Source organism: Gemella parahaemolysans (assembly GCF_053758945.1).
Window position 1 is genome coordinate 1 of sequence record NZ_JBSMTP010000008.1, and the last position, 57,671, is coordinate 57,671.

General features: G+C 30.9%; 51 protein-coding genes and 1 pseudogene (1 of these 52 running past the window's edge). 10 read left to right on the forward strand and 42 right to left on the reverse strand.

The annotated features are described in order from the left end of the window. Window positions 1–170: 170 nt before the first annotated feature. The 7 genes from ACWOBP_RS05845 to ACWOBP_RS05875 all read right to left on the reverse strand — a co-directional run bounded on the left by ACWOBP_RS05845 (window position 171) and on the right by ACWOBP_RS05875 (window position 6,984). Entirely contained in the window at window positions 171–824 is a 654-nt protein-coding gene (locus ACWOBP_RS05845) for an RDD family protein (RefSeq protein ID WP_455337896.1), read from the reverse strand. A 13-nt stretch (window positions 825–837) separates the two neighbouring features. Next, a complete protein-coding gene (gene sppA / locus ACWOBP_RS05850; protein ID WP_304095217.1) occupies window positions 838–1,815 on the reverse strand; it encodes a signal peptide peptidase SppA in 978 nt (325 codons plus the stop codon). Window positions 1,816–1,968: 153 nt separating this feature from the next. After that, complete coding sequence (locus ACWOBP_RS05855; RefSeq protein WP_455337897.1) at window positions 1,969–2,169, reverse strand: hypothetical protein; 201 nt, start codon at window positions 2,167–2,169, stop codon at window positions 1,969–1,971. A gap of 11 nt (window positions 2,170–2,180) precedes the next feature. Then, entirely contained in the window at window positions 2,181–3,542 is a 1,362-nt protein-coding gene (gene dnaB, locus ACWOBP_RS05860) for a replicative DNA helicase (RefSeq protein WP_455337898.1), read from the reverse strand. Window positions 3,543–3,564: 22 nt separating this feature from the next. Then, window positions 3,565–4,008: a 50S ribosomal protein L9 gene (rplI, locus tag ACWOBP_RS05865; protein ID WP_003144223.1), complete on the reverse strand. Its 444-nt coding sequence runs from the start codon at window positions 4,006–4,008 to the stop codon at window positions 3,565–3,567. A gap of 31 nt (window positions 4,009–4,039) precedes the next feature. Further along, window positions 4,040–5,986 (reverse strand): DHH family phosphoesterase, encoded by a 1,947-nt coding sequence (locus tag ACWOBP_RS05870; protein ID WP_455337899.1) that lies wholly within the window; start codon window positions 5,984–5,986, stop codon window positions 4,040–4,042. A gap of 2 nt (window positions 5,987–5,988) precedes the next feature. Then, window positions 5,989–6,984, reverse strand: coding sequence for a DUF2232 domain-containing protein (locus ACWOBP_RS05875; RefSeq protein ID WP_455337900.1), 996 nt, complete (start codon window positions 6,982–6,984; stop codon window positions 5,989–5,991). A 777-nt stretch (window positions 6,985–7,761) separates the two neighbouring features. Here ACWOBP_RS05875 and ACWOBP_RS05880 point away from each other — a divergent pair. The 3 genes from ACWOBP_RS05880 (at window position 7,762) to ACWOBP_RS05890 (ending at window position 9,178) form a co-directional block, all read left to right on the forward strand. Continuing rightward, entirely contained in the window at window positions 7,762–8,283 is a 522-nt protein-coding gene (locus tag ACWOBP_RS05880; RefSeq protein WP_455337944.1) for a D-alanyl-D-alanine carboxypeptidase family protein, read from the forward strand. Between the two features lie 26 nt (window positions 8,284–8,309). After that, window positions 8,310–8,897: a hypothetical protein gene (locus tag ACWOBP_RS05885; RefSeq protein WP_455337901.1), complete on the forward strand. Its 588-nt coding sequence runs from the start codon at window positions 8,310–8,312 to the stop codon at window positions 8,895–8,897. Window positions 8,898–9,052: 155 nt separating this feature from the next. After that, a complete protein-coding gene (locus ACWOBP_RS05890) occupies window positions 9,053–9,178 on the forward strand; it encodes a hypothetical protein (RefSeq protein WP_455337945.1) in 126 nt (41 codons plus the stop codon). A 52-nt stretch (window positions 9,179–9,230) separates the two neighbouring features. Here ACWOBP_RS05890 and ACWOBP_RS05895 read toward each other — a convergent pair whose 3' ends face one another. From ACWOBP_RS05895 to ACWOBP_RS05905, 3 genes are all read right to left on the reverse strand, one after another. After that, the gene (locus ACWOBP_RS05895) at window positions 9,231–10,505 is read right to left on the reverse strand and encodes an MFS transporter (RefSeq protein ID WP_455337902.1); all 1,275 of its coding nucleotides are present in this window, start codon (window positions 10,503–10,505) and stop codon (window positions 9,231–9,233) included. Window positions 10,506–10,628: 123 nt separating this feature from the next. Beyond that, window positions 10,629–11,225 (reverse strand): ComF family protein, encoded by a 597-nt coding sequence (locus tag ACWOBP_RS05900; protein ID WP_455337903.1) that lies wholly within the window; start codon window positions 11,223–11,225, stop codon window positions 10,629–10,631. Between the two features lie 3 nt (window positions 11,226–11,228). Next, window positions 11,229–12,767, reverse strand: coding sequence for a DEAD/DEAH box helicase (locus ACWOBP_RS05905; protein WP_455337904.1), 1,539 nt, complete (start codon window positions 12,765–12,767; stop codon window positions 11,229–11,231). A 292-nt stretch (window positions 12,768–13,059) separates the two neighbouring features. On the opposite strand from ACWOBP_RS05905, the gene hpf reads away from it, so the two are divergent. Together hpf and ACWOBP_RS05915 are read left to right on the forward strand one after the other, a co-directional pair. Then, window positions 13,060–13,605, forward strand: coding sequence for a ribosome hibernation-promoting factor, HPF/YfiA family (gene hpf, locus ACWOBP_RS05910; RefSeq protein WP_455337905.1), 546 nt, complete (start codon window positions 13,060–13,062; stop codon window positions 13,603–13,605). Between the two features lie 356 nt (window positions 13,606–13,961). Next, a complete protein-coding gene (locus ACWOBP_RS05915) occupies window positions 13,962–14,537 on the forward strand; it encodes a DJ-1 family glyoxalase III (RefSeq protein WP_455337906.1) in 576 nt (191 codons plus the stop codon). A gap of 50 nt (window positions 14,538–14,587) precedes the next feature. On the opposite strand, the gene ACWOBP_RS05920 is transcribed toward ACWOBP_RS05915, so the two are convergent. The 5 genes from ACWOBP_RS05920 to rpsF all read right to left on the reverse strand — a co-directional run bounded on the left by ACWOBP_RS05920 (window position 14,588) and on the right by rpsF (window position 18,338). Beyond that, window positions 14,588–15,664 carry an iron-containing alcohol dehydrogenase family protein gene (locus ACWOBP_RS05920; protein WP_455337907.1) on the reverse strand — a complete coding sequence of 359 codons (1,077 nt, stop codon included), beginning with the start codon at window positions 15,662–15,664 and terminating at the stop codon, window positions 14,588–14,590. A 214-nt stretch (window positions 15,665–15,878) separates the two neighbouring features. Then, window positions 15,879–17,096, reverse strand: a complete 1,218-nt coding sequence (locus ACWOBP_RS05925) for an HD domain-containing protein (protein WP_455337908.1) — start codon at window positions 17,094–17,096, stop codon at window positions 15,879–15,881. A 105-nt stretch (window positions 17,097–17,201) separates the two neighbouring features. Next, window positions 17,202–17,450: a 30S ribosomal protein S18 gene (rpsR, locus tag ACWOBP_RS05930; RefSeq protein WP_003144201.1), complete on the reverse strand. Its 249-nt coding sequence runs from the start codon at window positions 17,448–17,450 to the stop codon at window positions 17,202–17,204. Window positions 17,451–17,473: 23 nt separating this feature from the next. Beyond that, on the reverse strand, window positions 17,474–18,037 hold the full coding sequence (locus ACWOBP_RS05935) for a single-stranded DNA-binding protein (protein WP_455337909.1): 564 nt from the start codon (window positions 18,035–18,037) through the stop codon (window positions 17,474–17,476). 13 nt (window positions 18,038–18,050) lie between these two features. Then, entirely contained in the window at window positions 18,051–18,338 is a 288-nt protein-coding gene (gene rpsF / locus ACWOBP_RS05940) for a 30S ribosomal protein S6 (RefSeq protein ID WP_003144346.1), read from the reverse strand. A gap of 723 nt (window positions 18,339–19,061) precedes the next feature. Here rpsF and adhE point away from each other — a divergent pair. After that, window positions 19,062–21,704, forward strand: coding sequence for a bifunctional acetaldehyde-CoA/alcohol dehydrogenase (adhE, locus tag ACWOBP_RS05945; protein ID WP_455337910.1), 2,643 nt, complete (start codon window positions 19,062–19,064; stop codon window positions 21,702–21,704). 101 nt (window positions 21,705–21,805) lie between these two features. Here adhE and ACWOBP_RS05950 read toward each other — a convergent pair whose 3' ends face one another. The 8 genes from ACWOBP_RS05950 to ACWOBP_RS05985 form a co-directional block, all read right to left on the reverse strand. Then, window positions 21,806–23,041, reverse strand: coding sequence for an MFS transporter (locus tag ACWOBP_RS05950; RefSeq protein ID WP_455337911.1), 1,236 nt, complete (start codon window positions 23,039–23,041; stop codon window positions 21,806–21,808). Window positions 23,042–23,214: 173 nt separating this feature from the next. Beyond that, window positions 23,215–26,028, reverse strand: coding sequence for a DEAD/DEAH box helicase (locus tag ACWOBP_RS05955; protein WP_455337912.1), 2,814 nt, complete (start codon window positions 26,026–26,028; stop codon window positions 23,215–23,217). A 20-nt stretch (window positions 26,029–26,048) separates the two neighbouring features. Beyond that, a complete protein-coding gene (folP, locus tag ACWOBP_RS05960) occupies window positions 26,049–26,852 on the reverse strand; it encodes a dihydropteroate synthase (RefSeq protein WP_455337913.1) in 804 nt (267 codons plus the stop codon). 150 nt (window positions 26,853–27,002) lie between these two features. After that, window positions 27,003–30,407, reverse strand: coding sequence for a type I restriction endonuclease subunit R (locus ACWOBP_RS05965; protein ID WP_455337914.1), 3,405 nt, complete (start codon window positions 30,405–30,407; stop codon window positions 27,003–27,005). A gap of 20 nt (window positions 30,408–30,427) precedes the next feature. Then, the gene (locus ACWOBP_RS05970) at window positions 30,428–31,537 is read right to left on the reverse strand and encodes a hypothetical protein (RefSeq protein WP_455337915.1); all 1,110 of its coding nucleotides are present in this window, start codon (window positions 31,535–31,537) and stop codon (window positions 30,428–30,430) included. After that, window positions 31,524–33,131, reverse strand: a complete 1,608-nt coding sequence (locus ACWOBP_RS05975; RefSeq protein ID WP_455337916.1) for an N-6 DNA methylase — start codon at window positions 33,129–33,131, stop codon at window positions 31,524–31,526. The genes ACWOBP_RS05970 and ACWOBP_RS05975 overlap by 14 nt, the downstream gene beginning before the upstream one ends. 201 nt (window positions 33,132–33,332) lie before the next feature. Further along, window positions 33,333–34,685, reverse strand: a complete 1,353-nt coding sequence (locus ACWOBP_RS05980; RefSeq protein WP_455337917.1) for an MATE family efflux transporter — start codon at window positions 34,683–34,685, stop codon at window positions 33,333–33,335. Window positions 34,686–35,053: 368 nt separating this feature from the next. Continuing rightward, complete coding sequence (locus ACWOBP_RS05985; protein ID WP_455337918.1) at window positions 35,054–35,551, reverse strand: GNAT family N-acetyltransferase; 498 nt, start codon at window positions 35,549–35,551, stop codon at window positions 35,054–35,056. A gap of 434 nt (window positions 35,552–35,985) precedes the next feature. On the opposite strand from ACWOBP_RS05985, the gene ACWOBP_RS05990 reads away from it, so the two are divergent. Next, a complete protein-coding gene (locus ACWOBP_RS05990) occupies window positions 35,986–37,419 on the forward strand; it encodes a bifunctional folylpolyglutamate synthase/dihydrofolate synthase (protein ID WP_455337919.1) in 1,434 nt (477 codons plus the stop codon). Window positions 37,420–37,601: 182 nt separating this feature from the next. Here ACWOBP_RS05990 and ACWOBP_RS05995 read toward each other — a convergent pair whose 3' ends face one another. The 6 genes from ACWOBP_RS05995 to ACWOBP_RS06020 all read right to left on the reverse strand — a co-directional run bounded on the left by ACWOBP_RS05995 (window position 37,602) and on the right by ACWOBP_RS06020 (window position 42,634). Continuing rightward, window positions 37,602–38,489, reverse strand: coding sequence for a hypothetical protein (locus ACWOBP_RS05995; protein WP_455337920.1), 888 nt, complete (start codon window positions 38,487–38,489; stop codon window positions 37,602–37,604). 243 nt (window positions 38,490–38,732) lie between these two features. After that, window positions 38,733–39,530, reverse strand: coding sequence for a hypothetical protein (locus ACWOBP_RS06000; protein ID WP_455337921.1), 798 nt, complete (start codon window positions 39,528–39,530; stop codon window positions 38,733–38,735). Window positions 39,531–39,562: 32 nt separating this feature from the next. Continuing rightward, complete coding sequence (locus ACWOBP_RS06005; protein WP_455337922.1) at window positions 39,563–39,826, reverse strand: hypothetical protein; 264 nt, start codon at window positions 39,824–39,826, stop codon at window positions 39,563–39,565. Between the two features lie 15 nt (window positions 39,827–39,841). Continuing rightward, window positions 39,842–39,985 carry a hypothetical protein gene (locus tag ACWOBP_RS06010; RefSeq protein ID WP_455337923.1) on the reverse strand — a complete coding sequence of 48 codons (144 nt, stop codon included), beginning with the start codon at window positions 39,983–39,985 and terminating at the stop codon, window positions 39,842–39,844. 179 nt (window positions 39,986–40,164) lie between these two features. Beyond that, window positions 40,165–40,923 (reverse strand): Cof-type HAD-IIB family hydrolase, encoded by a 759-nt coding sequence (locus tag ACWOBP_RS06015; protein WP_455337924.1) that lies wholly within the window; start codon window positions 40,921–40,923, stop codon window positions 40,165–40,167. A 4-nt stretch (window positions 40,924–40,927) separates the two neighbouring features. Next, a complete protein-coding gene (locus tag ACWOBP_RS06020; protein ID WP_060914819.1) occupies window positions 40,928–42,634 on the reverse strand; it encodes a PTS transporter subunit EIIC in 1,707 nt (568 codons plus the stop codon). A 239-nt stretch (window positions 42,635–42,873) separates the two neighbouring features. Here ACWOBP_RS06020 and ACWOBP_RS06025 point away from each other — a divergent pair, with 239 nt between their 5' ends. Beyond that, on the forward strand, window positions 42,874–43,644 hold the full coding sequence (locus tag ACWOBP_RS06025) for a MurR/RpiR family transcriptional regulator (protein ID WP_455337925.1): 771 nt from the start codon (window positions 42,874–42,876) through the stop codon (window positions 43,642–43,644). A gap of 277 nt (window positions 43,645–43,921) precedes the next feature. Here ACWOBP_RS06025 and ACWOBP_RS06030 read toward each other — a convergent pair whose 3' ends face one another. The 3 genes from ACWOBP_RS06030 to ACWOBP_RS06040 are packed head-to-tail and all read right to left on the reverse strand — an operon-like array spanning window position 43,922 to window position 47,963. Next, entirely contained in the window at window positions 43,922–46,498 is a 2,577-nt protein-coding gene (locus ACWOBP_RS06030) for a hypothetical protein (RefSeq protein ID WP_455337926.1), read from the reverse strand. A gap of 23 nt (window positions 46,499–46,521) precedes the next feature. Beyond that, complete coding sequence (gene ytpR, locus ACWOBP_RS06035; RefSeq protein WP_455337927.1) at window positions 46,522–47,127, reverse strand: YtpR family tRNA-binding protein; 606 nt, start codon at window positions 47,125–47,127, stop codon at window positions 46,522–46,524. A 35-nt stretch (window positions 47,128–47,162) separates the two neighbouring features. Next, on the reverse strand, window positions 47,163–47,963 hold the full coding sequence (locus ACWOBP_RS06040; RefSeq protein ID WP_455337928.1) for a DUF1444 family protein: 801 nt from the start codon (window positions 47,961–47,963) through the stop codon (window positions 47,163–47,165). A 177-nt stretch (window positions 47,964–48,140) separates the two neighbouring features. Between ACWOBP_RS06040 and ACWOBP_RS06045 the strand changes: the two genes are divergently transcribed. Then, window positions 48,141–48,401: a transporter gene (locus ACWOBP_RS06045; RefSeq protein ID WP_455337929.1), complete on the forward strand. Its 261-nt coding sequence runs from the start codon at window positions 48,141–48,143 to the stop codon at window positions 48,399–48,401. Between the two features lie 66 nt (window positions 48,402–48,467). Here ACWOBP_RS06045 and ACWOBP_RS06050 read toward each other — a convergent pair whose 3' ends face one another. Then, the gene (locus ACWOBP_RS06050) at window positions 48,468–49,880 is read right to left on the reverse strand and encodes a peptide MFS transporter (RefSeq protein ID WP_455337930.1); all 1,413 of its coding nucleotides are present in this window, start codon (window positions 49,878–49,880) and stop codon (window positions 48,468–48,470) included. 324 nt (window positions 49,881–50,204) lie between these two features. On the opposite strand from ACWOBP_RS06050, the gene ACWOBP_RS06055 reads away from it, so the two are divergent. Continuing rightward, window positions 50,205–51,368: a multidrug effflux MFS transporter gene (locus tag ACWOBP_RS06055; protein ID WP_455337931.1), complete on the forward strand. Its 1,164-nt coding sequence runs from the start codon at window positions 50,205–50,207 to the stop codon at window positions 51,366–51,368. Window positions 51,369–51,842: 474 nt separating this feature from the next. Here the strand turns inward: ACWOBP_RS06055 and ACWOBP_RS06060 are convergent, their stop codons facing one another. The 9 genes and pseudogenes from ACWOBP_RS06060 to ACWOBP_RS06100 all read right to left on the reverse strand — a co-directional run. Then, window positions 51,843–52,445 (reverse strand): G5 domain-containing protein, encoded by a 603-nt coding sequence (locus tag ACWOBP_RS06060; protein WP_455337946.1) that lies wholly within the window; start codon window positions 52,443–52,445, stop codon window positions 51,843–51,845. A gap of 36 nt (window positions 52,446–52,481) precedes the next feature. Beyond that, a pseudogene (locus tag ACWOBP_RS06065) lies at window positions 52,482–52,862 on the reverse strand (ubiquitin-like domain-containing protein); the annotation flags it as partial. Window positions 52,863–52,866: 4 nt separating this feature from the next. Continuing rightward, window positions 52,867–53,655, reverse strand: coding sequence for a TatD family hydrolase (locus ACWOBP_RS06070; RefSeq protein ID WP_455337932.1), 789 nt, complete (start codon window positions 53,653–53,655; stop codon window positions 52,867–52,869). Between the two features lie 383 nt (window positions 53,656–54,038). Next, window positions 54,039–54,248: a hypothetical protein gene (locus ACWOBP_RS06075; RefSeq protein ID WP_455337933.1), complete on the reverse strand. Its 210-nt coding sequence runs from the start codon at window positions 54,246–54,248 to the stop codon at window positions 54,039–54,041. A gap of 36 nt (window positions 54,249–54,284) precedes the next feature. After that, complete coding sequence (locus ACWOBP_RS06080; protein WP_455337934.1) at window positions 54,285–54,416, reverse strand: hypothetical protein; 132 nt, start codon at window positions 54,414–54,416, stop codon at window positions 54,285–54,287. Window positions 54,417–54,575: 159 nt separating this feature from the next. After that, window positions 54,576–55,067 (reverse strand): Cys-tRNA(Pro) deacylase, encoded by a 492-nt coding sequence (ybaK, locus tag ACWOBP_RS06085; protein ID WP_455337935.1) that lies wholly within the window; start codon window positions 55,065–55,067, stop codon window positions 54,576–54,578. Between the two features lie 144 nt (window positions 55,068–55,211). Beyond that, entirely contained in the window at window positions 55,212–56,105 is an 894-nt protein-coding gene (locus ACWOBP_RS06090; protein WP_455337936.1) for an ATP-binding cassette domain-containing protein, read from the reverse strand. Further along, on the reverse strand, window positions 56,105–56,971 hold the full coding sequence (locus ACWOBP_RS06095; RefSeq protein WP_455337937.1) for an ABC transporter ATP-binding protein: 867 nt from the start codon (window positions 56,969–56,971) through the stop codon (window positions 56,105–56,107). The genes ACWOBP_RS06090 and ACWOBP_RS06095 overlap by 1 nt, the downstream gene beginning before the upstream one ends. A gap of 1 nt (window position 56,972) precedes the next feature. Further along, on the reverse strand, window positions 56,973–57,671 hold the 3' portion of the coding sequence (locus ACWOBP_RS06100) for an ABC transporter permease (RefSeq protein WP_314395664.1). The gene runs 126 nt beyond the window's last position; 699 of the gene's 825 nt are visible here — the last part of the coding sequence; its start codon lies beyond the right edge, outside the window — the gene reads right to left on this strand; it ends in the stop codon at window positions 56,973–56,975.

Genomic DNA, 57,671 nt, shown 5'->3' on the forward strand with positions numbered 1-57,671 from the left:
CTTGAACTACTCTTATTTTATCAAGAAAGGATGATTTTTCAATTGTTTAACTTTTATCTCGCACCCGCATAGCGGGTGGTTTTTTGTTTCGGAGACTTCGCCTCCTCAACTGGCTAAAGCCTTTTAATTTAAAGCTGTAGATTTATTTAAACCTACAGCTTTTTACAATACTAATTTTTACTCTCTAACTTTTCATTCATCTGACGACGTAATTTTGAAAAATCTTCTTTTACTACTACAGTATCAGCAATAAAGTCATGAAGTCCTTTTTTCTTATTTGTGAAAGCTACTGCTAAATACGGCAGGTATACTAAGAATATCGTTAATAATCTACCTACTAGTTCACGATAGACTACATCTGCGAAACTTAACTTTTCCCCTTTATTAGTCTCTACTTTTATCTTCATAATCATCTTACCTAAGGTTTGAGAGAAGAAGTAAGTCATCGCTATAAAGTAAGTAAACATAACAATAACATAACTCAGAGATTCTTCTCCTAAGATAGGAAAATCTAATTGCTTATTCAAAAGTCCAAAACTAAAAGTATTTAATAAACTAGATATAGCATAAATAACTGTCATATCAATTATATATGCAACAAATCTAGTCCAAAAACCTGCATAGAAATTTTTAGAAAGCATTAAATAATCTTCTAATGAAGTTGGCAATGAAAAATCTTTTTCTACTTTTTCTTGTGCTTCTTTAGTATCTTTATACTCTTTAACAAGTTCTTCATTTCGTGTAGGTTCATCCGATGCTACCGTAGTACCCCCGTTAAGAAGCGGCTCGTTTGAAGGTCTATTATTATTTAAATCATTATTCATTTAAATCCCCTCCCTATCCTAAGTAGCTACGTTCAACTTTGTTCGAATTTACTTCACTATTTAATTCAGAGATGAAACTTTTTGTTGTTGCTTTTACAAATCTAGAAATTAAACTTTCTGCAGTTTTATCAGCTCTTAATTCGATTACAGTTGGGTTAGATAATCCTTTTTCTTCTTTTATTAAATCAATAAGTTCATCTTCAGTACCAACTTTATCAGCAAGTTTGTTCGCTACTGCTTGAGTACCAGTATATGTTCTACCATCAGCAAGTTTCTTAACTTCATCTTCACTTAGGCGTCTACCTTCAGCTATAGCTTTTACAAATCTTTCATACGCTTCTTTGTTTTGTTCTTGTAATATTTTTCTAGTTGATTCTGGTAAGTCCTCTGTTAAGCCACCTACTGCTTTTTGCTCTCCAGAACGGATAGTTTCTTGTTTAATTCCATGATCATTTAAGAATTTTTGAGCAGATACATAACTCATAATAACTCCTAGAGAACCAGTGGTTGTTTCAGTATTTACAAAAATTTTCTTAGCAGCAGTCGATACATAATATCCTCCAGAAGCGGCTGTTTTCTTCATCGAAACATAAACATCTTTCCCACTATTCTTGAGAGCATTGTACAATTCTGCAGTCTCATAAACACCTCCACCTGGTGAATTCACAGATAATAGTATAGCTTTAACATTAGGATTATTCTTAGCTTCTTTAATTTGATTCAATATAGAACCTCTTGAATAAGTATTCGTCATTTCTGCATTAATCTCACCTTCAATAGAAATCTTTTGAATTACTTCACTACTATCACCTTTTTTCAAAGTTAATTTAGTAACACTTTGCTCCTGTAGAAATTCTGTTAAGTACCCATTTAATTCTGCATCATCTTTTTTATTATTGTTACTTGATGTGATAGTCCCTTTAATTAACGAAAACACCACTAGAACCACAACAATCACAGTTGATATCAATCTTTTATTCTTAAAATTCATAATTTTTTCCTCCAAAACTTTATCATAATATTTTTGTAAAAAGCCAGCAACAAACAACACTTTAGCTATCTGTACCTAGCTTTTAATTTACTCACCTTTAACTATTTTCCCTATCTTATAAACAAATACTTTGTTTTTCTAGAGACATAATAATTAATTTTTTAAATTAACTGGCGATTTATCATCCTCTACAAATTTTCCATGTTTATCACAATATCCAGCTATAACAAAGAAACCATTTGTATCATAGTAACCAGTTGGCATTAATTCACTCTTACATACACTGTAATCAACAAAAATAGAATCCTCCATCTTTTCGACTTCATCCCCTTGATTACTATTTCTATCTTTCATAACTTTCTCTCCTATTCAGCATAAGTTTTAGATACAAACTTATTAAATCGTTTCATAAATGCAAGTTCAGCCGTTCCTGTTTGTCCGTGCCTATTTTTAGCAATAATTACCTCAATAGTAGAGACATCACTTGTTTCTTGAACTTCATTTTCATCAGCATCTTCACTTCTATAGTAGTCACCACGATATAAGAATGAAACTATATCGGCATCTTGCTCAATACTTCCAGATTCCCTAAGGTCACTCATCATAGGGCGTTTATCTTGCCTAGATTCAACACTACGTGATAACTGAGATAGGGCGATGACTGGACATTCCAGTTCCCTCGCCATCTGTTTTAAACTACGAGATATTTCAGATACCTCTTGTTGTCTATTATCTGTTCTCTTACTTCCTTGCAGAAGTTGCAGATAATCAATAACCACTAGATCTAAGCCATGTTCAGCTTTTAATAACTTACACTTCGCTTTTACTTCATTTACTTTAATAAAAGCACTATCCTCAATAAAGACATTTTTCTGATTTAAGAAATGTACTGCTGTTTCTAGTTTCATAAGATCATCATTATCAAGATTTCCTCGTTTAATTTTTTCGGAATCTATCATTCCCTCACTACAAATCATCCTAGAAACAAGCTGATCCGCACCCATCTCTAACGAGAATAATGCCACTGTTCTTTTCTCATCTTCAGAACGAGGATTTTTTCCAGCAATATTTAGCGCAATATTTAGCGCAAATGCTGTTTTACCCATTGCAGGACGCGCTGCAAGGATAATTAAATCCCCTTTACCAAAACCTACAAGCTTATCTAGAGCGCCGTAACCAGTAGGAACAGCTACATTCTCACCTTCTCCTGCCATACGAGCTAGAATCTCTTTAAAAACTTCCTCAGTAACATCTTTCATATTCTTAAACTGAGATGTCTTTGCACGCTCCATTGCACGTTCAACTTGATCGAATAAAGTTGCCGTTAAAGAATCAATATCAGCATTTCCTTGATTCATCTCTTCAGTACTACTTAATAATGCAGCACGAATTTCTCTGTAAATAGAATATCTCTTTACTAAATTCGCATAATGCATAATATTACGAGAACTTGGAGTAATATCATATAAATCCACTATATATAATGAGGCATCCACATTTCTGAATGCCCCACTATTATTTATTTCTTCAAAAATTGTAGTGGTGTCAGGTATTATTTCCATTTCATCTAAACGTAAAATAGCACTGTAAATATCTTTATTTCGTTCATCATAGAAGTCTTCAGGATCTACTGTCGCTTTGACTTCTACTAGTTTTTCAGGCTCTTGCATTAGAGCCCCTAATAACGATTGTTCCGCCATAACGACAGAATCTATATGATATTTCATATTATCACCTTCAACTTATTTACTATTGTTCCACCACGTGAACTTTAATTGTTCCTTCTACTTGAGAGTGTAGTTTAATTTTAACATTTGTATATCCTAAAGATTGAATACCGTGTGGTAAATCAATTTTCTTTTTATCAACTTTAAGATCATGTTGTTTCTTAAGTTCTTCAACAATTTGTTTAGAAGACACTGAACCAAACAACCTTCCGCCTTCTCCAGATTTAACTTTAATTGTTACTTCAAGACCTTCTAGTTGTTTCGCAAGTAAGTTAGCTTGAACTAATTCTTCTTGTTTATCTTTTTCTACACGTTTTTGTTGTCCTTTTAGTGTTGCCATATTAGCATTTGTTGCTGCTACAGCTTTTTTATTAGTTATTAAGAATTTTGCATATCCATCAGCAATCTCCTTAACATCTCCTTTTTTACCTTTTCCTTTTACATCTTCTAAAAATATAACTTTCATTACAATTTCTCCTTTTATCTATTATTTATATTTATGATATTATTTTATCAATAGCATCATTTAGACGATCTAACGCTTCGTCTAAACTAATCCCCTCAATCTGAGTTGCTGCATTAGCAAGATGGCCTCCGCCACCAAGTTCTTCCATGATAAGTTGAACATTAATATTACCTAATGATCTTGCTGAAATACCTACTTTACCTTCTTCTAGATATCCTATAGCAAAACTACATTCAATACCTTTTAGAGTTAGAAGTAAATCTGCACTTTGAGCAAGCATAACATTTGTATAATATTTATCTTCAGGGGCTTTTGCCATAATAATCTCTGGGGATTTCTGAATAGAATTATTAATTATTTCTACTCTATTCATAAAATTCTCAAATGGTTCTTTTAGAATCGTCTTAACTCTTATTGGATCCGCACCATTACTACGTAGATATGCAGCTGCATCAAAAGTTCTAGAACCTGTTCTTACAGAAAAATTCTGAGTGTCTACTACTATTCCTCCAAGCATGATTGTTGCAGCAATAGGCGAGATTTTTTCTATCTTAGTCTGATACTCAATTAATTCTGCGATTAATTCGGATGCTGATGAAGCATACGGCTCAATATAGGTTAATAATGGATTTGTTATTATATCTTCACCACGTCTATGATGATCAATTATAACTTTTCTATTAGCCTTAGATAATATCGCTGCATCTATTACACGTGAGGCATCAGAAGTATCTACAACAATTAAAGTTGTCTGAGGAGTCATTAGCTCCCATGCTTCATCACTGTCTACAAATACTCTCGATAATTGTTCATCATGACTATCTATTTCAAACATTACTTTTTTAATAGTTTCATCACGATCACTTTCATTTAAGATAATATAACACTCTTTACCTAAAAACTTAGAGAAAGTATAAATACCCACACATGCACCAACCGCGTCGAAATCAGGACGTTTATGTCCCATTACTATCACTTTATCACTATCATTTACTATGTCAGCCAATGCATTAGAAACAACACGTGCCTTGATTCTAGTACGTTTTTCCTGTGGGTTAGTTTTACCACCATAGAATCTAATCGTACCATCAACATCTTTCATGGCTACCTGATCTCCTCCACGCCCTAAGGCTAAATCTAACGAACTCTTAGCAAGTTCTCCAAGTTCTGGTAAGAAATCAGTTCCCATCCCAACACCTATACTCAAAGTAATTGGTGCATCAAATTCTTCTTTTAGATTCCTAATAGTATCTAAAATTTGGAATTTTTCTTTTTCTATTTTTTTTAAGTCTTTTACATTTAACAATCCGATGAATCTATCATCATCTATTCTTTTTAGATAAATACTATTTTTCTTAGCCCAATCTGTTAAAGTAATAACAACAGTGGCATCCAGTCTACTCGCAACTTCATCTTCCAATGAATCGTAAACATCTTCATAATTATCAAGACTCAAATTAAGAATAATTGGTCGCGTATCTCTAAATCTTTGCATCACTACTTTACTTTCTGTAATGTCGAAAAAATAAATGTATCCGCTATCTTTTTGATAATTAACTTTATAATGCTTCCCAAAAATCTCAAATTGATTATCCACTGGTGTCTCAAGATCAAATAATTCTTCAAGCTCCGGCATCAGTTCTAAAATGTTTAGACCTTTTATGTCTTCAACTTTAATATTTTTATATATAAAATTATTTGCCCATTCTATATTCTTATTTTCATCAATTACGACTATTCCTATAGGGAATTTATTAACACCTCTTTCTGATGAATCTTTAATTCTATTTGTTAATTTACTGATATACCTCTCCGTATGTTCAGCTATTTTTTCCCTTTGTATGTTATAAAGGGCGAAAATAAGCGATCCAACTAATAAGTAAATTACTAAGCTATAAATATTAAATATACCACTTAGTATTGCACCTATTAGAAAAATAACAATAATAATTAATTCATATTTTTTCTTATCATTCATACTTATCTCCCCCTCTTCATAATAATGTACCCTTCTCTCAACTTGAATACACTGTCAATAAATCCAAGTAACTCAAAGATAGGACTAAAAATCAACATTAAGACAAATACAACAGGTTTACCAATATTTGATTTCATCTTTTGTTCGATAAAAAAGAATGCAGTAAACAATCCATTTAATATGAACGCAAGCGATAAAACTCCTGTTATATTTTGGAATAAAATATTCCAAAAACTATAAGTATTACTCCCCGTCTCTATTTCAACTAAAAGGGCCACTATAGTAACCACAATATAAATATATGCACTTTTCTGACTCAACATTATTCGACTAAACTTCGGAAATGCTGGAATAATGACATATTCTCTGGCTAATAACGATAATGTATACTGTACCAATATTAAGCTATATACAAACAACATTATAAACAATGTAACAGGAAACGATTTCTGTAAGTTAGAAAAACTTTCTAGTACTAAATTCTTATCAATTCCTTGATTCATCTCAACCATAGAATTCACATAATTATTTATAAATTCTAGTATCTGCTTACTATCAATAGTTATCTCCCCAATTTTTATTGATATAAATATATATAGCGCTATACCTAAGTATATTACTGTATTAACAGCTACAACTAGAAATAATTTCGAAGCGCGCAAAAAGATAGTTTTATATATTATATATGCTATTAGCATATGTATAGCAAACCAAACTGTCATAATCGGAGATGCTATAGCTAATAAAATTCCTGCACCACCAAGTATTAATGGAATATAATATCTCAACCCTTTCGCTCCCAATACGTATGTAAGGGGAAATACCGAAAGAAATGCTGCTACAATTTCAATATTCAATAACAATCCTATTAATATTAATAATAAATAACTAGCTGAATAAGCTAAAATTTTTGAATTACTAGGCATTCTAAAGAAAAATTTATTCTTCATTAATTTTTCAATTTCTTTGCCTAAGACATCTGAAATGTTATTATCCAAATTAACACTCCTTTATTATTTTAATAATCTCCATATAAAGTAATTTTAACTATATAGGTATCTGTATCATTATACCAAATTTCAAGATTTTTTGAAAGAAAAATAAAAAAACATAAACTTAGTATTAACTATAAATTAAAAAAATACTCTTGATATGAATTCATACTGGAATATCATATAATCTAAACTCTTTCTAATACTTTAATTATTTCTCTCTTTATCAGCTATTATTTTATCTCCCTCTACAAATTATTGTCCATTAATATTCTTATTATACTCAATACCCTTTATCTTATAACCAGTTAATATCCTTAAATCGAAAATATGTTGAGTAGTAACTATTCATTCAAACTATTGATAAATAATACAAAATCTACTAAATCTATTTATAATTTCCCCTTGATTATCCTTTATAATATAATTGACAAAATTTTTATTCAACTTATGATATTTAATATGAACTATACTTTACTCAAAATTTTATATTAATTACTATAGATTACATTTACTATTTCAAAAGAAAGGAATTTTTTTATGAAGAAATATATCATTACTATTGTTACAGTTACTTTGGTAGTTTTAACTGTGGCTCTAAGCGGATTTTATTATTAAAAAAAAGATGATAAAACAACTACATCTGACTCTACCACTCAAAAAAATAATTCAAAATCCCCCATTAATAAAGAAGACTCTAAAGCTAATAATAATGAGAACACTTAAACTACCAACGGAAAAACTCCCGAAACTACTTCTCAACCTACTATAATCAATGGTATTATTTTAGCCAACAAAAAACATCCTCTTCCTGCAGACTACAATCCAGGTGAAAATCCTACAGCGAGACAAAAAGTTAATAAATTAATTAGCGATGCTCAAGCATTAGGATTAAATATTTCTAATCAAGTATCTGGTTTTAGAGCATACAATGCTCAAATAGGATTATACAATAACTATGTTGCTTCACACGGAAAACAAGAAGCTGATAGATTCTCAGCTCGCCTAGGATACAGCGAACATCAAACTGGTTTAGCATTTGATCTCATAGATAACGAGGGACAATTACTAGGATCAGAAGGAACTAGCGACAGTAGTAAAAAAGCCTCAGCTTGGTTAGAAAAAAATGCTCACAATTATGGATTTATCGTTCGTTATAAACCTGAGTTTGTAGAGAAAACAGATTACATGGAAGAAAGCTGGCATATTCGTTACGTCGGTGAAGATACAGCTAAAATAATCCATGAAAAAAATATTTCACTAGAGGAGTACCTTAATGCTCCAGGTGGAGATTATGTAAATTAATATTTTATTGATAAAAGGAGAATTTAATGAATAATAATAATTTAGCCCCTAATAATCTAGGTCCAACAACCTCAGCATCAAATAATCAAAACTATAACAGTACTCAACACAATAATCAAAATTCAGAACAACAAAACTATACTGTTCCACCTAACAATACTATTCCACCAGTATACACAAAAGAACCAAAAAATAATAAAAAAAGTATTCTACCTATTGTATTAACAGCAATCATTACATTTATAGTGCTAGTAGGAACATTATACTTCGGATATAATAAATTTTTGAAAAAAGAAAATGTTATCAACCTAGCTACTTACGAAGTTAATTTCGTAACATACGGAACTGAAGGAGAAGGAAAACCTGAGGTTGATATAAAAAAGATCCCTGAAGTTGCAAATTCTAGCGCGGAAATTTCTAACTTTTTATCAAACCCTGATATTTCATTTAATAAACAAAGCAATTTAAAAAATGGAGATAAAGTTGAAGTTACTATAACTTTAAATAAGAACACTTCTAATAAACTAAAACTAAAAACAACAGGAAAATTCAGACAAACATTCACAGTTAATGGACTAAATGAAAAAGCTAAAGAAAAGGAACTATTATCGTAAAAGAAGGAGCATCTAATTCTTCAAATCCTTCTGATTCTGCTAGTTCATCAAATGAAGTAAGACATAGTGTTAGCGGACGTACAGCTTATGTAAAACCATCTGTTGGGGTTAACCTAAGAAGCGATAAAAATGATACTAGTAAAATCTTAACATCAATAAAAGGTGGAGCCTCTGTTACAATAAGAACACTTGAAACTAACTCATCTGGGGAAAGTTGGGTATATGTTTATTACGGAAGTCACACTGGATATATTCGTGCAGATTTACTAGGCGGATTCTAATAAACATTTTATAATTAAAAAAGTTGATTCACAAAATTGTGAATCAACTTTTTTAATTATCTCTAACTTTTACCTTAACCATAAGCATACTTATTAAAGTTATACATATAACAATAAGGAAAATAGATTTACTTTGCGTAAAACCAAGTAAACCATTTTTAATATGTTTACCTATCCAAACATAGACATAATCTCCGTAATAGATACCTAATGCGAAGAATGCTTGATATATTCCCATACTAACATTACGATATTCTCTATCGAAATATTGCATAGCAAGAGAAATCAGTGCATTATAAGCACCTCCATATCCTAATCCATTTAAGACATAACTAAAATAAATAACATACGGGTTATTAACATATAACGCTATAATATAGAATGCTAATGAACACCCTAGTAAGAATAATAGAGTTTTTTGAATACCCCATTTTCTCGTAAAGTACACTCCCACAAGAACTCCAGCAATCAACTGAGGTACTGCAAATACTGCATCCATATACGCAAGCATTAGCGGCGTCATATTCAGCTCTGTTTTACCGTAAGTAATCATGTTGGCTCCACTTGTAGCAAACTTAATAAATGAAAGTAATAATGCTATTAGACAAATATAGATAAAACTCTTATGTTTAATTACTACCTTCACCTTATCAAATGAGAAACCACTATCAACAGGGCGATAATCTTTCATCATAAATGATAATACAAACGTTATTACCGCAATAACACCTGCTACTATCCACATATAGTCAAAATGTTTATATGTATTCATAGTAAAGACATATTGTATAGGTGCTGCGATAAATTCAGCTAGTAACGGTGCAACAGATAGTATCGATACTGACACTGCTGCCTTATCTTTAGAAAAAGTTTCTGAAAAAATAACATTAAACAAAGCAAGCATTGTAGCACTTATCCCCAATGATAAAGAAGATAAGTATAAGGTTATATAGCTACCGTTAAATGCTACTAAAAATGAAGTAATTATTAATAAAAATAGAGAAATTTGAACGAATATTTTACGCCTTTTAAAAATATCGCTCGCCAAAAACATTGGCAACCTTACTATTAAGCTCATAAGTCCATATCCGGCTGCTATTTGAGCTGCGAGTACCGGTGTTAAAGAAAGTCCACCTTGTTCTATCGGTGTAATTGCGTATAACTTTCTATAAGCACGTATAATACTTATCGCAGACCAGAATAAAACTAATATCCAAAATATAATAATTTGATCCTTATTTAATTCGAATTTCTTAGATAAAAAGATTACCAGAATTAGAATTAATACGATCATTATAAGTGAAAATAAAATTTTTGTTTTAACCATCTCCTAACTATATAATTTTCATAAAATATCGAATCTAAAGTAGCATAACTATGTTTAAAATTCAACTTAAACATTATACCACAAAATCATATGTTGTTAAGAAAAAAATACTCAGATTATCTGTTATATTACTTTTGATAACGTTAAAAAACTTATTTTTATATTTGGATAGGCTTCTTTTATAGTTTTAGCACATCCTAATAAAGTATTTCCACTCGTATATATATCATCTATTATCAAAACAGATTCAACACTTCCTAGAGTCATTTCATCGCATAAAAGATGATACCTGTTCTCCTTTCTTCCTTTATGAAGTTTAGATTGTTTCTTTCTATAATCACAATTAAGAATTTTCTTATAGTCCACATCACATAACTTACAAACTTGTTCAATATGATCAAACCCTCGAATAATCTCCCGAATCTCGTTTGCTGGAACAATCGTCACTAAATCAAAATTATTTAAAGAAAAAAACTTATCTAGAAGCTTTTTAAATTTTACTGCGCAAGCCACATCTCCGAAATATTTTATAGAATAGATTTCATCTTTTAAAAATTCATAGTCAGCAAAATAATACAAAATATATTCTCCTACTTCCAGGACATTTATATCAATATGTTCCCTACAGCTAGTACAAAGATAAAAATCCTCTTTTTTTTCAAATAATGTATCAAACCCCAACTTTTTCTTTATTTCTAAACCACAAAAACTACACTTCATATCTTACCTCCTGTTCAACTTTCTATATTTCGCAAGATTATTCATATACTCAATCTCTTTAATAGCAGCTTTCATATCCCTAGTTATACTATCCGCTAAAAATACAACATCACCTGAATTATCATAGTCCTTTCTACCTACCCTACCTGAAATTTGAATTAATGCCGACTTTGTAAAATTTATATGCTTTGCATCAAAAACCACGACATCTAAATAATCAAAAGTCACACCACGTTCTAATATCGTAGTTGTAATAAGGACATCTATTTCTCTATTATAAAATTTCTGGATTTTCTCACTTCTATTTTTATCACCACTATAGACAAAATCTACAATTATTTCCTCGGAAATACATTTTTTAAAATATAAGACAGCCATCTCACACATGCCTATTTCAGGAACAAATATTAAGATTCGTCTATCCTTTTTCAATTTTTCTTTAATGAATTTCTCTAGAAATCGTGATTTTCTAGAAAAATCAAACACTTCGGGCTTTTCAATTTTTATTTTCGGAACAGGTAATAGGTATCTGTGATACCTTATAGGGATTTTTATAACTTCATCAACACTAGATTTTACTACTTCAGATGGTGTTGCCGAAAGGAATACAAGAACACCATCATCTTTCAAACTCGTTTTGGCGCCATTTTCTAAACATTCATCACCAGAATACGGGAAAGCATCCACTTCATCAATAATAACAATATCAAAGTAGTTGTAATACTTAACTAGTTGATGAGTAGTCATAATATAGAAATTCGAATCTCCAAAAGTCTTTTCCTCACCATGCAAAACACTCATTGAATAGCCACTAAAATCGCGAGCAAACCTTTCGGATAATTCTTTGACTACATCTCTTCTTGGAATTGCCAAGCATATGTTTTTATTATCCAAGATTGCATGATATATAGCATCATAAACTATTTCTGTCTTACCCGCCCCGCAAACAGCCCAGATTAAAGTACTCTTTGCGCTTTCTATGTTCTCCACTAAAGTCTTACTTGCCACTTCCTGAACATCGCTTAACTCTACACTAGGTTTTTCTAGTGCTTTTAAATCTAATATTGGTATATTTATATGAAACTTTATAAAATAATCATCACTTCTTCCAAAATCTATACATCTTCTACAATATGTAACTTCCTGATTTTTATTACTAAATGTGAAAAAATGTTGCTGATCTTTATTATCACATTGTAAACAGTGAAACTTACCTTGATCTTCATTTACTGAGTACAATTTACTTATATATTGACAATTATCTAAATAATGAAGTTTAATATTCATTTTTAGCAATTTAGATATGGATAAAAGCAGTCCATTATACCTCCTTAAAAAAGTTAAATCACTCTCTTTTAGAGTATAGACTGCCCCTGTCGTTATTTCATTATATATTTCATCAAAATCAGAATTGATTTCTCCAAAATCATCATAGCTCTTTTTAATTTTTCTATAATTTATACTTTTGTCATTATTATTCATTTTTGAATAATAAACTATATAAATCGCCTCTATAAATTCACAGTATTCCCTAAAAAACATTTTCTATTACCCCTTATCTGTAAATTTTTATCAAAAATATTTTCAGTAAATTTCCTCATTTAGTTAACATTTTAAGTTTCTAATATTCCTAGTTAACCACATAACATCTATATTTAATTTTATTTTAACAAAAATATATTTATAAAGCAAAATAAATGTACATTTTATAAAAGTGACATTTTTATGCAAACTATATTGCTAACGTTATCAAAAAGTGGTATAATAAAACTATAAAAAAAGGGGGAAACCCCTATAAAGTAGCTAAGCTGCTTTATGAAAGGAGTGCTTTAAAATGTTAAGATATCAAGTACGAGGAGAAAATTTAGAAATTACCCAAGCAATCAGAGAGTATGTTGAAAGTAAAGTTTCTAAATTAGAAAAATACTTTGCTGACAGTTTAGAAGCAAACGTTTACGCTAATGCTAAAGTATACAAAAATAATAAGAAAAAAATCGAAATCACTGTACCACTTAAAGGTGTAACACTTCGAGCTGAAGAAACAAACGAAGATTTATACGCTGCTGTTGATTTAGTTGTTGACAAACTTGAACGTCAAATGAGAAAACACAAAACTAAAATCAATAGAAAAGGTCGTGAAAAAGGATTTGCTGAAGAAAATATTCTTACTAGTGAGTTAGAAGAAGCTGAAGAAACTACTTTAAATCTTGGCAAAGTTAAACAACTTAAAGTTGAAGCAATGACAAGAGAAGAAGCTGTATTCCAAATGGAACTTCTAGGACACGATTTCTTCGCATTCTTAGATAACACTACAAATGAAATTTCTGTAGTATATAAACGCCGTGACACTGGATACGGAGTATTAGAAATTTCTAAATAATTAATATTGAGTTTAAACACAATCAACCATCTTCCGTAGGTGGTTGATTTTTCTTTACAAATACAATAAAATTAAAATAAAGAAATAAAATAGGTATAGAATTTCTCTTGTATTTTTTTATACTCTTATAGTGGTGAAGGGCGCTTCCGACTAATTTTTTATATGATACCACATAAAAAATGGATTCTCCAGCTAGTAAATGAGCCTATAATCTCATTTACTCTTTACAAAATTGCTATGCAATTTTGATCTCACCACTATAGAGTATTCTAGAAAAATATTTAAAGAATAAACTAATTTTATTGTATCCAATTAGTTTCTATAACTATATACAATACCCATTAGGAGGATTTTTTATGACTAAAAAAGTAGCCTTATTCGTTGAAAATGGAAGTGAAGAATTAGAGTTAATTGCACCCCTAGATATACTGCGTCGTGCAAATATTCACGTTGATCTAATCTCTGCAAACAACGAAGATTATATAACTAGCTCACATGACGTAAAAATAATAGTAGATAAAAAAATTGATGACATCGACAATATTCTTGATTATGATGCAATAGTAATCCCAGGTGGAATGCCCGGAAGCACATTACTTCGTGATAACGACAAAATTATCAAATTCTATCAAGAAATGTATAATGCCGGTAAATTGGTTGCTGCCATCTGTGCTGCACCTATCGTACTAAGTAAAGCAGGCATCCTTGAAGATAAAGAAGTCACTTCTTACCCAACTTTTGAAAAGGAACTTAATTGTAAAAATTATAACAATAAAAAAGCTGTAGTTGTTGATAAAAATGTAATCACTGCTCAAGGCGCAGCTGTAGCTACTCTATTTGGTTATGAAATTGTTAATTACTTGCTTCAAGATGACACAGCACAAAACATCAGTGATGCTATGTTAGTCCCAATATTAAAAAATAACTTATAAAATACAAAACTTAAGACCTCAGATTAAAATATCCGAGGTCTTTCCTATTATTATTTCGTCAATTCTTCTAATTCTTTCATCGCAGCTACTACAACTTCCGGTGTACAAACATCAACCGCAAGTTTAAATGTTTCTTTTTCACTAGCTGCAAATTCAGCGATTTTTTGCATTTTTTCTTCTACATCTTCTGTTACATTCACGCAAGCTAAGTTATAAGCTAAATCATTAGCTTTATAGAATGGAACAAGTTTCTCAACTTCTTCTCTCTTACCTTCAGCAAGTAATTGAACTAAAATACCATAAGATACTTTTGTTCCATGTAATACAGAATGCGTTTCTTTAACTAAACTCATACCATTATGTACTGCGTGAGCTCCTGCCATACGTCCATAGTGAACACCGAAACATCCAACGCATCCTGAGATAGCAAAGACTGTGTCTACTGCATTTTTGAAACTTTCAGTGACTTCACCTTTTTCCATAGCTTCCAATGCACCATTAGCATCACGAAGAAGAACATCACGAGTGATTTTAGCTGCTTCTAATCCCATTCTTACAAAAGGATCATTAAATTTATTATTTCTCTCTACTAACACTACTGCTTCATACCATTTGGCTAAAGTATCTCCAATTCCCGCTACAAAGTATTCTTTTGGTGATTCTAATAACAAGTCTAAGTCTGCGACACAAGCATAGGCTGTACGTTTAAAATATGCAACCTCTCTAAATGTGTGATCTGGATGATAAACCGCAGCTACAGGTGCATAAGGTGCACAAGTTGCGATTACTGTCGGTACTGTCATATACTCAACATTTAAGTTTTGTGCTACACCTTTTGCAGTATCGATAACACGACCTCCCCCTACTCCAAGAACTACGTCAACACCTTCTCCATATTCCCCAGCGATGTGTTGCATATCTTCAAAAGATGCAGAACCATCATATTTTGCTACTCTAAACTCTCTATTCCCTTTATAAAACTTCGTAAATGCTGCGTAAGATTTTTCCCCAGTAACAATCAAAGGAGTCTTAAACCCTTCTAATCTATTATCAAGTGCAGACAATGCCCCACTTCCTGAAATATATTCACTTACCCCTGGTCTTGCTACATTTGCTAATTCAAACATTTTACATCTCTCCTTTGTTGTTAAAATTTATAATTCATAGTTTTTATTATTTAATTATGATTATAACATTTCCGAAAATTAAAATCAATAGTTAGTTAAAAATATTTTATTTTCTGACAATTAAAAAGGGTTAATCTTGATTTTTCACTATAAATAAAAAATAAAGATAATTGATGAAGTAAATTTTACCATCTCAATTACCTTGATTTTTATGTTATCTCGGGAAAAATATAGTCCCTTCTTTCTTAGTCTGACCTTTAGTTATAGATTCCACTATAGTACTAGCTTTTTCTAATGCCACTATATCACCATTTAATTTTTCAATTAGTATCTTTCTGCCTTTATACGGACTATAAACACTAGCTTCTATATTCTCAATCCTTAAATAATAACGCTCATCTAAACAACTTTCCTTAAGCATATTTTTTATCTGAGCTAAATTTTCTTCTTTATAATCTACATACTCAAATAAATTTCTGTTTTGTAATCTTTTTGCTAAATCAGCAGCAATTTTATCTTCTTTATCTTGAATAAGAGAACAACAATATAATAGTGAATTTTCATCTAGTTTAAAATATTCGTCTACACTCACTTCAGATTTCCCTAAAAATGGAATCAACACCTTCATATCTTCAAAATAATCTTTATCACCTTTAAAAATATCCTTCAATCTATTAAATAGTTGAATAAATACCGCCTCATAACTTCTAGCTACAGGATGATAATAAACCTGCCAGTACATCTGATATCTCGCCATAATATAGTCTTCTACACTATGAATACCAGTATATTTAACGACAATTACCTTTCTTCCCTCAGCAGTTTTTCTTACGCGCATTGTACGTAATATTCTTTCAAGGTCAAACTGTCCATAACTTGTCGCTGTAAAATAAGAATCACGTAATAAATAATCCATTCTATCGGCATCTAGTTGACCTGAAACAATCTGATTCAGTATGTCATTTTCATGAGTATGTTGAATAATAGAGACTATATCTTGTGGCAATTTTTCTGAAACAACTCTTAAAATAGAATTAAGCTCAGTATTTCCTAATATTATTTTTGCTGTATATTCCTCATGACTATGATTAGTAACATGCTCAAATGCATGAGAAAACGGTCCATGACCTACATCATGTAAAAGTCCCGCAAGCATCACGCAAACTTTTTCATATTCTGTTAATTCAACACAAAGTGATTTAACCTCAGTAACCATTCTTCTAACTATTTCATAAACTCCTAGAGAATGAGAAAATCTAGAATGTTCCGCAGTTGGATAAACTTGAAAATCTCCTCCTAATTGTCTTATACGGCGTAATCTTTGAAACTCCTTACTATCAAGACAATTCCAAATTACTTCATAGTGAATATGAATATAACTATGCACTGGATCCTTTAATACTTTTGTTTCGTCTAATCTCTTTAATTCCATCACTTTTCCCCCTGTCATAAGCGATATTTCTTACTATATTTCTCTCTTATTATATCAAAGCACAAAAAAAAGACAAGCCTAAGCTCATCTTTTTCACTTTTATTCTTATTTTTCGTCTACTACGTATGGTAAAAGTGCCATGTGTCTAGCTCTTTTAATTGCTGTAGTTAACATTCTTTGGTACTTAGCTGAAGTACCTGTTACACGACGTGGTAAGATTTTTCCACGTTCAGAAATGAATTTTTTAAGTAATTCTACATCTTTGTAGTCGATAAATTCTACGTTATTTTTAGTGAAATAACATACTTTTTTACGACGACGCATGTTGTTACGACGATTGTTAGTTACTGCCATTGTGCATGTCCTCCTATGTAATTTTAGTCTTCTTTAAACGGATTTACTACATCCTGCATGAAGTCATCATCTAGATTACTTGGGAAGTTTTCCCCAAAATCAGAGAATGATGAACTATCATTAATAAAATCTTGCATAGCTGAATTAGCTTGTCCAAAGTTTTGATTAGTATTGTTATAATGATTTTGATTATTATTATACGCTGGTTGTGATTGAGGTTGATTAAAACTCATTGAGTCAAAACCATTGTTTTGTCTATTAGAACTAGACTTAGATTCAAGGAACTGAATTCTATCAGCTACTACTTCAGTAACATAAACAGTATTCCCGTCTTTACCTTGATAATTTCTAGTCTGAATTCTACCTTCCACTCCAATCAGACTACCACGTCCTAAAAAACGCGCCATATTTTCTGCTTGCTTTCTAAAAGCTACACATCCAATAAAGTCTGCTTGTCTTTGACCATTTTGATCAGCAAATGTTCTATTTACAGCCACTGTAAAATAAACCATTGGAATATTCGAATTAGAATACCTTAATTCTGGATCTTTAGTTAATCTTCCTACTAATACTACGTTATTAATCATAGTAAATCACCCCTTATTTTTCTAATCTTACTACCATGTGACGGATGATGTCATCGCTAATTTTTGCTAAACGATCGAATTCTTTTGTAGACGCATCTGTTGCTGAAGTTAATTCTACTACATAGTAGTAAGCATCACTGAAGTCTTCGATTTCATAAGCAAGGCGTTTTTTACCTAAATCTTTAACTTCTACTGCTTCTGCACCTTCTGAAAGAATATTTACGAATCTATCAACCACAGCTTTTTTAGCTTCTTCATCGATACGTGGTTGAACAGCAAACATTACTTCATATTTTCTCATGTGTGTGTTACCTCCTTTTGGTCTTTGCGACTCTCTAATTTATTAGAGAGTAAGGAGTAATAAAATTACTCTAGCGACTATTATATCAAGTATAAAAATAAAAAGCAACTAATAACTATATATTTTTACCATAATTTTTTTATTAATATATTTATTATCTCTCTTAGTAATCAAACAACAATACTCTTTAACATTTTATATCATTTCGCTAACAGTTACTTGTTAATATTTTAATCGAATTCCCATCCTTAATCTAATCTATAAATAGTTTTCTATCTATACTAAAAAATTTCTTCTATTATATAATACGAATCACAAAATTTTATCGATAATCATTATCAGCCGTTTTATTTTTATTTTTAACATTATATTTCACTTTCCATACAAGTGTTAAACAAAGAATTCTGTTATATATCAATTATTGCATATTTTTTATAATAAATTTAAAAATACCTTTATTATAATATATTTAATTTATATAACAGCTAATAATTTTAAAAATATACATAAAATTGAAAACGGATTCTTATTTTTTATACCGATGAAAAAATATACGTTTTATATAGCTTTCTAGTTATATAACAGATATTTACATGTTTATAGATAGGTGATAAAATATAGTTGTAATCAAATAAAAGATGTTTATAACAATAGATAAGAGTTTGATGTAGCGAATTTTTATCCTATTATAATATAAACTGAGCATCAAAGGAGTTAAATATCATGGCAAAAGAAAAATTACAAACTGTAGATCCAGTTGAAGAAGTAAACACATTAGTATCTAAAGCGCTAGTTGCTTTGGATGAGTTCAAAAAAATTGAAGATCAAGAGAAAATTGACAAAATAGTTCAAGCAGCCGCTGTAGCAGCTCTTGAAGCTCACGGTCCATTAGCTGTCGCAGCAGTAGAGGAAACTGGGCGCGGTGTTGTTGAAGACAAAGCTATTAAAAACCTTTACGCATGTGAATACATAGTAAATTATATGCGTGATCTTAAAACTGTAGGAGTAATCGATAAAGATGATGTTGACGGCCTTACTGCAATAGCTGAACCAGTTGGAGTTGTTTGTGGGGTTGTTCCAACAACTAACCCAACATCAACAACAGTGTTCAAATCTCTAATCTGTTTAAAAACTCGTAATCCAATCATATTTAGTTTCCACCCATCTGCTAATGAATGTTCTAAACAAGCAGCACGTATCGTTCGTGATGCAGCAGTTAAAGCAGGTGCTCCTGAAAACTGTATCCAATTTATTGAAAAACCTTCAATGGAAGGTACTCATGCACTTATGAATCACGATGGAGTAGCTACAATTCTTGCTACTGGTGGTAATGCGATGGTTCGTGCAGCATACTCTTGCGGAAAACCCGCTCTAGGTGTTGGGGCTGGTAACGTACCTGCTTATGTACACAAAGACGCTAAACTTAAACAAGCTGTTAATGACATCGTATTAAGTAAGGCATTTGACAACGGTATGATTTGCGCCAGTGAACAAGCTGCAATCGTTGATAAAGAACTATACGATGAATTCGTTAAAATCATGAAATCTCATAGAGTTCACTTCGTAAATAAAGAAGAAAAAGCTAAATTAGAAAACTTACTATTCGGTGTAGAAGCAAACTCAGAAAACTGTGGTGGAGCTAAATTAAACTCTGTAATTGTTGGTAAACCAGCTACAGAAATCGCTAGATTAGCCGGATTCGAAGTACCAAAAGGAACTGTAATCTTAGCTGCTGAATGTAGTGAAGTTGGCGTTAAAGAACCACTTACACGTGAAAAACTATCTCCAGTTCTAGCTGTATTAAAATCTACTAGCACTGAAGATGGTATAGAAAAAGCTAGACAAATGGTTGAATTCAACGGTTTAGGACACACTGCAGCAATTCACACTCAAGATGAAGAAGTTGCTGAAGAATTCGGTAAAGTTGTTCGCGCTTGTCGTGTAGTTTGGAACTCTCCATCTACATTTGGAGGAATTGGTGATGTTTTCAACGCATTTATTCCATCTCTAACTCTTGGATGTGGTAGTTATGGACGTAACTCAGTATCTGGAAATGTTAATGCAATTAACTTACTTAACATCAAATTAATCGGACGTAGAAATAACAATATGCAATGGTTTAAATTGCCTCCAAAAGTTTACTTTGAACCTAACGCTATCAAATATCTAAGCGAAATGGAGGGTTTAGAGAGAGTAATGATCGTAACTGATGAATCTATGGTTAAACTTGGATTTGCAGGACGTATCATCGATCAACTAAATCGTCGTAAAAACAAAGTTCAATACGAGGTATTTGCAGGAGTAGAGCCTAACCCAGATATCACAACAGTAAAACGTGGATTGGAAATCATGAATACTTTCAAACCTAACGCTATCGTAGCACTAGGTGGTGGTTCTCCAATGGACGCTGCAAAAATCATGTGGTTATTCTACGAAAGACCAGATGCTGATTTTACAGAACTTGTTCAAAAATTTGCAGATATCAGAAAACGTACTGTTAAATATCCACACTTAGGTCAAAAAGCTACATTTATAGCTGTACCAACTACTTCAGGTACAGGTAGTGAGGTTACACCGTTCGCAGTAATCTCTGATAAAGAAAATGATAAAAAATATCCGTTAGCAGACTATGCTATTACTCCACACGTTGCTATCGTTGATCCAGTACTAGTTCAAACAGTACCAGCTAGACCAACAGCTGCAACAGGTATGGACGTATTAACACACGCAACTGAAGCATATACTTCTATCCTTGCTAATGACTATACTGATGGATTAGCACTTCGTGCAATCAAACTTGTATTTGAAAACTTAGAAAAATCTGTTAAAGAATTCGATAAAGAAGCTAGAGAAAAAATGCACAATGCATCTTGTTTAGCTGGTATGGCGTTCGCCAACGCATTCTTAGGAATTTCTCACTCAATGGCACACAAAATTGGTGGTAAATTCCACACTGTCCACGGTGAAACTAACGCAACATTATTACCATACGTAATCAAATATAATGGTACTCGTCCAGGTAAAGTAGCTCTATGGCCTAAATACGAACACTATCAAGCCGATGAAAGATTCCAAGATATCGCTCGTATGCTAGGACTAAAAGCTGATACTCCTGAACAAGCAGTTGATTCTTACGCTCAAGCTGTATTCGAATTAGGAAAACGTGTAGGAACTCCAATGTGCTTCAAAGACCATGGTGTAGACTACGAAGCATTCAAAGCTGCTCTACCTACTCTAGCTATGGATGCATACGAGGATCAATGTACTCCAGCCAACCCAAGATTAGCTCTAATCAAGGATATGGAAGGTATCATGGAAGCTGCTTGGTTCGGATTCGATGAGAAAAAATTCGTAGAAAATCAATAAGCTATTCATTAAAATATAGAAACATTAAACTCATACTTCCTTTCATCCGAGAAGTAATGAATAGAATTATCCCCTTAGAAAAATCTAAGGGGATTTTTTTATTACTCTTTAACTACAAATGAATATACTAAAACTAAAATTAATAATATTAACAAGCTATATAGTGCAAACGATGCACTAATAGCATTAGCGAAAAATAATATTACTGTTGTTCCTATTGGGACGGAAATAGTAATTATCGTACTAAAAATACTATATATCGACGTTTGTTTTTCCTCAGGCACTGATTGTAAAATCAATGCATCCAGTTTTGGATTCGATATTCCTGCGAAGTAACCTATTATTACAGTTAAAATCACGAGTATAAACCTATTTTGCAGTAGCAATAGATTTCCTACATACATAATGAATAAAATTATTTCTAATATGGCATTATTTCTTAAACTCATATTTTTATAAAAACTAATTTGGTAGACACCTCCGGCAATTGTACTAAGTACTTCTACAATTTCTAATAAAGTAATAGTATACGCTACATTCCCAAATAATAAGCTCTCATTTTTTACTAAAATCACTAAAAGTAAGGCGAACATTGCGGATGAATAAAAATTCATCCCTAAAAATAGTATAACAAAATTATATATTTTCTTTATCTTACGAAGTATTTTAAAGTTTTCAATAGTATCCTTTAAAAATCTTTTAGTACTCACCATCTCTGTATTCTTAACTTTAAAACTTCCAACCTCTGCTTTCATCACATTTTTATATTTTTCCAGTATTAAAAATGCTATCAGAAATAGCGCTGCATTCAGCATTCCAAAGTATGAATAATTGTAACTTAGTAGTCCTAAAACAAATACTCCAACAGCTTTCCCAGCAAGTGAGATTGTATTGTTTATAGAACTGATAAATGCTAATGCTTCACTAAGTTGTTCTTTGCGTACTAATCTAGTATTAATCGACATTGATAAATAACCATTATATCCGCCTAGAATATCTGCAACTACATTTACAAATACTAATACAATAAAAATCCACCATTGGACTCCATAAATACACACCAAAGCGAATAATGTAAACAATAAAAACTGATAAAACCTTGTCGATAATATTCTATTGTACTTATCTTTTGTCTGATCTGCGAAATATCCTAGGATAAACGAGATAATATAAGGCAATGTCGTGGCTATTGACACTATACTCACAGCTAATTCTGGATTTGGTAAACTTGTCGCATAAATAATAAACGCAATATCAAACAACGTCCTACCAGCATTTCCAAAAGCCGATGAAATAGTGAATAACCTATAGAGTTTATTTTTCAAGAAAATATTCATCGAATACCACCTCCTATATTATTTTATATTTTACAATCAAACTGTAAAGTTTTCAATAACCAAAATACATTCAATATATTCCCCACATTACAAAATAAAAAAAGAGAAACTAGATGAAATCCTAGTTCCCATGAACTCAAATTCGTCTTAGTTACTCTTTAATCTATTATATTTTATATTCTATCCCTCGTGAAATATTCATACATATCTTCACGAATTGGAGTCTGTATTTTATAGAAAAATTGGATTACAGTATCTCCGCTTCTTTCTCTAGCTACTAGCTTAGGCTCACCCGTTGTCTTCATCTCACCTAGAAAATAAAATATTCGAGCTCCATCTTTATCATCTTTATTTTTTCTCATAAATAGATAGATTTTCGTATCGTTATTATAGAAATAATCGCACTCTTTCGATTCTAAATTCCTTCTAGGTTTTGACATCGAAGTAAATCCATTATCCGGTAAAAATCCATGTGTATAATCACGGTTAAATGAATTTTCATCAATATCGTAGTTAATAAATACCGGCAAAGTCTTTGTTCTTTTATCGTACTTATAACCACCTATAGCGAGTGGCACATAATTTATGCTCCATGAGAATAATTTACATATATCCTCAAAACTATATTTCTCATACAATACAAAATTAGTATCTTTGTATAAATTATCTTTGTAATATTTATTATATCTGTAAATTCCATAGTCTACCAAATCTAGTAATAATTCCCTAAAAATCTCTGATTGTAACTGTTCTTCAAATTCCTTAGACATTTTTATCTCAGCTACATTCTCATCTAAGAATATACAATCATGAAACTTCTTCTTAGTAACACTACTAGTTACAAAATTATTAGTAAGTATCTTTCTACTAACATCCAGTTCATAGTCAGCGATAAACTTATTGTAGTCTTTCAACATTATTTCTTCAAAAGTTGTAATAATATTACGCTTCTTATCATCTAATAACAAACGTAGAATTACAAGTTCTTCTATTTTTTTACTTAAAATTAAATTAGTAGAAACAAAATTCAGCATATTCACTGCTGTCTTCGTCAGTTTCCCACTATATTCAAACTGTTTTTCCTTCTTAGATAAAAATGAATAATAACTTCCCGCTACCTCAAAAATCTTTCTAATATCTATAGCGTCATAGTTTTCAAAATCTGAATAAGTAGGTATTCTTCCTAGTTTATTTTTAAGCTTATTATACTCATCAGTAACGAATAACCACGTGTTTAACTTCACATTATCTATCGCACTATAAATTCTCTGTTTAGAGATTTCATCAAAATGAATAGTCGACATCCCCGGAATATACCTAGTCCCCTGAGATAAAAACTTCCTCACAGTATCTTTATCATAACTATTGTCTCCAGATAGAGCCACAGGGATTAAAAAGTTATTTTTATAATTGGCTATAAAATCTATTATTACAACAAAGTCCTTATCCGCAGATTTTCGTAAACCACGACCCAACTGCTGAATAAAAATAATCGAACTTTGAGTAGGTCTTAACATAATTACCTGATTAACCTCAGGAATATCTACACCTTCATTGAAAATATCTACGGTAAATATATAATCTAGCTGTTCTCCATCTTTCGCAACTAACTTAGCAATCTCCTGTTCGCGTCGTTCCTGACTATCTTCACCTGTTAAGCTAGTAGTATTATATCCACGCGCATTGAACTCCTCACTAAGCACCTTAGCTTCTTGTTTTGACGAACAGAAAACTAGACCCTTTACCCTATCTCCTGAATAACCATAATAATTAATCTTACTTATAATATGCTCAACACGCTCATTAGACACTAGATTTGAAAAATCGCTCAGTTCGTCAATAACCTTACCATTAACTTCTAGATCACTAATTCCGAAGTAATGAAACGGACATAATAATGAATTTTCCATCGCTTCTTTTAAACGAACTTCATAGACAATATTATTATTAAACAATTCATAAATATTAAAACTATCCGTTCTATCAGGGCTCGCCGTCATACCTAGATAAAATACGGGTTTGAAATAATCCATCAATCTTAGATAACTATCCGCTCCTGCCCTATGTACCTCATCTATTATAATTTCATCAAAATGAGTCTCATTAAAACTCTTAAAAATATCTTCTTTAGACATAGTTTGAACTGTAGAAAAAATAAAATCTGCTTCTATATTTTTCTCTTTACCTGTAAGAAGACCATAGCTGCGACTAGTTCCAAAAATAGTCTTGAATGTCTCTAACGCCTGACGAGCAATCTGTTCCCTATGGACGACAAACAACAATCTCTTAGCATCTATACTCTTCATCGCAAAAGCAGCCGCAAATGTCTTACCAGTTCCTGTCGCAGAAATAAGAAGCCCCTTATTATCTTGATTACGAAGTTTTTCGAAATTTTCTATAAAACTCCTTTGCATCTTATTCGGTTTAATTTCCTCGGAAATAATTTTCTTAGTAACAGTCTCAACCTTATTACTAGCGAATTCTTCAACATACTTATCTTTTATTTCAGAGTAAGTCTTAGATTTCTCCCATAAACTATTAAACTCATATAGAATATTATCCGTTAGAATTCTATCATCCTCAACAAAAGTATTCCATTCTTTATTTATCGTAAGTGCAGCACTCGTTAAGTTCGAACTTCCCATCAGTACTTTCCATAAGTCTCCTCGTCTAAACAAATAACCTTTAGTATGGAATCCATGTTTATTTTCTACACAATCATAAATTTTTAGAGAGATATTTTTAAAATTAGACAATTTCTCTAACACTTTAGGAGTATTAAAATATAAATAATTCGTCGTTAAAATCTTCCCACGGATATTCTTTTCTTCTAAATTCTTCAAAGTTTGAAGTAAACTAGTTAAACCACTCTCAGAAATAAACGCCACGCTAAAAATAAATTCATCGCATATTTCTAACTCACTCTCAAGCGTACTAAGAACTTTCTTCGCTTCTAAATGATTATTATAAACAAATGTATTCTTCATTTTAACCTCCTTCTGTTAGATTAGCCATTAATTATTTCATATGTTATTAAGGCTTCTTTCATAACTTTTACATTATGAACACGTACCATTCTAGCTCCTCGTTTCACCGCTTCTAATGATAAAGTAGCACTTACTATATCTCTGTCTTTTGGATTACTATTACCACCTAGCACATAATCCGTAGTTCTCTTTCTACTCACCGCATATAAGATTTCACAACCTAATGAATTAAGTAGCTCTAGTTTTCGTGTAATTTCTAGGTTAGCTTCTGCAGTTTTACCGAATCCCATTCCAGGATCAACAATAATATTTTCTTTCTTCACACCAGCACTTAGACAGATATCAACACTCTCACCTAGTTCACGTACAACTTGCTCAATCTCACGCCCTTCTTCTACACCACCATTATGCATAATAAAGATCGGCACGTCATATTTAGCAGCTACTTCTGCCATTGTACTTCCTTTTGCTCCATTTACATCATTTAGTACATCTACTCCAGCCTCAATCATGTATTCAGCTACATTAGGCTTATATGTATCAACACTAAAGCACACATCAGGGAATGTTTTTCTTAAAGTTGGAAATACACTTTGTAGTCTAGCAAGTTCGTCTTCTTCACTAACTACAGTCGAACCTGGACGAGTCGATTCCGCACCGATATCAATAATATCCGCACCTTCAGCTACCATCTTACGGACACCTTCTATCGCAGCTTCCACATCATAAAAATCTCCACCATCCGAAAAAGAATCCGGAGTAAAGTTCAATATCCCCATAATTAAATATTTTTTTTCATTTAATAATTGTTTTAATTTATTCATTCTGTCACCTTTTCGATTATTTTTAAATACCTTACTATTATATCACGTGACTATGGGGTTTGCAGTAAAAAAGGATAAAAGCCCATCGCTAATTCGATGAGCTTTTATACTTAGTAATAAAGAGTTGAAATATTATAAATATAAACCTAATTAGTCCCCAATATCTTCACTATATTTTAGTTTATCTTCTGCTACTTCTCTTAATACTTTTTTCTCTTTTAGAATCTTATTGTCTCTTAATGAATGTTCCGAAAAATTCTCAACTTGTTCCATTACTTTATTGAAAACTTCATTATTATATTTTGGTGGATACCCATTTTTAGCTAAACAAATTTTTATAGATAGTTGTAATTCGTTTCTAACATTCTTATTATTTAACCAATCAGCAAAAGAAGATTTTGTATCTATTTCCTCTTTAATTTTCTTAGATAACTCTTTACATTTTTCATTAATTATTACTCCCTCTACAACAATGTCCTCTCCATAATCGAAATTATATTTATCTCTCATGGCTATTAAAATATCATAAAACGCTTTTTCTTCAAAAGTTAATCCTAATTTTCTAAAACTTTCTCGACTCTCCTTCATTTTCTCTAAGATTTCTAGAGCCTGTTTTGTAGCCATTGTTATAATGTCTTGAGATGTTAATTCCTGAATCTCTCCTACCTCTTCTTCAGATAGATTTTTTCGTCTTTCATGATATTCTGCAATAGTGTCCTCTAACATTTCCTTGAATGACCTTGCAGCAATACTATTAACTTTCCCATATTCTTTTATTTCTTTTTTCAACATTTTTACTAGAATTTCTAGTTTTGTCGCTGGCATTTTAATATTAGATAATCCTTCAAAATATTCCGGTGATAGTATATCCTCTTCTTCTCCATTTTCTAAAATACTTTCTACTTCATTATATTTTAAAGCTTCCTCTACCATTTTTGACACATCTCTATTCATAGAGTCGGCATCTATATCACTTGTTCCACTCATCTTACGGACAAATCCTGCTATAGCCATAAAACACTGAGCTAAAGCCATATCTTTTTCATTTAATTCCCCAGATGGTTGACAAATATCATAAGCTGCTTTCATTCTTTTTACTGTCTTCAAGAAATATGTCTTGAACGATACTTCTCTTATCTTACCACTAGACTCTATATTTAATTTTTCTAGAGATGAAAATACATATTCAGCTGCTGAAGCTAATAATGTATATCTTTCTATAGGATCATACTCAACACTTATAAACGGTGATAAATCATAATTAGAAAACAATCTCTTCAAAATTTCTAATTCTTCTATAAATGCACCCTTAGCCTGAGAAACATCATCTTTTGTAGGTGCAATAGATGTGTCTCCACCATAAGTTTTTAGGGCTTCCCTCATATTTTTTCGTATTCCTATATAGTCAATAATTAATCCATATTCTTTATCTGGATATTTTCTATTAACTCGACTTATAGTTTGAATTAGAAGATGTTTCTTTAAAGGTTTATCATTATAAAGATATGTTAATGTAGGAACATCAAATCCAGTTATCCACATATTTACAACTATAACCACTCTAAAATTTGACTTATCATTCTTAAACATGATATCTAGTTCTTCAGAACGACTATCATTTTTAGCTCCACCTAGATAATTATACATTTCCTCACGGTCATTTTTCCCCACACTTGCCACCATAGCAATAGTCGGCATTGGTTTTATTTTCTTCAATTCTTCAGAGGTTACTTCTATCCCTTCTGGAACTTTTTTCTCTTCAAACCATGTAGGGTATAACTGTTCAAATTTTTTCAACAAGTTAAATGCAATTTCTCTATTGGAACAAACTACCATTGCTTTTTGAATTCTGTCTGGATTTTTGTCACAAGAAGCAGTATAATGCTCATGAATATCTTTAGCTAACCTTTCTAAACGAGAATCTTCCCCTAAAATGATTTCCATTGAGCTCATAGCTCGTTTACTAGCTTCAATATCTTCTTTTGTAGCTCCATCTTCGGCACATTTTTCATAATAAGATTCAATTTGTTTTACTTTATTTTCGTCTAGCAATACTTTTGCTATTCTAGGGTGATATTTAATTGGCACAGTTAAGCCATCAACTACTGCCTGATCCATTGTATATCTATCAATTTCATCCCCAAAAGTCTGATATGTTTCAGCAATCGGCGTCCCTGTAAAACCTACAAAAGTTGCACCAGGAAAGGCTTCTTTTAAAACTTTGGCGTATGGTTTAGAAATCATTGCTCGCATATTCTCATCGGCATCTTTACTAAACTGGATTTTTCTAGATTTTTCTATTTGACTTCTATGTGCTTCATCTGAAAAACAAATAATATTATTTCTTTCATTTATAAGCCCGATTTTATCATCTTCTCTATCACAGAACTTCTGAATTGTACAAATATAGAATCCACCACTATTTCTTAAACCAAGTTCTCGTCTTAATTCAGCCCTACTCTCTACGACCTTTACTTCACCAAGATTTAAAAATTCTGTACTTTTTGTAAATAATTTAGCACCTTGTTTTTGTAGTTCGTTTCTATCTACTATTAATATAATAGTAGGAGAGCCCATTTCAGGTATATCAGTACACCTTAAAGCTAGTTGTCTTGCTAAGAATGCCATTGTATATGTTTTACCACATCCAGTTGCCCCAAAATAAGTTCCACCCTTACCTGTTTTTCCAGAAACTGATTTTTTTATACTCTCTCTCAATAATCTAGCAGCAAAAAATTGAGGATAACGGCAAACTATTTCACACTCATCAGAATCATAGATACTATCTCTAAAATAAATATAATCTCTAAAAATTTCTAAAAATCTATCTGGACTATAGACTCCGCTAATAAGCGTTCTAGTTTCTTCAAAAGACGTTCTCGCTATTTTTTCATCATCATTAACACGACGCCATGCGTAAAAATGTTCATAAGGTGTGCGGATAGTTCCTAATCTAGACTTCACACCATCTGAAATACAAGCAAGTGGGCTATAATGTAAAAGATGCGGTATGTCTCGCCAGTACCTAGTATAAATCTGTTCCCATGCTTCATGTATAGTCGCACGTGCTTTAGATGGATTTTTTAATTCTATAATACAAAGTGGTAGTCCATTTACAAAAAGGATAACATCTGGTATTCTTAGACTCTTTTGTCCATTGTTAGTATATTCAATTTCATATTGATTAACCACTCTAAATGTATTATTTTCAGGACTATCAAAGTCTATTAACTTAATCATTGTAGCTAATCCACTCTGTGGTGTAAACTGCAATCCATGAGTATACCATTTGTATACTTTATGTAGAGTACTGAACTCAGTTTCTCCTCCAGCTAATCTTATAATATCAAATATTTGCTTAACTTCTTCGTTATTTAAAGTTGGATTAGTTTCCTCTATGAAACTTTCAAAATCGTCTTTAATAAGTACGTCTGTAAGCTTTATACGATTCACATCTTTACCAAAAGTATATGTCCATCCTACTTGTTCTAAAAACTTTATGAATACTTGTTCATACTCTGATTCATAATAGCGACCACTATATTTTTTCAACATACTTTCCCCAACCTTTCCCTTTATTTTCTTGCTTCTTCAATAGATCCTTTTATTAAAATTGGACAAATATCTTTGATTTGTTGTTTTAATTTTTCATTAATTTCTTTACGTTTCAAATATAAACTATGTATTTTAGCCAAACTATTTTGTATCTCTTTTCTTGCAACTGGTATTTCTACATCGCAGAACCCTTCCCAGTCTAAAGATCCTCTAACACTACTGTCACTGTTAAACCAACATCGCAAATCAAAATTTTCCGTAGACATAATCATCATTAAATAATCTTCATTAATATTTTTAGCTTTAAAAGTAAAATATGCACTTGAAATCATATATTTTTCATCACTATTATTCTGTGCAATTGTTATTCTTTTATCTCGCCCTACCTTCATTAGGACTGCTCCAAATGTTTTTGGATAGACTACCTTGTATTTTGAAAAATCTAATCCTTGAGTATTTGCAATTGAATCTATAAAATAATTTTCCATACTTAATCCTTTAAAAGATAGTTTTTCATTATTTACGTTTTTTATATCGTATGCTTCTATATATTGTCCTAGTTTTTCTCTAGTACTAGATTTTTGCAATTCATAAATCATTGCATCACAAACTAACTTCAAATTTTCTAAACCTTTTTCATAACTTTTTTGATTCTCTATCATAGCATTATAAATATCAACATATTTTTGTTGAATACTAATCGAAGGTATACTAACTTCCATATCACAAAATACACTCCAATCCAGATTAGATCTAATGCTGCCATCACTGCAAAAAGCGCCATATCTGTCTTTTTCTTTTGATATGAAAATCATAAAAAAATACATAGGTATAATTTTATCTTCATTTCTAATTTCAAATGTTGAATATGCAGGAGATACTATTATTTCTTCATCACCGTTATACATACCTATTCTTATACAATTATCTCTCCCAGTCTGCATACCACTAAAAACAAATCTATTCTTTTTTAATATTTTATACTTACTCTCATCTAATCCCTCTGTATTTGCTTGTGTGTGTATAAATTCTTTTTCTATATTAATACCAAAAAAATTCTTTAATCCCTTAGAATTCCTTTCATCAATCAACTCTATCAATTCACCTATCTTGTATCTAGTTAATCTCATAACCTATCCCCCTGAATGCTTCTTCTAGCATTCTCTGTGTTTCTTTTTCTTGTTTCATAAGATTTGACATTTCTTTTTGAATACGAGACATCTCCTTCTCAAAGTCTATATCTAAATCACGATCGATAAATTCGATATATTTACTTGGTGTTAATGCCCAATTATTTTCTTCTATTTCTTCTATATTAACACTTCTATAAAGCTCTGGTACTTCATAGTTATTCCCATCTATTCCTTCATTTTGCCAAGTATGATAAATGTCTACCGCTCTTTGGATTTGTTCATGGGTTAATTGAATTTTTTTCTTATTTTCGCCTTTTACTTTATTTTCTGTCCATTGACGAAGATCTACAAATAATATTTCTCCTTGACGATCTCGTAGGTTTCTGCCATTATACTCTCCACCTTTTTTATTTTGATTTAATATCCATAAAGTAACACTTATGTCTGTCGTAATGAATAATTCTCTAGGTAATACTATAATTGCTTCTACTTTATCGTTTTCAATAAGTCTTCTTCTAATATTTAGAGTATCACTATCATTCAATGCACCATTAGCAAGAAGGAATCCCGCAACACCTTTATTAGGTTTTAAATGTGATAACATATGTAAAATCCACGCATAGTTGGCATTACTTGCTGGTGGCGTATCATAATCAGCCCACCTAGCATCATCTTTTAAGTTATCATTATACCACCCCTTCAAGTTGAAAGGTGGATTAGCCATTATATAATCAAAATATAAACCTTTATGCAAATCATGAGTAAATGTAGAATCATATTCTTCACCAAGGTGATGACTAATTCCACGTAGTGCTAAATTCATTTTAGCAAGTCTCCAAGTTGCCGCTTCTTTTTCTTGACCATAGACATTTATACGGTTAATATCTCCTTGCTTTGCCTTAACAAGTTCTGCACTTTGAACAAACATTCCTCCACTACCACAGGCTGGATCGTATAAAGTTCCATCATATGGTTCTATCATTTTTGCCATTAGTTCTACTACATCATGCGGTGTATAGAACTCTCCTTCTTCTTTAGTTGCGTTAACTGCAAATTCTTTCAGGAAATACTCATAGACTCTACCTATTAAATCTTTTTCTTCACCGAAAACTTTATGACTTATCTTATTTACTTCATCTACTAATTTCTTTATATCATTAGCACCTAAATTCCTAGTTGTAAACGTCCCTTCAATGAAACATCCTTTTAAATCTTTTGAGGTAGTTGCTATACTATGTAGAGCTGTATCTAGAGCAACATTTAATGCTGGCGCAGGAGTATTTATTATTGTTTCCCACTGAGCTTCTTTCGGTAACGCTATAATTCCTTCAGTGAACACTGGATTTTCTAAAAATGCTTCTTGCATATTTGGGTCACTTAAATCTATACCTTCTTTTAATAACCTATCTTTTAGTTTCTCTAATCCATCCTCGTATTTTTCACCTATAAATCGTAAAAATATTAACGTTAACATCATGTCTCTTTTTTCAAAAAATGATCCTGAATTACGTGCTGAACGTAATATATTCCTACAATTAAATAATATACTATCTATATTTAATCCTGTTTCTTCTACTTTCTTCTTTGTCATTGGTATTATTCCTTTTATTATCAATTATGTTTATCTTTTTTATTATAACATAATTAGCATTATTTTCTGAAAAATACTACTAAATATAAATAGATAATAAACTTTTTTTACTAATTACACAGTAAAAAAAGAAGCAACCCTAAAATCTTGAATTTTAGAATTACTTCTCTATTTTGTTAATTGGACGTGAATTCCAACTCTCTACTCACTCTTTTTCTTCAATGAACGAATGACTGGTTCTTTTCTAAATGCATAATACAACTGAGCAGCCATTACACACCATAGAATAGGTTCTACAAATATTACTCCTAAATATCCTGCACTTGGGATAATAAATATAACGAATAATATTTTCCCTAACATTTCTATAATACTTGAAACTAGTGGCGTCATCTTTTGGCCTAAACCTTGCAGAGCATTTCTTAATACTAAAAGTATCGCTAAAAATGGATAAAATGCAGAACTAATCTTAAGATATAATGAAGCCTGGTAAATTAATTCTTCATCATTACTTCCCGTGATAAGTTCATTTAAATATGGACTTGTGAAAAATAGCATAATACAGATGAAGACTGACCAAATTATCGTAACAAGTGCACCCTTACGTAATCCTTCTACTATTCGACTATACTGTCTTGCTCCGAAGTTTTGCGATGTAAAAGTCGTTATAGTCGCACTCATAGATCCTACTGGAAGTAGTGCAAACATCATTATTCTTCTAGCACTCGTCTGAGCACTTATAATTACTGGACCTAAAGCATTGATCGATGTTTGTAAGATTACTGTACCAATCGAAACAACAGAAAACATAAGCCCCATTGCCAAACCTTGGCTAAATAAATCAGAATAAAGTTTTTTATTCCATGTGAAATGTTTTTTTGTTGGAATTAGAAATGGTGTTTTTCTACGAATATAGTTAAAACATAATACTGCGGAAATACCTTGTGAGATAATTGTTGCAACTCCAGCCGAGCGCACACCCATATGTAAATATGCAATAAAATATATATCTAATACAGTGTTAATAATTGCTGAAAAAATTAAAAAATATAATGCAGCCTTACTATCACCTACTGCTCGAAGTAGTCCCGCACACAAATTGTACGCAAGAGTAACACCTACAAATACTACTATAAGATAACTATACTCATAAGATTGCTCAATAATATTACTTGGTGTCCCTAATAATTTCAGTAATGGATATAAAGTAAAATTACCTAATACGGCAATCACAATACTCAAAACTCCACCTATAACAAACGTGGCAGCTACAGCACTCTTTAACTTCTCATAGTTTCCAGCACCATAATAACGAGCAATAACTATACCCATACCATTTCCTATACCTAATGCAAAACCAACCACAAGTTCAAATATCGCAGCCGTAGCTCCAACAGCAGCAAGGGATTCTTCTCCAAGGAATCTACCAACAATCATAATATCTACCGTATTATAGAGTTGCTGAAAGATATTTGCTATCATAATCGGTATCGCAAAAGCAATCATCGCCCGTAAAATCGGACCTTCTAATAAATTAACTGATATTTTTTTCATAAATAATATTATAGCACTTTGAGGTAGAGATTCAAGAAATAACTTGAAAACTATTCTGAAAATGGAGAAAGGCTCATCTTTCGATGAGCCATATATTATGAAAAAAAATATTATTAAGTTTTGTTATGTTTATATTATATCCCACTTACCTTACATGAACTTTAGACTATAATTAAAATGAAACTAAAATTGAAAAACTTTGAAAATAATCCCCAGAAATGGAGAAAGGCCCATCTTTCGATGAGCCATACATTATGAAAAAAAAATATTATTAAGTTTTGTTATGTTTATATTATATCCCACTTACCTTACGTGAACTTTAGACTATAATTAAAATGAAAATAAAGTTGAAAAAATGAAAATAATAACTATCTAGTTTTCTTCATGATATACTTCAAATTTGGAAATTCTATCACTTTATCTATTCTAAAACCTAATTTCTCGTACAGCTTTTTAGCAGTTATATTAGAATCAAATACTGTTAGTGTTATACTATCAATATTTTCATCTTCAAAAATACGGTAAACAAACAACTCTAATGCATTTTTTCCAAATCCTTGTCCTACTTTTAGAGGATTTAACATAAATCTCCCTAAATGTGCATTATTTCCCTCAATTTTTATAATTTGTATTACGCCTATAAATTCTTCTTCATGAAAAATAGAAAATATATTCTCTAATTTTCTTATTTTTTCCAAATCTAAAGGATAAGAAATCTTTGATCCCATCCATTGCTTTTGAAATTCTTCGCCTTTCTCATTCGACCATTCACAGATTAATAGAGAATTTCTTCCATTTATGCCTTTTTCAAAACTAATATTCATATCTACACCTTCGAAAATATTATCTATACTAAATACTTTCATTTGCTAACCTCTTAATAGCGTGAGTATTCATAGAATTTATTAATTATCAATTTAAATATATTATATTTACAAAAATAATAACTTGTCAAGTCCTCCCAGAAATGGAGAAAGGCCCATCTTTCGATGAGCCATATATTATGAAAAAAATATTATTAAGTTTTGTTATGTTTATATTATATCCCGCTTACCTTACATGAACTTTAGACTATAATTAAAATGAAATTAAAGTTGTTATTTTTCACAATTAATTTCAATAACACCATATAAAATTGAAAATCAATGTAAATATAACTAATTTATAAGGATTAATTACAGTTAATTTTTTATTTTAATTCAAACACTCTCCTGCAAATTCACCAAAATTATATCCTTTACAATTTATCTTTATCATTATAAAATTAAATGTATATTATTAGAAATGTTGGTGTTTATTTATGAATTTGAATTGTAAAATTAAATTTGAGAAATATTTAGAAGAAAATAATTTAGAAGATAAAAATAACATACTTGAGCTTTTCAGTCAGTTAAATTTAGAACAACTTGCTGAAAAACTTCTAACTTTAGCTGAAGATGAAATTGTAAACTATGCAATTGAGTGTGTTTGTGAAGAACTTCTTATTACTTCATCGTATAAAATTGAACGTACTGGTATGAAACTTGGTCTTCATAGAATGGAACATATTCTTGAACTTTTCAATCATCCTGAAAAAGACCTTAAGGTAATTCATGTTGCTGGAACTAATGGTAAAGGATCTACTTGTTCTTATTTAAAAGATGTATTAAAAACCAAGTATAAAGTTGGATTATACACAAGTCCTGGTATGCTGAGTTTTAACGATAGAATTCGTGTTAATGATGATTTTATTTCATATAAAGAAGCTTATCGATTATTTAAATTGGTTCAAGAAACTTACGACAAAAACAATCCAGATCCAAGTGACAAACTGTCATTCTTTGAAATTATCACAGGTGTGGCTCTATTATACTTTAGAGATCAAAAAACAGATTTCGTCATTATGGAAGTTGGTCTTGGTGGAAGATATGATGGAACAAATATTTTTAAAGAAAAAGTTTTATCTATTATTACAAAAATTGGTCTAGATCACACTGCGATTCTTGGCGATACTCTTGAAAAGATTGCTTATGAAAAAGGTGGAATTATCCAAAAAAATGATACTGTTCTAATTTACCCTGCTTCTGAAGGTGTCGTAAATGTAATAAGAGATATCTGCCAAGATAAAAATGCTAGCTTAAGTATTTTAAATGAAGATAATATCGTTGTGAATAAAGTCGAAGCTAGAGGTAATAAATTCTCATATAAAGGTGTAGATTATTCTACAAAAATGGTCGGTGCTCACCAGACTTTTAACGCATCTTTAGCTTTAGAAGCATTATCTAACCTGAAAAACCGTAATATAATCGATATAGAAGATGAAGTTATAAAAGAAGCTCTAAGCAAATCAGTTTGGGTTGGACGTTTAGAATGGATTCGTGAAAATATCCTTCTAGATGGTGCGCATAACAATGATGGTATTGATAGTTTAGTAGCTTACCTAGATAAGCAAAAATTCCCTAAATTGAAGACTCTACTTGGTATTCTTGAAGATAAAGACTATAAAGATATGATTGAAAAATTAAAAACTATTCCAGCTGAATTCTCAGCGACAAAAGTTCCAATCGAGATCAAAGAATCAAATCTTGATAATCTAGTAAAAAGCTTTGGTGATACTCATGTTACTAAATATGATAATTATGAAGTTGCTTTAAACAGTATTATTCCAAATCTAAAAGATGATGAAATTCTTCTAATTACAGGTTCACTTTACCTTATCTCAGCGGTAAGAGGTGAAATATTGGAGAAATACTAGAAATATTAAAAATCCAGAGATAACTTAAAAGTTATCTCTGGATTTTATTATATCTAGAAAACTATAATCTAACAAAAAATAGCATGTACAGTAATTATAAGAAAATTATTTCTTCCAAATTTTCTTCAATACAGTAATTTCAACAAAAAATTTAATCATAATTTTGTAGCAAATTTCTAAAATTACTCTGTGTCTTCTAATTCACTATTTTCTTCAATAATCTTTTTAACATATTTAATCGCTGATTTTTTCTCTATTTTTGATTCATCGATTATTACCTGTATTTTCTTATTTTCTTCACTAACTTCTAAGATCTTTATATTTTCATAAATGCCATGCCTGCCATATCCAATTATAATTTTAGTTGACAATTCCGCTAACTTACTATAATATTTAGCAGATATTTCTATTTTAGAATTTTTCAATATATTCCTTTTTCTTAAATCCTCTATTGAAAATTGTCCCTTATTATTCTCCTTTTCTTCAATTTCAATTTGTTTCAAAAATCTTTGTCTTTTTATATACTGTTCCTTTCTCCATAAATCATAGCCTTTCAAAATTTTCTCGCCATTTATTATCAACTCATTTCGAAAAACCTCATGTTCCCTTATTTCCTCAATCTCTTTTTTTTCAAAATCTATATTCTTTATATACATATCTGCCATGCTATATTTAGATAATTTAGGCATACCGTCGATACCTTCTCGTTTATAATTTTGAAGTTTATTATCTAGTAACTTTAATACTCCCTCTTTATACTTAAATTCCTCACAAAATACAACTAGCTGTTTCAGATAAATTAAATTACTTAAATCTATTTTCACTTCACTCTTATAATCATAAATGTATACTTGCTCTATATTAGTACACTTACTAATAAATGAATAATTATTAAGGCTGGAGTTAATCACAGTAATTCCTTTAATCTCCAAAAAATCCTCTTTTTTTAAAAAATCAAGAAATTCTTTTGTTGTATATTTTCTATCCTCTTTTTTGTAATTAAAGAATGCTGCACCATCCCAAGGTAATGGCACCCAAGTTTTTTCTATATCACTAACTAATATATACATTAATATCTTCTCCTTTTACTTTAAAATGTATAAGGCTAATTCAAAAATCCTAAATTTTAAAAAATTCATATAAAAACCTAAAGACGAAATAGTTTATTGATATCTAAATTCATTTTATAAAATTTACTTAGATATCTAATAAATCATTGCAGTAAGTAACTCGACAAAATTGCTTTCTCCGAAATCACGATTTTTGAGTTACTCCCATATCACAATTATTTAATCTATCACATAATTCAGCCATTAACAGTTTATATTTATAATAATTCTAATAGGAATATTCCTCTTTCTTTTTATTTTCATCCTTTTCTTACCGTCTAGATGTACTTTTCTCAATTTCCAAAAATCTAATACAAAATTTATGTACTCGCAAACTCTATCTACTGTATCTATTGTTTTCGAGCCAGAATATATCAATCTATTTATAAAGTCTCTATTATCAATATTATAAAAATCTTCACAGTATTTGTAGATACTCTCCGAAGGATTACCCTTATCTATAAAAGAGTTTAAAAACTGTCTTAAATAATATACATTTTCAGCGGTTGATTCATTAAGTATTAGTTCACTTTTCCCGATAAAATACTGATTCAACGCCCACATAAACGTATCACCTCTATCATTTCCTATATTATTTTTCAGCTGTTGCAATCTTCCTGTAGAAATAAGTAATGAGCAATTTTCTTTACTAAAATGATTTTTTTCACAATATTCAAGCTTTTTAATATGGTTCTTTATTTTCTCTTTATCACTTTCAGAAGCTGTTTTTAAACCTGTTTCTAAAATTTTTTTGCATTTTTGATATGCCACTGATTTGAAATTAAATATTATATCTCCACTGATTTGTATTTTTTCTGCTTCCTTATCTATTTTATAGTACTCATATCCCTCTTTATTAAGTTTAGCGAATTTCCTACCTTTATCTGGATTATTTTTTTGATTTTCAAAATCCCAATATTTAGACCATTTATAAATTCTCTTATACATCTCCCATATTTTATAAGATGTATCAAAATTTTCACAATTTTCATCGATTGTCATTGTAATTCACTTCCTAATATTATATTTTAAATTTAATAGTTTCGTCGTTTATTTATATACACTGCGGCACGATTACCTGTAGTCCTTTTAGGACGCCCATTAGGTAAAAACACCTGTTCTACATTGAAAGATCCCTCTCCGACTTTCTTAGCAAATACTTTACCTATTCTTGCTCGAAGAGGATTAGGTTTCCCAGAGCAAACCATACTAATTTCCCTATATGTCTTAGAAACGCTTATAGAAAACTCTATATCTACATTCTGCGGATTAGCTACATATTGCTCAATCTCATTCATCACCATTTGTTCTATTTACAATTCTGATAATGAAGAAGTGATTCCAAAGTATTCATTCAGTACATCAACAACAAGTGTGCTCAAAGATACTCCAAGTTCTTTAGATTTTTTACTAAGAATTTTTTCTAAATCTGTATTTGGATAAAACTGAATTCTCATCTGACTTCCTCCTATATACCCCCAGTGTATCATAATTAATTTAAGAGCGTAAGAGTTATCACTCACAATATAACTCTAATCACATTAAATTTTACTGATATTTTTTACTCTCGTTCAAAACTAAACATACTATTTTAAATTATAGAAAAAAGAACCAGCATTTCTGCCGGTTTTTTTTACTATTCATAGTTTTTAATAAAGTGTTTTATCGCCGCTGCAAAATCTTCTACTACATGTGTAGCTTGGTCTTTTACTTCTTGTGGCGCTCGATTCATACAGTATGAAATATCTGCTACTTTAAACATATCCACGTCATTCCCTGAGTCTCCTAAAGCTATTACTCTATCATACCCTGACTTGATAGCTTCTATACCACTAGCTTTAGAAATATTTTTTGCTGTGATTTCCATACGTGTTGAACCTGATTTATAAATCTCTACTTCTGGAAATTTCTCTTTTATTATATCGTAATGATAATCTAATTGTTCTTTTGTTGGTCTTACGTTAATCTTATAAATTACTTTTCCTTCCAATATTTCAAAAGGATTTTCGACACAAACAAGTTCCATGTTCCATAATCTATCTTTTTTCTCATGATCAAAATTACCGATACGTTGTTTTCCATCTAAAGCATCAAATATTAATTTACTTTCCTTTAGATATTCGAATATTCCAGTTAAATCTTTAGTAGGAATATATTTTTCAAAAAGAACTTTATCTTGTCTTGTTACGACCGCTCCGTTAAACCCTATCATGTGTGTAACATCCATATCATTGCCTTCTGCAATATATTTGATTTCTTCAACAGAACGCCCAGTCGCAACTGAGAAATCCCCGTAATTTTTAGCATCATGATACGCTTTTAAATCTTCTTTTTCGACGAATACTGAATTTTTTACAAATGTTCCGTCTAAGTCTGTAACAAACAAATTCTTCATGAAACTATTCCTCCATACCAAGCATATCTTGGATTTCCATTTTTAATACATTAGCATGAGATCCGTAAATTGATTGCATTTGCATATCACTTTCTGCAAATCCCATAGCTCCAAGTTTCGTTGTAATACGCTCTTGATCTACTACGCTCTTATCTTTTACATTAATTCTTAAACGAGTTATACAAGCATCTACAGCTTCGATGTTATCTGGACCACCATGTGCTTTGATTAACTCAATAGCTTGTTTTCTAATTCCTTCTGGTGTTTTTTGTACTGTTTCCATTACTTCATCATCACCATCAACTGTTATATCAGTTGCTTTTGGTTCTTCTTTACCAATTGTAGCGATTTCTACACCAAGTTTAGCACGAGCCTCATTTTTATTAGATAATTTAACTTCATCACCATCTTCACGGCCAGGTGTTTTAAGGTCAAATTTAACAATCATAAATCTAAATACGATATAGTAGATGAAGAAGTAAACTACACCTACGATTGGTACTAACCACCAAGCTGTTTTAGGACCTTGAAGTACTCCATAGATTACCCAGTTAATGAATCCATGTCCAGTTGGAGTTGCTACCCCTGCACCTAACATGTGCATTACGAATAATGCTGAACCAGCTAAGAATGCGTGTACTACATAAAGAATTGGTGCTACGAATAAGAATGTGAACTCGATTGGTTCTGTGATACCTGTTAAGAATGAAGTACCAGCAGCTGCGAATAATAATGAACCTACAACTTTACGTTTTTTCTCATCAGCTGTTTTGTACATTGCATAAGCTGCACCAGAAAGACCGAACATGAAGTAAACGAATTTACCACCGTTAAATCTTGTAATACTTGGATCTACGTGCTGAACATTTGGATCAGCTAATGAAGCTAAGTAAGCGTTGATTGTACCAACTACACGTTGTCCACCAATTTCCCAAGCCCCACCTAATTCTGTTGTACGAACTGGCCAGTTTAAACCGTGGTGAAGACCGAATGGTAATAATGCTCTTTCTACTAAACCATACAGGAACGTTCCAATAGGTCCTGATTTAAGGATAAAGATTGATAATACACTGATACCTTTTTGTACTGGAGGCCAAACGAAGAATAATCCAGTAGCTACTGCTGACATAATTACGATAGTTGCGATAGGTACGAAACGTGGTCCACTGAAGAATCCAATTACTGTTGGTAATTGAACTTTAACAGCCCACTTATGAACGAAGTATACCACTATACCTACGATAATACCACCAAATACACTAAGGTCCATTGTTTGGATACCAAGTACTTTTGTCTGCATGGCATTAGATAATGCTAATTTTGCTTCGTTACTTGATAATTTACTAGTGTCTACCAGTTTGTGACTTTGTACTAATAGGAAGTTAAGTACGTAATGTAATACGATAAATCCTAGTAAACCAGAAAGTGCTGCAGAACCTTTTTCACGTTTTGCTAAACCTACAGCAACCCCAACCGCAAAAATAATCGGTAAGTTATTGAATGCTGTATCCCCTAATACAATTAGGAATTTCATAATAAATTGAATAATGTCATTTTTTAACATTGGGAACATTTTTAGTGTGTTTGAATTACTGAAGGCTGTCCCGATCCCTTTAATAATACCTGCACCCGGAAGTACAGATACCGGTAATAAGAACGAACGTCCGAATTGCTCAAAAGCAGAGACGAATTTATTTTTTTTCTTTGCCATTACCTTTTCTCCTTTTATTATTTTTTATAGCCATATTATATCAGATTTGAAAACGGTTTTTTATATTTTGCCTAAAAATTTCTTTATTTGTAATTAATTACTAATTTAGTAAAATTTTACTAGACTATGTAAACCGCTTTAAAAATAGCTTTTATTTTCTAATTTTTTATGTTATGATACATAATACTGACTAAAGAAAAGAAAATCTACTAGTAAATTTTACTCTTGGAGGAAACTTTATGTTTTTTGATAACTTAAAAAATAACTATGACAAACTATCTATTTCAGAACAACAGGCTATCGATTATTTAATGAAACAAGATAATATCGAACATACCACCTTAAAAGAAATTAAACAAGCTGTTCTTGTTTCATCTTCTACCGTAATTCGAGCTTGTAAAAAATTAGGTTATAATACCTTTATCGATTTAAAATACGATTTAAAAATAAGTAAGGAGCTAGCTAAAAATAATAAAAACTCAACATCCTCTACTTTCCTTTCTTTAAAAGAACAGCTTAGCGTTGAATTTTCTAGAACAATGTCTATACTTAATCAAGAGGATTTCGATATTTTCGCAGAAAAAATTATTAATGCTCGTCGTATTTTTTGTATTGGTAGTGGCTCTAGCTACATGGTTATGAGTGATTTTAATAGAAAACTAAAACTTATTAATCTTTGGTCAAACGATTATTTTGAACACTATTCTATTAAAAGAATTCCTGATATTTCTACAAAAAATGATGTTATATTAGTATTTTCTTTAAGTGGTGATACTAATGTTATTAACGATTGCGTTCTTGAAGCTAAACAAAATGGAACTACTATTTTATCAATCACAAGTCTTACCAATAGTCCTCTTGCAAAAATGAGTGATCATTTAATTAAAGTCTATGATGCACCAAAAAATAGAAAAAAAATCCGCTCTCGTCTAATGTTAAGTGTTGTTGGAATTATTTTATTTGAAACTATCGTTAACACCATCAGTCCTGGAGAATATGTAATCGATTAATAAAAATACTTCCATGTATTTCCTTGAATTTTCTTTATTTAATTAAATCTATTTTTTTCATCTAAATTTCACAAAAAATAAAAGGGAGTGACTCAAAAATCGTGATTTCGAAGAAATCGATTTTGTCGAGTCACCCCCGCACAGTTTATTAGATATCTAAAAAGCTTTTATAAAGCAATTTTAGATATCAATAAACCACTGGGTCTATGAGTTCTCATATATACTTCGTTAAATTTTAGGACTTTTGGGTCAGCACCTTTTCTTTTATATTAATTAACTACTTCTTTTTATTTTTCACCTTGTTTTTAGGAACACGCTTTGCAGAGCCAATATTCCAAACAGTTTCTTCTTGTGTAGCTATTTCTTTATAGATATTAGCATTTTTTTTCACAACAGTATCTAGTTCTTTAGATTCTATCTTTTTTTCTTCTGGAGTAGTTTTTTTAATAGGATCATTTATTGAAAGTCCTGTAGTTGAAATACCAACTTGCTTTTTAGGATTTTCTGATGTATTACGTGAAGCTAATCCATATACAGATGAATATACTGGTGAAGGTTTAAATTTACCTACATTTCGTGGTTTTGGCGTAATTGTATTTGAACTCATCATTTGACCAGTTACTGACTTAGTTGATGTTGATATTCCTGATGAAGAATATTTTTCGAAGATTGCATCTAATATTTTTTGATTATTCTCAATTTTTTCCTTACTTACAGGTCTATAACCATGATCAATTGTTTTATATTCTCCTAATTTTGTTCCTTTTCCTTTATCAAAATACTCTGAAACATCATTAGTATATAATTTTTCAGTATAATCAATTCCTCGCTCTACTTCTTCTTCATTTTCTTCTAAATAAGATTTAGCTTCTTCTATTCTCTTCTGAACAACCTCTTTAGGAACAACTTTCTCATCAGTAAACTTATCTACATCATTTGCTATTTTAATGTTTTTAGTATTTGGTGATACTTCTCTTATTAGACTATCAATATCTACTGAATCTGTAGTTTCTTCAAAATAATTTTGTTCTTCTAACTCTTCAATTTCTTCTTCATCTAGATGATAATCACTGTATCCTGATAATCTATCTTTTTTAACGTCTTTAATTTCTTCATAGTCTTGAACTTCAATATCTTCTATTTCATCCGCTTCTTCAACTAAATCAATATAAGACTCTTTTTTCTTATCTTTTCTTAAATCTTCTAGATTTTCATTCAACTCTTCAATTTCTGGTAAAGTTTTTTCTTTCTTAGGGAAAATATCAATCTTCTCAGTCTCGATTAATTCATCTAACTCAGTTTTTTCTTTTGAACCGATTGTTTTTTTACCTTCACGTAATTCTTTTCTAAAGTTTTCTACTTCTGCTATAACTTCTTGACTTTCTTCAAATCTGTTACCAACCAATTTTTTACTAACTTTATCGATATCATCTTCAAATAAATCTGATGCACCTTCTAGAACATCATGAACAGAAGTATATTTAAGTTTATCACGGCGACTTCCCTCAGCTTCAAGTTCTTTTACCTCAAGTTTTGGAGTTTTCTTTTCATGAGTTTTACTTTCTTTCTCACGTATTTCTTCGAAAATATCATCTAATTTTTCGTTTTTCTTAACGTATAACGGATTATCTTTTTCTATTTTATCGTTTTTTCTCTCAAGAACATTAAAATTTTCTTCGAATTCTTTTCTTGCTTCTTTATTTTTTGTAACTCTTTCTTCTTCAACTACACTGTTTTCTTCGGTTTTCACTTTGAATGAGCTAGCAACTTCCTCTTTCAGTTCACTACTATCTTTCCCTAATACCACACTATCCCCAAGGGTATCGATTTTATAATCTTGTTTTAATCTCTTAGTTCTTACGGCTGCTAGTGTTGGATGTGTTCTTCTTGGTGGATTTTCATCAAAAATATCCACATCACGTATTTCAGAACTTTTTACTCCTAGTTTTTTTAAAGCATCCCCTAAGTCTGTTACTTCAGTTATTGATACTTCTTCTTTCTCATCCTTTTCTTCATATTCTGTAATATCAATTTCCTCAAATAAAGAAGTTTCTTTTTGCCCTTCTTCTACAAATTCGATTTCTAGTTCGTCTTCTATTATTTCTTCTTTTTCTTCTTTAAATTGAGATTTTTTCTTATCAAATTTTTTCTTTTCTTCTAATTCTTCTTCAAAATCATCTAATACTGCATCTAATTCTTCTTGATCAATCTCGTCATCACTTACATTAAATAATTTATCTTTTAATCTTGAGAAGAAGCCTTCTTTTTTCTCAAGTTCTTCTTCATTTTTATATTCTGACTCATCATCGTAGTCTTCTTCAACCACTCTAGAATTTTGTCTTTGTTCACGTTTTTGACGTTCTAGATATGTTTTATAATCCTCGGCTTCATCTTCTTCATCTAAATATTCATCATCCAAGAACTCTTCATCTTCTTTTTTATTAGAACTGAATAATCCTTTAATTTTAGAAATAAATCCATTTTCTTGTTTAGATTTTTTTTCTTGTTCAAAATTTTCTTCATAACCCTCAAAGTCATCGTAGTTATCTACTTCAAAATCATCTAGATTAACTTCTTCATAATCGTCATATTTTTCTGATTCTTTCTCATTACTTTTTCTAGTACTACGTTGTGGACTAAATTCATCCTCATCAAATGATTTTTTAGTCTTATTAGAACTGAAATCTATTTCAAAATCCTCATCTTCATCAAGATAAACTCTCTCTTTTCTTCTATTTTCAGCTCTTTTTTCCCTACGTTCAGCTAAATCATCTTTTTTCTCTTTTTCAGCTGTATTTTCTTCATATATTTCATCTTCATCGTCTTCTAAAAACCACTTTTTCCAATTCACCATATTTTACACCTCCTAATTAGATTTTATTTAAGATTTAAATCTTTCACAAGAGTTCCTACTTTAGTATCTGCATCTAATACTAAAATACCTCTTGCTTCTTCTTGCGGTAAACCTAGTTCACGTTTTGAACACAGCATACCATTTGATTCTACTCCACGTAGTTTTGATTTTTTAATTAATAGACCACTTGGCATCATTGCTCCGCTTAGAGCTACTACTACCTTTTGTCCTGCTTCTACATTTGGAGCTCCACATACGATTTGTAGCGTTTCTTCTTCATTAACTTTTACTTCTGTTACTTTTAATTTATCTGCGTCTGGGTGTTTTTCACAACTTAAAACTTCCCCAACTACGAAGAACTCATCATTATTACCTTCTAAATCAATTTTGATTCCATTTTTTTCTAATCGTTTTTGAAGAATCTCTTTTTGATCTTCTGTTAAATCGATACTACCTTCTCCATCTAATTTTAAATTCTCAACATTAAAAATATTTAATCCTACTAAAGCACCATTTTCATCTTTAATTAGTGTAATATTTTTCTTATCTTCGTATGTTACCTCTTCTTTACTTTGAATAGTAATTAATAATGTTTCTCCTAACATCTTCTTATTGTAAAAAAATAACATGAATCTCTCTCCTATAATAAATTTTAATTTTAAAGTTATTCTACAAAAATAAAATAACTCTCTAGTTTTTTTCCATCGTATTTAAACGTTATTGTCGTTATCGGTACCAGACCTTCTGTGAAAAAATGCACCATCATTTTTTGTAGAATTTCTAGTCCTTGTTTATTCTGTACATCTGCAATTATCAATGTATCTTGATGAGGTAAACCTACATAAAAGGAACCACCTATTTTATCATAAAAATGATTCAAAACATTCTTGTCGATTATTCTAGTCCCATCATAACCATCTTTCGCATTTAGGAAATAGAATTTATTTCCTACAACTTCATCCACATTATACTTAAGCGGTAGTTTTTTTAAATTATCTTTAGCAAATCCTAAAAATTCTTCTTCAGTTTTAGAAAATCTACTTAAAAAACTACCATCTAATAATTTATAACCACCTTTAAAGTCATAAGCTAAATATATTCTAGTTTCATTTGTATGATCAAAGCTAACAAGATTTTTTTCATTATCTTTGTTAAAACTACTAGCTCGAACCACTGGAAAAATATTTTCCAATAATTCGTTCTCAGTTATATTATCTATAGAAAGTCCTTTTTGTGCATTGAAGTTCCCTACTATATAGTAAACAAATTCTTCTATCTTCTTGTCACTTTCGCTAGTTTTCTTATCTCCTAACTTCCTTACAAAACTATCTATATCAACTTTAGCACGGCGATCTTCATATTCTAAAATAAAAACACTGCTTTCTTTTTCTCGCCTCTCATGAATTTTTAAGGTAGGTAGTTTTTCTATTATTTTTTCAAATATATAATCTCTTGAATAAGACATAATACCTCCTATTTTGTGTATAATATGGCAACTTAATTATACCATATTTATTTGTATTCAATCAACATAATTAAGCAATATATACAAATATTATTCACTTTTTCACACTATATATATTTTATTGCACCTTTACTTTTATTTTGTTATAATTTTATATATACTTCGGAGGATTTTTATATGGATATAGAAATTAAAAGAGCCGAATTACATACAAAATACAATAACTGGATTAAAAAGAATACTCGAAGATTAGTAGTTGCTTTTATAACTTATATAGTAATTATCTTAATAAATTTTTTACTATTAAAAAACTCTAAGATTACTCTATTTTCTAGCTTTTTATTTTTTACATATACGGTTTATGTAGTATCATTAATTTGGTTTATAAAAAATAAATTAATCGCAAATATCGATTCTATCGATTTTAAAACAAAATAAAACTGACTTAAGAATATCTTTACGATTTCTCTTAAGTCAGTTTTACTTTGTCTAACATTAAACTTTTTAAATTACTAACTCTTCTTCATCTTCTTTTCCAATTTTATTAAGAGCCATAAGGTTTTCAAGAGGTTTACCTATAATAAACAGTATTACTCCCAATACTCCCATGATTATTGCAATTATAGTTAATACTTTTTCATAACCCCATGTTTCAGTCCAACCTACTGTTTTACCAGTAATCCATGAAGATACCACATACGTAAAATACCACATTGCCATTGACATAGCCGCGAATTTTTTAGGTAATAACTTGCTGAATAATGCCATTCCTATTGGTGATACTAATAACTCTCCTACTGTTAATACGAAATATCCCCCTAATACATACCATATACTCATTTTTATTGAACCATCTACTTTTCCTCCTAATGATTGGAGTCCTAGCACAAAGCATACAAATCCTAATCCAGTTAGCAACATTCCCCAACCCATTTTTGTAGCAACTTTCCAGTCATTATTTTTTTCTGCTTTCTTCATCCAAAACCATCCAAATAATGGTGCTAGTACTATACATAAGAATCCATTAAATGATACTAACCATGTAATAGGCATATTAAATCCAAACACATTTAAATTTACAAGTTCATCTGTCATAAGCGTTATTGTTGTTTGTGTTTGGAAATATGCAGACCAGAATATTGTAGAGAATACAAAGATTATAATAGCTGCATATAGACGTCCTTTGTCATATTTTGTTCCTTTCAGGTCAGCTCTATTCTCTTCTGCTGATTCATGTTTATTTTTACCTACTGGATATCTTCCAGCATCTCCTAATAATTTATTTTTACCAAATGTGAATAATAAAAATGTTATAAATAAACAAATTGAAACCATTAAGAATGCGGGTGTAAATCCATACACTGCAATTTTTCCATCTGCTCCTTTTGTAGCTCCCCAATCTTGATAGATAAGCCCACCAATAATAGGACCAAGTAAACTTCCTATATTTACAAATGTGTAAAAAATACTATATGCAGCGTCTTTCATCGACACTTGTTTTTCATCATATAATTCCCCTACAATCGCTGATAAATTACCACGGAAGAATGCTCCAGCAATTGAATTTATAATTACACCAACTAAAAAAACATAAAATCTTCCATGTGCAAATGCTGTAAATAGTGTTCCTATAGCATTAAATAAAATACCAAATTGAATAGCACGTTGCATACCAATATATCTGTCAGTTAAATATGCTCCAAGAAGTGGCAAGAGTGATCCAATTGTTCCAAGATATGCCATTACATCTCCTGCAAATGTCTTATCTAAACCTAATCCACCCTGTTCAACCGAATAAGTATAAAACAATATAAGGAAACCTGATGTGGCATATGAAGCATAACTCTGAATAGCTATCATTACATTAACAAGCCACAAACCCGACGGATGCTTAAACTTTTCTGAATTTTTTTTCATCTTTATATATTCCTTTCTCTTTATACTTATATTTTAACAGATGTATTTCTATTATATAACAGTTTCAGAGAGGGCTAATTTTTATTATACTCTTTTATAACTGAATACAAAATAATATTTTTAAATATAATTTTAATATATTTACTATTAACTTACTTAATTATTTATAAAAGAAAAAAATAGTAAAATATTTTTCGATTCAAATTATCGATGATATCTTTTGTATAGATAAAAAAATACTAGATTAAATAAAAAAAACTTACGAAAAAAATTTATTTATGCTATAATCTGGTAATATTGCTTAAATAATCGAAAGGAGTCAACATGACACTGAAAAAAAATTCTAAATTATTTCTAGTTCTCTTTCTAGGAACTCTATCGGCTTTCGGGCCTTTTGTTACAGATTTATATTTACCCGCATTACCTTATATGAGTGAGTTTTTTAATGCTAGTACCTCTACTATTCAACTTACTCTAACAGGTAGTATGGTCGGACTTGCATTGGGACAGCTGCTTATCGGACCTATTAGTGATAAATACGGTCGTAAGAATCCATTAATAATCAGCTTAATAGTTTATTTAATAAGTACTATTGCTATTATCATTTTTCCTAATGTATACACAATGATAGTATTACGATTTATCCAAGGTGTATCTTCTGCAGGAGCAGTAGTTATTTCTCGTGCAATTTCTACAGATTTATACAACGGACGTGAATTAGCCGCTTTTTTTGCCCTACTTATGGCTGTTAACGGCTTAGCACCTATTCTTTCTCCTATCCTAGGAAGTTTATTACTAGAACTTACAGACTGGAGAGGAATTTTCGTTACACTTGCGATAATCGGTGTGGTTTTATTAGCTGTAAGCTTTAAATTCAAAGAATCTTTAGCCATTGAAAAACGCTTAGATCTTCCAATAACTAAGACATATTATTCTATTATACATATTGCAAAAAATAAAATATTCTTTGCTCTTGTTATTATTCAAGGATTTGCCTTAGCTGCTATGTTCGCCTATATTGCAGCATCACCCTTCATCCTACAAACTCACTATAACTTAAGTCCATTAATGTATAGCTTATGCTTTGGTCTAAACGGTTTTGCTATAGTTTTAGGAAGCAAGAGTTCTGGTAATTTCAAAGAGAAAGTTAGTATAAAACTAGGGTTATCACTTATGTTATTAGTTAGTATCTATCTTGCAGTTGCACTAACTCTTACACTGCCTTTCCTATTTATCGAAGCAGGATTCTTCCTTCTTTTACTAGGATTAGGATTTATTTTACCTGCTGGTTCTGCTATCGCTATGAGTTTAGAGCGTGAGCGTGCTGGAAGTGCCTCAGCTTTCTTTGGATTTGTACCATTCTTCTTAGGTGGTGTTATTTCACCATTAGTCGGAATTAGAAATATCTTCCACTCTAGTGCAATAGCAATCGTAGTTTGCTCAGTTATATCATTCATAACATTCAAACTAGTAGAAAAGAAAATATAAAATAAAAAATCTAAGTTATAACTTTGAATTCACTAAAAACATCTACTTTAAAGATGTGTTTATCCAATATAACTTAGATTTTTCTTCTTTATTTAAACACGTTATAAAATTTATTATATCATATATTCCTAATTATTATAAGAATTGTTTTATCCCTTTATTTATGGTACCTTATAAGTGAAAAGTGGCAACACGTGTATTGGATAGCAACTCAAAAATCTTGATTTCAAAGAAATCAATTTTGTTAAGCCAAACTAAATAAAAAAGAGAGCATAAAAATATATATTTCAATAGTAGTAATAACTTGTATGGTATGTGGCGCTATAGGTGGAACTCTAGGCTACTATTTTACAAATAAAAATAATAAAACAAAAAAATAAAAAAGACGATCACATACCGCCCCCAAAAAGTTAGAGAAAAAAATCTAACTTTTTGAAGATTGATATAAACCTATCGCCTTTTTATTATTTTTTATTATCTCATTCCCCAAGCTGATAAACCTTGTGCTTTATATGCACGAGTAGCTGCATTAATTTGATCTTGAACTGTTGCTGTAGATCCCCATCCTGGCATAGTTTGGAATAATCCACTAGCTCCTGAAGCGTTTCTAGCATTCACTTGTCCATTTGATTCACGTGCAATAATATGTTCCCAAGTAGAAGCTGAAACTCCTGTACGACGAGCCATCTCTTGAGCTGCAGCAGCTCCTTCTGCTCCTGCTGTATTACCATTTGATAACCTTACTGAACCACCAGCTGATGAATATGATTGAGCAGGTGCTGAATATGATTGTTGAGCTACTACTTCTTGCTGTTGAGCCGCTTGACGTTGTTTAGTTCCCACCACAACAACTTCAGCTGTAGCTTCAGTAATTACTTTCTCAGATGCAACTTCTCTAGATACTTCTTTACCTTTTTCTCTCACAACGTTATAAGTAACTTCTTTCTCACCATTTTTACCTTCAACTTTTGTAACTTTCTCATCTACATATTTAGAATCATCTTTTTCTACTTTTGTTTCATATTTAATTATCTCTTTTTTTACTTCAGTAGTTTTTCCACTTCTTGCAATTTTAATTGTATCAACTGTAGCTACTTCACTATTTAGTGCTGGTGTAACTTCATCTTTCTCACCAACAGTAATGTTTAATTCATTTAAAATATCTTCAACTTTTTTGTAAGTAGTTTTTCTTACTGTAGTCGTATCACCATCAACAATTGTAACTTCGTGAGCTTTGTAGATATTAATAATTTCTCCACCATTTACTTTTGTATCTAGTCCTGGTTCTACTCTATCATCAGCACTAAAAGGAATATCATTAGCAATAAGAACTTCTCTTACTGTCCCTTTTTTAGCTTTTAATTCTATTTTACTACCATTATCTAAATTTACAGCGAAAACATTATGTCCTGTGTATTCTTCCGCTACTACAAAAGCTCCTGATAATAATAATCCTGATGTTGCTGCTGCTGCAATAATTCTACCTAATTTCATTCTATTAATCAATCTCCTTTTTTTCTTCTAATCCAAACAACGTACATGCATTATTAAATGTTTGTTTTGTTAATTGTTCGTAAGACATTTCTTTGATATCTGCAATTTCCTGTGCTACATAATGCACATATGCAGGTTCATTTCTTTTTCCTCTATATGGTGTTGGCGTTAAGTACGGGCAATCCGTTTCAATTAACAACTTATCTAATGGACAAGCTTTGGCTACTTCTTTAGGTGTTTTTGCATTTTTAAATGTTACAGGTCCACCTAATGAAATATAGAAGTTCTCTTTTAACATAATATTCATGCTTTCTACAGAACCAGAAAAGCTGTGCATTATTCCACCGATTTCACTAGCTTTTTCTTCTTGAAGAATTTGTATTGTATCTGCCATAGCATCACGTGTGTGAATTACTATTGGTTTGTTTACTTCTTTTGCTAGTTGAATTTGTCTTCTAAATACTTCTTTTTGAATATCTTTTGGACTTTTATCCCAGTGATAATCTAGACCAATCTCACCGATGGCTACTACTTTATCATTAGTTAAAGCAATTTCTTTAATCATTTCGTATTTTTCTTCTGTAAAGTCAATTGCTTCTACCGGGTGCCAACCTACTGTTAAATATAAAAAGTCATATTTAGCTGTGATTTCCAGTGCTTTTTCTATACTTTTATCATCGAAACCAACTATATTTATTAATTTTACTCCCGCTTCTTTCGCACGAGCAATAGTTTCTTCTAAGTCTTCTAAATAAGCATCATCATTTAGATGCGCATGTGTATCAAATAACATACCACGCCTCCTTACTCTTAAGATTATATCAAAACAACGTTTCATTAGAATATCTAAACTATTTCAATTATGTTACAATACATTTTCAATTGACGTAAATATTGTTACTTTATGCATTTCCAGCAATTTTTAGGGAGAATTATTATCTTTTTTCAACAATAATATCTAATTTTTTAAGAAACCGACCTAAATGGTCTATATTAAAAAAGTCTAAACTTAGCTGTTTCTTTATATATAATTTCTCTTTAGATATCTAATAAAATTTACGAGGGTGATTCGACAAAATCAATTTCTCTGAAAATACGATTTTTGAGTTACTTCAAAAAAAAATGTCTTAGAGTAATACACACTCTAAGGCACCTTTAGTAAATGACTTTATTATATTATTTTAAGCTTAATTCTCCATAATACCAAACACGTACTTTACCATTCCCTATTGGATAAATATCACTGAAGTATAATGTACCTGAAGCCCAACCACGCCCATCATAAAATTGACTATAATTTACACTTGTTGGATATGTTGAACCTACAGGATAGTCATAAGGAATACTTTTAGAAATCTTCTCTCCAGTATTTTCAGAATTATTCACAATTGGACTTTTATCTACTCCAACTGCATTATTTTCTTAATATGTTGTATTTTCTTCATTCACATTAGCATTTCCACCTGCTGAAGAATAGACTGTACCAACTCCTAGGCTTCCTGGAAGCAGTATTAATAATAAACTCATTACTCCTATTTTAATATTTTTTTTCATAAGTATTGACCTCCCCAACTATTTATTTCACTACTATTATACTACTTTTTTTAACGACGCGAACCTTTTTATGATGAGTTTTATAAAAAATGACTTTAAATATAAATCTGCTCTAAATTTCAAGAAAGCACATCATTATCTAAAGTCATTCTACTTATATTATTCAGCTTTGAAGTCTACTACTTGAGCACCGATAAGTTTCTCTAAAACCTCTGGTTTTACTTCTACTTGGTGACCTACTTTACCTGCAGAGATAATAATCGTTTCAACTTCACGACATTTCTCATCTACAAAAGTCGGGAATAGTTTTTTCATTGCAAATGGTGAACATCCACCTTTTACATATCCTGTAATTTTTGTCAGGTCTTTAAGTGGTAACATTGATAAACTTTTCACACCTGCTGCTTTGGCAAGTTTCTTAAAGTTTATACTGTCTTCACTCATAAGTACTCCTACAATGTAGTTACCTTTGCCATCTGTAGTCATAATTGTTTTAAATACTTGATTATGATCGCGCCCGATAATATCAGCTACTCCTACACCAGTCTTCGCAGCATCACTTTCTGCATCAAATTCAAAATGATTATATTCTACACCATTTTCATCTAAAAATCGCATAGCATTTGTTTTTAATTCTTTTTTCTTAGCCATAATAGCTCCTCTTTTCCATATTATGTAATAATATTATTATTTTACTCCAAAGTTTCTCTACTGTCAAAATCTGTTTCAAATTATTTGAAAAATACCAACCTCAAGAGTTAGATCTTCTATTCTTTGAGATTGGTATTTGAATTTTTATTTCAACACAAAGTGCCCTTCTTCAACTTCTTCGAATTTTTCACTGCCAGTTATTACTATTTCTTCTGCACTAACTTCGAATTCTTCAAACATCTTTCTTGCTCTTACCGGATCAATAATCGGCATAGAGTTTAGAAGACATTTTGTATAAACGTGCTGCGGATTTTTCATAATCTGTGCTGTTGTTCCTAATTCTACTAGATTACCTCTATACATTACAGCTATTCTATCTGCGATATACTCTACTACACCTAAGTTATGTGAGATGAATAAATATGTTAGAGAGAATTTTTCTTGTAAATCTTTTAATAAATTAATTACCTGTGCTTGTGTTGAAGCATCTAAGGCAGAAGTTGGTTCATCACATAGAATGAAGTCTGGTTTTGTTACGACTGCACGAGCAATACCGATACGTTGACGTTGCCCTCCACTAAAAGCATTAGATAATTTTAGCGCGTCTTCATTAGAAATTCCAACAAACTCTAAAATTTCTAACGCCTTTTTCTTCGCAGTTTCTTTATCCTCTTTGTGTAAAGCTTCCATAACTATATCTAAAGCACTCATTCGTGGATTTAATGATGAATATGGGTCTTGAAAAATAATTTGCATCTTGCTATAAACTTCTGCAAGTTCTTTTTTCGACATTTTTGTTAAAGATTTTTCATTACCTTCTACAAAAACATCTCCTGATATGAATGGATCTATATTTAAAATTCCCTTACCTAGGGTAGTCTTTCCACTTCCAGATTCCCCTACTACAGCTAAAGTCTCTGCTTTATAAATATCTAAACTAATGTCATTAACAGCTATAGTTTCTTTAACTTCTTTGCCCATTCCTTTAGACTTATATACTTTTCGTACATTTTTTAGTTTTAAATACTCTTTGCTCATTACTCCACCTCTTTCAGATACTCATGAGTATCGCTAAGTTTTTGCCAGGTATAGTGTTTGTCATCTTCTTTATAATCAACAGTTAGCAGTTCTTTATTAGTATTTTCTAATCTTGCTGCTGCAAGAAGTTGCTTTGTATATGGGTGTTGTGCATTGCTGAAAATTTCTTCAACATTTCCTTTTTCGACAACTCTACCTCTATACATAATATACACATAGTCACACATTCCAGCTATTACACCGAAATCATGGCTAACTAGTGCTACACTAAGTTCTGTTTCTTTTTGTAATTTCTTAATAAGAGATAATATCTGTGCTTGAACCGTAACGTCTAGAGCAGTTGTAGGTTCATCTGCTACCAATAACTTAGGATCAGCAAGTAATGCCATAGCAATTAATATTCTTTGACGCATACCACCAGATAATTCGTGTGGATATTGTTCCATTCTAAGAGGCGCATTAAGAATTCCTACTTTTTCAAGTTGCTCTATAGCTAATTTTTTCGCATCTTCTTTAGATTTATTTTGAAATCTTTCTATTACTTCTATTAAGTGAAAACCAATAGTTCTAACTGGATCTAGTGAAGTCATAGGATTTTGGAAAATCATAGAGATTGGTAATTTTTCCCCACTCTTAACTTCCTTTCCATCAAAGAAAAACTTATCATTTTTATCAAAAATATTGTTAGGAAGAATAGACATTATGCTACGCATCAGGATACTTTTTCCACTTCCTGATTCACCAACAACTCCTGTAATATGACCTTTTCTAAAATTAATATCAATGCCGTGTATTAGTTCTTTATCTACTTCTTTATTAGGTTTATAGTTAACCGTTAAATTTTTAAGTTCTACTATGTTTGTCATACTATTCTCCCTCCTTTTGAATATATTTTGTAAATAAGTTACCAATATTATTAAATGAATAAATTGTTAACATTACAAATAATCCAGGGATAATTGCCATATGAGGTGCACGTTGTAAGCTTTGTTGTGCATTTTGCAGAAGTGTTCCCCAAGAAGTCATAGGTTGTTGAATACCAAGTCCTAAGAAACTAAGCGCCGCTTCTGTCATTATTGCATTTGCTATTGAAGCACTTGCTGCTACTACTAAAGTTGGTATTATAGCTGGAATAATATGTTTCTTTAATATAGAGATAGTTTTTACACCGCTAAATCTACTGTATACTACGTAGTCGTATTCTTTTGCTGATAAAGTTTCTGCACGAACTAACCTCGCAAGACGCATCCAAGAAAAACATCCTATTACTATAATTATTGAACCAATTCCTGGTTTTAAAAATACACTAAGTACAATTACTAATACTAACCATGGAATAGATGATAATACATCAACTAAACGCATAAGTAAACTATCAACAACTCCACCAACATAACCTGCAATAAGTCCTACTATCGTTCCGATTGTTACGGCAGTCACCATCGCTAGTAGTCCTACTATAAGAGAAATACGACCTCCATAGATTACACGAATAAAGTAATCACGACCTACCTCATCAGTCCCAAATAAATGTTGTAGGCTCGGTGATTGAGATAGATTTGCTAC

Bases quoted from the DNA above. Each gene is read 5' to 3' on its own strand.
- ACWOBP_RS05845 (WP_455337896.1), bottom strand. From the start codon at position 824: ATGAATAATGATTTAAATAATAATAGACCTTCAAACGAGCCGCTTCTT.
- sppA (WP_304095217.1), bottom strand. From the start codon at position 1,815: ATGAATTTTAAGAATAAAAGATTGATATCAACTGTGATTGTTGTGGTT.
- ACWOBP_RS05855 (WP_455337897.1), bottom strand. From the start codon at position 2,169: ATGAAAGATAGAAATAGTAATCAAGGGGATGAAGTCGAAAAGATGGAG.
- dnaB (WP_455337898.1), bottom strand. From the start codon at position 3,542: ATGAAATATCATATAGATTCTGTCGTTATGGCGGAACAATCGTTATTA.
- rplI (WP_003144223.1), bottom strand. From the start codon at position 4,008: ATGAAAGTTATATTTTTAGAAGATGTAAAAGGAAAAGGTAAAAAAGGA.
- ACWOBP_RS05870 (WP_455337899.1), bottom strand. From the start codon at position 5,986: ATGAATGATAAGAAAAAATATGAATTAATTATTATTGTTATTTTTCTA.
- ACWOBP_RS05885 (WP_455337901.1), top strand. From the start codon at position 8,310: ATGAATAATAATAATTTAGCCCCTAATAATCTAGGTCCAACAACCTCA.
- ACWOBP_RS05895 (WP_455337902.1), bottom strand. From the start codon at position 10,505: ATGGTTAAAACAAAAATTTTATTTTCACTTATAATGATCGTATTAATT.
- ACWOBP_RS05900 (WP_455337903.1), bottom strand. From the start codon at position 11,225: ATGAAGTGTAGTTTTTGTGGTTTAGAAATAAAGAAAAAGTTGGGGTTT.
- ACWOBP_RS05905 (WP_455337904.1), bottom strand. From the start codon at position 12,767: ATGTTTTTTAGGGAATACTGTGAATTTATAGAGGCGATTTATATAGTT.
- hpf (WP_455337905.1), top strand. From the start codon at position 13,060: ATGTTAAGATATCAAGTACGAGGAGAAAATTTAGAAATTACCCAAGCA.
- ACWOBP_RS05915 (WP_455337906.1), top strand. From the start codon at position 13,962: ATGACTAAAAAAGTAGCCTTATTCGTTGAAAATGGAAGTGAAGAATTA.
- ACWOBP_RS05920 (WP_455337907.1), bottom strand. From the start codon at position 15,664: ATGTTTGAATTAGCAAATGTAGCAAGACCAGGGGTAAGTGAATATATT.
- ACWOBP_RS05925 (WP_455337908.1), bottom strand. From the start codon at position 17,096: ATGGAATTAAAGAGATTAGACGAAACAAAAGTATTAAAGGATCCAGTG.
- rpsR (WP_003144201.1), bottom strand. From the start codon at position 17,450: ATGGCAGTAACTAACAATCGTCGTAACAACATGCGTCGTCGTAAAAAA.
- ACWOBP_RS05935 (WP_455337909.1), bottom strand. From the start codon at position 18,037: ATGATTAATAACGTAGTATTAGTAGGAAGATTAACTAAAGATCCAGAA.
- rpsF (WP_003144346.1), bottom strand. From the start codon at position 18,338: ATGAGAAAATATGAAGTAATGTTTGCTGTTCAACCACGTATCGATGAA.
- adhE (WP_455337910.1), top strand. From the start codon at position 19,062: ATGGCAAAAGAAAAATTACAAACTGTAGATCCAGTTGAAGAAGTAAAC.
- ACWOBP_RS05950 (WP_455337911.1), bottom strand. From the start codon at position 23,041: ATGAATATTTTCTTGAAAAATAAACTCTATAGGTTATTCACTATTTCA.
- ACWOBP_RS05955 (WP_455337912.1), bottom strand. From the start codon at position 26,028: ATGAAGAATACATTTGTTTATAATAATCATTTAGAAGCGAAGAAAGTT.
- folP (WP_455337913.1), bottom strand. From the start codon at position 26,852: ATGAATAAATTAAAACAATTATTAAATGAAAAAAAATATTTAATTATG.
- ACWOBP_RS05965 (WP_455337914.1), bottom strand. From the start codon at position 30,407: ATGTTGAAAAAATATAGTGGTCGCTATTATGAATCAGAGTATGAACAA.
- ACWOBP_RS05970 (WP_455337915.1), bottom strand. From the start codon at position 31,537: ATGAGATTAACTAGATACAAGATAGGTGAATTGATAGAGTTGATTGAT.
- ACWOBP_RS05975 (WP_455337916.1), bottom strand. From the start codon at position 33,131: ATGACAAAGAAGAAAGTAGAAGAAACAGGATTAAATATAGATAGTATA.
- ACWOBP_RS05980 (WP_455337917.1), bottom strand. From the start codon at position 34,685: ATGAAAAAAATATCAGTTAATTTATTAGAAGGTCCGATTTTACGGGCG.
- ACWOBP_RS05985 (WP_455337918.1), bottom strand. From the start codon at position 35,551: ATGAAAGTATTTAGTATAGATAATATTTTCGAAGGTGTAGATATGAAT.
- ACWOBP_RS05990 (WP_455337919.1), top strand. From the start codon at position 35,986: ATGAATTTGAATTGTAAAATTAAATTTGAGAAATATTTAGAAGAAAAT.
- ACWOBP_RS05995 (WP_455337920.1), bottom strand. From the start codon at position 38,489: ATGTATATATTAGTTAGTGATATAGAAAAAACTTGGGTGCCATTACCT.
- ACWOBP_RS06000 (WP_455337921.1), bottom strand. From the start codon at position 39,530: ATGACAATCGATGAAAATTGTGAAAATTTTGATACATCTTATAAAATA.
- ACWOBP_RS06005 (WP_455337922.1), bottom strand. From the start codon at position 39,826: ATGAATGAGATTGAGCAATATGTAGCTAATCCGCAGAATGTAGATATA.
- ACWOBP_RS06010 (WP_455337923.1), bottom strand. From the start codon at position 39,985: ATGAGAATTCAGTTTTATCCAAATACAGATTTAGAAAAAATTCTTAGT.
- ACWOBP_RS06015 (WP_455337924.1), bottom strand. From the start codon at position 40,923: ATGAAGAATTTGTTTGTTACAGACTTAGACGGAACATTTGTAAAAAAT.
- ACWOBP_RS06020 (WP_060914819.1), bottom strand. From the start codon at position 42,634: ATGGCAAAGAAAAAAAATAAATTCGTCTCTGCTTTTGAGCAATTCGGA.
- ACWOBP_RS06025 (WP_455337925.1), top strand. From the start codon at position 42,874: ATGTTTTTTGATAACTTAAAAAATAACTATGACAAACTATCTATTTCA.
- ACWOBP_RS06030 (WP_455337926.1), bottom strand. From the start codon at position 46,498: ATGGTGAATTGGAAAAAGTGGTTTTTAGAAGACGATGAAGATGAAATA.
- ytpR (WP_455337927.1), bottom strand. From the start codon at position 47,127: ATGTTATTTTTTTACAATAAGAAGATGTTAGGAGAAACATTATTAATT.
- ACWOBP_RS06040 (WP_455337928.1), bottom strand. From the start codon at position 47,963: ATGTCTTATTCAAGAGATTATATATTTGAAAAAATAATAGAAAAACTA.
- ACWOBP_RS06045 (WP_455337929.1), top strand. From the start codon at position 48,141: ATGGATATAGAAATTAAAAGAGCCGAATTACATACAAAATACAATAAC.
- ACWOBP_RS06050 (WP_455337930.1), bottom strand. From the start codon at position 49,880: ATGAAAAAAAATTCAGAAAAGTTTAAGCATCCGTCGGGTTTGTGGCTT.
- ACWOBP_RS06055 (WP_455337931.1), top strand. From the start codon at position 50,205: ATGACACTGAAAAAAAATTCTAAATTATTTCTAGTTCTCTTTCTAGGA.
- ACWOBP_RS06070 (WP_455337932.1), bottom strand. From the start codon at position 53,655: ATGTTATTTGATACACATGCGCATCTAAATGATGATGCTTATTTAGAA.
- ACWOBP_RS06080 (WP_455337934.1), bottom strand. From the start codon at position 54,416: ATGAAAAAAAATATTAAAATAGGAGTAATGAGTTTATTATTAATACTG.
- ybaK (WP_455337935.1), bottom strand. From the start codon at position 55,067: ATGGCTAAGAAAAAAGAATTAAAAACAAATGCTATGCGATTTTTAGAT.
- ACWOBP_RS06090 (WP_455337936.1), bottom strand. From the start codon at position 56,105: ATGAGCAAAGAGTATTTAAAACTAAAAAATGTACGAAAAGTATATAAG.
- ACWOBP_RS06095 (WP_455337937.1), bottom strand. From the start codon at position 56,971: ATGACAAACATAGTAGAACTTAAAAATTTAACGGTTAACTATAAACCT.